Origin of the sequence: Pseudomonas sp. p50(2008) (assembly GCF_015351605.1) — a bacterium.
Taxonomy (GTDB): Bacteria; Pseudomonadota; Gammaproteobacteria; order Pseudomonadales; family Pseudomonadaceae; genus Aquipseudomonas.
In genome coordinates this window covers 286,806-343,375 of record NZ_JACMYF010000007.1, presented here as the reverse complement: position 1 = coordinate 343,375, position 56,570 = coordinate 286,806, and the positions used below count along the sequence as shown (strand labels likewise).

Below are 56,570 nucleotides of genomic sequence, written 5' to 3'. Positions count from 1 at the left end.
AATCCCGAAACGCCGTTGCATGTGCTGCAGGCGCTGCTGGCCAGTGAGCCCATTCCGTTGCGCGAGCGGGTATTGGCCAATCTGGTGAATGATCCAAAGCTCAATGCGCCGGAGTGTTTAACCCCGGGGTAGGGGCGTCTCTGCAGTTTGTAGACAATCAAAACCGGAAAATCTAAGCCCGTGATCTTTTGATCTTTTCGAGATCTATCTGAAATGTGTTTCGTCACGACGGATGTATCTGGCGCAGATACAATTGCGCGCCTAGGATACGCCGCATGTTTTCAAGGAGCTTTTCGATGAACAAGACATTGGTTTTGTGTGCACTGAGCGCAAGTTTGCTGCTCGCCGGTTGTCAGTCGGTCAACACCACCAGCGGCGGGGCCGTGGGCGTTGAGCGCAAGCAATACATGTTCAGCATGTTGTCGACGGACGAGGTCAACCAGATGTACGCCCAGTCTTATCAAAAGACCTTGGGTGAGGCGACCAGCAAGGGCGTGCTGGACAAAACCAGTAGCGAAGCCAAGCGCGTGCAGGCGATCGCTGATCGACTGATTGCTCAGGCACCCGTGTTTCGCCCGGATTCGGCGCAGTGGAAATGGGAAGTGAATCTGATCAAGAGCGATGAGCTCAACGCCAACTGCGGGCCTGGCGGCAAGATCATTTTCTACACCGGTCTGATCGACAGCCTGAAACTCACCGATGATGAAATCGCTGCCATCATGGGCCATGAAATCGCTCACGCCTTGCGCGAGCACGGTCGTGAAGCGATGTCCAAAGCCTATGGCATCGAGATGGCCAAGCAGGGGGCAGGTGCATTGTTCGGTCTCGGCCAGGACAGCCTGGCGCTGGCGGACACCGTGGCTAACTACGGTATGACGCTGCCCAACAGTCGCTCCAACGAAAACGAAGCTGACCTGATCGGTCTGGAATTGGCAGCCCGCGCCGGTTACAACCCGAACGCCGCGATTACCTTGTGGAACAAGATGTCCAAGGCGTCGGAAGGCTCGCCACCGGAGTTCATGAGCACTCACCCGGCCTCGGCCAGTCGCATTGCTTCGCTGCAGGCGGCGATTCCGAAAGTCATGCCTCTGTACGAGAAAGCGCCGAAGTCCTGATGTTGATTCATCGTCCATAAGGGCCTCATCGCCAGCAGGCCGGCTCCCACAGGGAAATGCATTCCAATTGGGAAGCTGGCCTACTGACGGTGAACGATAACGCGGTCTACCCAACTACCGCGTCAGATCCAGCCACTGCTCTGCATCGCCTTGTACACCGCGACAATCGCCAGGATGAAAAACGCCGACGCCGCGAGGCGACGGATAAGGGTCAACGGCAGTTTGTGCGCCGCAAAGTTACCCGCCAGAACCACCGGTACGTTGGCAATCAACATACCCAGGGTGGTACCGATGATCACCAGCCACAATTCCGGGTATTGCGCCGCGAGCATCACGGTCGCGACTTGGGTTTTGTCGCCCATCTCGGCGAGGAAGAACGCGATCAGCGTGGTCAGGAATGGCCCGAATTTACGCGCGGTACTGGCTTCGTCGTCATCCATCTTGTCCGGCACCAGGGTCCACAACGCCGTCGCGGCGAAGCTCACGGCAAGGATCCAGTGCAACATCGAATTCGAGAAGAAACCTCCGACCCAGGCGCCCACCGCGCCGGCCGCCGCATGGTTGGCCAGGGTTGCGGCGACGATGCCGGCGATGATCGGCCAGGGCTTGCGAAAGCGGGCAGCGAGAATGAGCGCGAGCAGTTGCGTCTTGTCGCCGATTTCGGCCAAGGCAACGATTGCGGTCGGAACGAGTAGAGAATCCAGCATCAGGGGTTTTCCTAAGGGGCGGGTCGACACGGCTATGACACGTACAGCCTTCCCGCCCCGGGTAAGGTGTTCGTGTCATAGGTCTTGTCAAACCCTGCGATCCGTCTGATGCGGACGCTTGGGTCGCATACGCCATGGTCTGAGGACCAAGTATGTTGACGTATGCCGGACGAGCATGGCGCTCGTGGGAGACTACTCCCCTAGGACGGAGCGGATTCTGCCTAGGCAAATCCGATTGGGCAAGCCTCTTTTTTAAAAAGAAATTTCAGCCACGCTTGGCGCGGTAGATCCTGAAACCCTGTCCCTCAGCCTTGATCGCACAGACACCCAGATGCTCTTCGATCAAGGGTTGATACTTCAGGAAGCTATTGGCAACCAAGCGTAGTTCGCCGCCGTTTTTCAGGTGTTTGGCTGCTTTTCGCAGCAAGTTCTCGGTTGCGAAGTAATCGGTGTGCACGCCGACATGGAACGGTGGATTACTCAGAATGGCACTCAGACCCATCGGTGCCGCATCGATACCGTCGCCGGTAATCACGTCGGCCTCCAGGCCATTGGCAGCCAGTGTCAGACGGCTGCTCGCGGCAGCGAAGGCGTCCACGTCGAGCAAGGTGACCTGGTTGTGCGGATACCGCCGCTTGACCGCAGCCCCCAATACCCCGGCGCCGCAACCGAAGTCCAGCAAGTGGCCGCTCGGCAACTTGTCCAGGTGTTCAAGCAGCAGCGCGCTGCCGCGATCAAGCCGACCGTGACTGAACACGCCCGGCAGGCTGATGACTTTCAGCGGACCTTCGGCCAGCGGCAACTCGTAAGTCTGGGCCAGGCTTTCCAAAGATTTGGCTTGTGGCGCATCGGCAACAGTGACCAGCCAAAGCTGACAATGACGCGCGCTGTCGAGCTTGCGCGGCTTGCCAAAGGGGTTGAGCTGCTTGGCGGCGCCTTCGATGCCGCTGCGCTTTTCACCCACCAGGTACAGTTCCCGGCCGGCCAGGCGCGAGGCCAGGGCGTTGAGAATGTAGTCAGTCAGGTCCTTGGACTTGGGCAGAAACACCACCGCGGAATCGAACTCACGCTCAGGCGCCGTCACGCCAAAGTGGCTGCGCTCGGCGAAACGGGCATCGAGTGCTGCTTGATCGCCGGCGTGCCAGCACCAGCCATGGGCGCCAGGCAGGCGAGCGAGCAAATCATCGGCGGGCAAACCGGCCAGTAGCACCGAACCCTGGAATAACTCGGCCTGACGAAGCAGTACTTCACTGCGCGGATCCATAATCTGCTCCCTGAAAAAAAGTGCCGCAGTCTATCAACTGACGACCCGCAGTGCTTTACCGCTGAAGTATCCCTGCGCGTTTTCCGTCAGTTGCCCGACGATACGCTGGCGCGCTTCGCGGCTGCCCCAGGCATTGTGCGGGGTGACAATCAGTCGAGGAATGTCCTGAGCCAGCAACGGGTTGCCGGCGGTGGGTGGCTCGACGCTCAGCACATCGGTGGCCGCGCCTCCAAGGTGGCCGCCGCGCAAGGCATCGGCCAACGCCTGTTCATCGATCAGTCCGCCGCGTGCGGTGTTGACCACGAAAGCGCCAGGTTTCATCGACGCCAGTTCGGCGGCCCCGATGAAATGGCGGGTGTGTTCATTGAGCGGGCAATGCAGCGTCAAGGCATCGATCTGGGGCAGTAGTTCAGCCAGTGGCAGCCGATCCGGCCGGGCAGGGCGCCCCGGAATCTGGCCCAGCAGCACACGCATGCCGAATGCTTGCGCCAGTCGCGCGACCGCGCCACCCAGTTCGCCGTGGCCCAGCAAACCGAGGGTTTTCCCTTCCAGTTCGACGATCGGATAGTCCAGCAGGCAGAACTGTTTCGCCTGCTGCCAGCGTCCTTCACTGACCGCTTTCTGATAGTCGGCCAGGCGCGTTGCCAGGTTCAACAGGAGCATGATCGTGTGTTGCGCGACCGAGGGCGTGCCGTAACCCTGGCAATTGCACACCGTGACGCCATGGGCGCGGGCGGCGGCGAGGTCGACATTGTTGGTGCCTGTGGCGGTGATCAGGATCAGCTTCAGTTCGGGACTGGCGGCGATGGCGGCGGCATCGATCAGGATTTTGTTGCTGATCGCGACCGTGGCGCCCTTGAGGCGTTCGATCACCTGGTCCGGTGTGGTCTGGGCGAACAGTTGCAAATCGCTGAAGCAGGCGCGCAACGGGTTCAGATCGAGGTCACCCAGGTCCAGGGAGGGATGGTCGAGGAAAACGGCGCGGTGAGTGTTCGTCATCAACTGTACCTTTTGTGCGGTGAACTGAAGGCGTAATCTGCCGAGCCTAACAGATGAAACAATCAGTTACTTAGTGCTCGCTCGCCACAGTTGCGAAGCTACCTTTAGATTTTTGCCAAGCCTGCCTCTTAAGGATTTTCACATGTACTGGACAGAGTTTTTGACCGTTGCCCTAATCCATCTGCTAGCCGTGGCCAGTCCCGGCCCCGACTTTGCCGTGGTGGTGCGCGAGAGCGTGACCCATGGTCGTCGTGCCGGCACCTGGACGGCGCTGGGGGTCGGTTCGGCGATCTTCCTGCACGTGGGGTACTCGTTGCTCGGCATTGGGCTGATCGTGTCTCAGTCGATTGTGCTGTTCAACGCCTTGAAGTGGGCCGCCGCCGCTTACCTGCTGTACATCGGCTTCAAGGCACTGCGTGCGCAGCCCGCCAAACCGGTTGCGGACGATCTGCACAAGGAAGTCGGCCAGCGCACTGCGCGTGGAGCGTTTACGTCGGGGTTCGTAACCAACGGCCTGAACCCGAAAGCCACGCTGTTCTTCCTGTCCCTGTTTACCGTTGTGATCAACCCGCACACGCCATTGGCGGTGCAGGCCGGTTACGGGATCTATCTCGCGGTGGCGACGGCGGTGTGGTTTTGCCTGGTGGCGATGCTGTTCAGCCAGCAACGTGTGCGCGCAGGCTTCGCTCGCATGGGCCACTGGTTTGATCGCACGATGGGGGCGGTACTGATTGCCATCGGCGTAAAACTGGCCTTCACCGAAATGCATTAACGCGCGTTCAGCGGCCGCGGCATTATCAGCTGCGGCCGTATCTGCTTTAAGTGGCGTCGACTGTGGGCGCCTGACGCTGGCGGACGTAATCCAGAAAACCTTCCATATCACTGCTGCAGAGCAGGCGAGAGGCGGTTTTGACCTCTTCCATCGGCCAGTCCCACCAGGCGGACGCCAACAGTTCATTGCGCACATCTTCCTCGAACCGCCAGCGAATGTGGCGGCAAGGGTTGCCGCCGACAATGGCATAGGGTTCGACGTCACGCGTGACGACAGCACCCGCCGCGACCACCGCGCCGTGGCCGATCGTCACGCCGGACAGGATCATCACGTTGGCGCAGATCCAGCAATCGCTGCCAATCACCACATCGCCCTTGGTCGGGCTGCAACCTGGAATGTCCCGGGCTTCATCGATCATCAGGGGGAACGGGTAGGTGCTGACCCAGTCGGTACGGTGTCCGCCGCCCAGCAAAATTTGCACACCCTCGGCGATCGATGTGTAAGAGCCGACTTTCAGAATCGTATCGTCACCGAACTCCATCACATTCGGAATACCGTAAGTGCCTACGCCGATTTCATACTTGGGATAGCGCAGGCGTATTTTTTCCGGAGCCCTTTGCAGTTTTTCCAGGCGCTTGAGATGTTTTCTGGTTTTTCGTTCTTTGAGTTTTTCGAGAAATTTCATGGGCAATGCCTGGAAAGCGGAAGAAGTTTGGACGCGTGAATATCTGTCAGTGATGCAGCATCAAGCGTTTCAAGCGTCTGAAGCTGGTTCGATTCAAATGTCGCCACGGAATGGAACGCAGCAGCTTCCAGGCTTCCTTCTTGTCTTCGATCACGGCGTATTTGAGGGCTTTGTTCACCAACTGCGTACGCCCGCTCTGATAGCCCGGATGGCTCAGGTACGGTGCGATAGCTTCAAGGTCCGCCTGCAGCAATACCTTGTACTTTCTCGACAGGTTGTTTGGGTGGCGGCGATAGCGGGTCACGCACACCGGCAGTTCATGGATCTCGTAACCCAGGCGTGCAATGCGCAAGGTCATCTGGAAGTCCTGTACGCGCAGGTTGGGCGCATAAAAGCCGGCATTGCGCATAGCACTCATGCGGTAGAGCGCAGTCGGGGCGCCGATCACCACGGCGCGACTGAGAATCTGATCGAAGGTGTAAACACGGATCTGATCGCGCTGTTGCTGCTTGAGGGTTTTGCCTTCGCTGTCCATATAGATGATCAGCGCGCCGACGCAACCGACATTCGGGTGCTTGTCGAGGTACTCGGCGCGGACTTTCAAGGACTGCGGCAGCATGATGTCGTCCAGGTCGGGGGTCGACACGTACTCACCCTTGGCGTAGCGCAAACCATGGTTGAGCGCCGCACTCACACCCTGGTTAGCCTGGGTGTACAGCTGAAAGTCATAGGTGTTCTGCAATTGCTTGAGCATTGCGATGCTGTTGTCGCTGGACCCGTCGTCCACGATGATGACTTCGAAGTTCGGGTATTCCTGGCCGAAGATGCTCTTTATGGCTTCTTCCAGGTATTTTTCCGCGTTGTAACAAGGCGCCACGATGGAAATCAGGGGCGCTTGTATCTTGGAATGGTCCAGAGGGGCGATCACTTCAGTGCTCATTGTTCTATGCAATACCGATGGCAATTGGCAAGGCAGGCGTTATGGCAAGTGCCTGACTGTGAAGAGGGGACGATGTTTCGGTCAATAGTTATAAGTCTACCGGCATGCTCGTTACATCGATAATGGTACGTAGGTCTCACGAACGATGCTGCATCCATTACAAGGTTTTACACGGCAAACAGCGAAAATTCCCGGAAACCCGTCTTGATAGTGGCGCAAAGCTAGCATTTTACACGGGCGCCGAATCATTCCTTCGGCTGATTTGGCACTCGTGCAACGGCATTAGAGTGCTTGCTTTCAGCCACGACCGTGCAGTCAGGAAAAGGGATTCTTATGTTGCAGACTCGCGTTATCCCCCCAGCCGAAGGCGCTTACCAATACCCGCTGCTGATCAAACGGCTGCTGATGTCGGGTGCTCGCTACGAGAAGACCCGCGAGATCGTATACCGTGATCAGTTGCGTTACAGCTACCCAACCCTGATCGAAAGAGTTGCGCGACTCGCCAATGTGCTGACGGAGGCCGGTGTTAAAGCGGGCGATACCGTGGCGGTGATGGACTGGGACAGCCATCGCTATCTGGAGTGCATGTTCGCCATCCCGATGATCGGTGCGGTGATCCACACCATTAACGTGCGCCTGTCACCAGAACAGATTCTATACACCATGAATCACGCCGAGGACCGATTCGTATTGGTCAACAGCGAATTCGTAGGGCTTTACAACGCGATTGCCGGCCACCTGACCACCGTCGATAAAACCCTGCTGCTGACCGATTTGCCGGAGAAAACCGCTGACCTGCCGAACCTTGTCGGTGAGTACGAGCAGCTATTGGCAGACGCGAGCCCGCAGTACGACTTCCAGGACTTTGACGAAAACTCGGTCGCCACCACGTTCTATACCACCGGTACCACCGGCAACCCCAAAGGCGTGTACTTCACCCACCGGCAACTGGTGCTGCACACCATGGGCGTGTCGACGATCATGGGCGCCATCGACAGCGTGCGTCTCTTGGGCACCAACGATGTGTACATGCCGATTACCCCGATGTTCCACGTTCACGCCTGGGGCTTGCCGTATGTCGCGACCATGCTCGGGCTGAAGCAGGTTTATCCCGGTCGCTATGACCCTGAGTACCTGGTGGAGCTGTGGCGCAAGGAAAAGGTTACCTTTTCCCACTGTGTGCCGACCATTCTGCAAATGGTCCTCAATGCCAAGGCCGCGCAGAACACCGACTTCGGGGGCTGGAAAATCGTCATTGGTGGCAGCGCGCTGAACCGTGCCTTGTACGAAGCGGCCAAAGCCAAGGGCATACAGCTGACCGCCGCCTATGGCATGTCGGAAACCGGTCCGCTGGTGTCGTGCGCTCACCTCAACGACGAGCTGATGGCGGGCTCGGAAGACGAACGCACCACTTATCGCATCAAGGCCGGTGTCCCAGGGCCCTTGGTGGAAGCGGCGATTGTCGACACTGACGGTAACTTCCTGCCCGCTGATGGCGAGACCCAAGGTGAACTGGTGCTGCGCGCGCCGTGGCTCACCGAGGGCTATTTCAACGAGCCGCAAAAAGGCAAAGAGCTCTGGGCCGGAGGCTGGCTGCATACCGGTGATGTCGCGACGCTGGACAGCATGGGCGTGATCGACATTCGCGATCGCATCAAGGACGTGATCAAAACGGGTGGCGAATGGATTTCCTCCCTGGACCTCGAAGACCTGATCAGCCGCCACGTAGCGGTACGCGAAGTAGCAGTGGTCGGCATCGCCGATCCGCAGTGGGGAGAACGTCCTTTTGCGTTGCTGGTGATCCGCGAGGGCCACATTATCGGGGCCAAGGAACTCAAGGAACACCTCAAGCCGTTCGTGGAACTGGGGCACCTGAGCAAGTGGGCCATCCCGAGCCAGATCGCCCTTGTTACTGAAATTCCCAAGACCAGCGTCGGCAAACTCGACAAGAAAAAAATTCGCATCGACATCACCGAGTGGCAAGCCAACAACAGCACCTTCCTCTCGACGCTTTAAGCATTTCTGGCGTGCCCGAAAAGGCACGCCAGCCCCACCAAGCAAGCGCTTGGCTTGTGAAATCTGAATTTTCAGCCATTCTTCCCGTGCCGACAGTTGTCGGACTGGCGAAAGGACTGTTCCAGAGTGGCTGGCAGCTGCAAATCACACTTTAGAGGGATCAAGCTCTACTACCTGCTGGCTATAGTCCGCTCAAGGATTTTTAAGAACGGAGCAAACGCACAAACGGGGCGATGCACCTTGGGAATGACTTCGGGACACCTTGGTTTCCGGTCATCCACAGCGTTTTTAAAAGTACTCACTGCCATAACAATAATGCACATGGAGTAGCGTCGATGACATCAGTAAACCAGTTCTGGCGCCGGGCGAAATTGCCGCTGGCGGTCAGTCTTGCTTCTACGCTCGCCGGGCCCGCATTCGGCGTCAGTTTCAACATTGGTGAAATCGAAGGTCAGTTCGACTCTTCTCTCTCCCTGGGTATGAGCGTCTCAACCCAGTCGCCGAACAAGAACCTCATTGGTGTCAACAACGGCGGTCACGGTCTGTCCCAGACCTCCGACGACGGTCACTTGAACTTCAAGAGCGGCCAGGCCTTCTCGAAGATCTTCAAAGGCATCCATGACCTTGAGCTGAAATACGGCGATACCGGTGTTTTCGTACGGGGCAAATACTGGTACGACTTCGCGCTGCAGAACGAAGACCTGGAGTTCAAGAACGTCAGCAACGACAACCGCAAGGAAGGCGCCAAGTCTTCCGGTGGCCAGATTCTCGACGCCTTCATCTACCACAACTACGCCATTGCCGATCAGCCGGGTTCCGTCCGCCTGGGCAAGCAGGTCGTGAGCTGGGGTGAAAGTACGTTCATCGGTGGCGGTATCAACTCGATCAACCCGATCGACGTTTCCGCATTCCGTCGTCCCGGTGCCGAGATCAAGGAAGGCCTGATCCCGGTCAACATGTTCTACGTCTCGCAGAGCCTCACCGAAAACCTTTCAGGCGAAGCGTTCTACCAGCTGGAATGGGACCAGACCGTCGTCGACAACTGCGGCACGTTCTTCTCTCAGCCAGACATCGTTGCTGACGGTTGCGACAACAACTTGCGCGTGCTGAACAAGCGTTCGCAGATTCCAGCCATCGCCCTGGGTCCATTGGCCGGCGCGGGAGTCGATGTCAACGATGAAGGGGTTCTGGTTCGTCGCGGTCCGGATCGCGATGCTCGGGACAGCGGCCAGTGGGGCGCGTCCTTGAAGTACATGTTCGACCCGCTGGACACCGAGTTCGGTGCCTACTTCATGAACTACCACAGCCGTGCGCCGATCTTCAGCGCCACGGGTGCGCCGCAGTCGGTCTACAACACGGCAGCGGGTCTGCCTGGGCCATTCGCCGCACTCGCACCACTGCTGGTGGCCGGCAACTCGCAATACTTCATCGAATACCCGGAAGACATTCGCCTCTACGGCCTGAGCTTCTCCACCACCCTGCCTACCGGTACGGCGTGGAGCGGTGAGATCAGCTACCGTCCGAACGCACCGGTGCAGCTCAACTCCACCGACATCCTGTTCGCCGGTGTTCGTCCTCTGGGCGGTGCGCTGACCAACGCTTCGCTGCTCTCGGCATCACCGGGTTCCGACCTGCACGGTTATCGCCGCAAGGAAGTGACCCAGTTCCAGACCACCCTGACGCACTTCTTCGATCAGGTCATGGGCGCCAGCCGTCTGACCGTGGTCGGTGAAGTCGGCGTGACCCACGTCGGTGGCCTGGAAAGCACCTCCGATGTGCGTTACGGCCGTGATCCGGTCTACGGTCCAGGTGAGCTGCCAGCCACTGGCGGCGTCGATACCTGCGCCAACATCCTCAACGCCAGCACCATCAACGGTGCAGGTCCTGGTTCACCGCAGAACAACCGCAGCCGCAATTGCGACAACGAAGGCTTCACCACGGCAACCTCATGGGGCTACCGCGGTCGCGCCATCTGGGAATACAACGACGTGTTTGCCGGTGTGAACCTCAAACCGAACGTGGCCTGGTCCCACGACGTAAGCGGTTACTCCCCTGGCCCTGGCGGCAACTTCGAGGAAGGTCGCAAAGCGGTCAGCCTGGGCGTCGATGCCGAGTACCAGAACACCTACACCGCGAGCCTGGCCTACACCAACTTCTTCGACGGCAAGTACACCACTGTGGACGACCGCGACTTTGTTGCACTCAGCGTCGGCGTGAACTTCTAAGCACTGTATTTTCAGGACGAACACACATATGAAAATAACAAAGAGTCTATTCCAAGCCGGTGTTCTGGGACTTTCGCTGTTGGCGACCAGTGTGATGGCCGCCGTCCCTGCCGCCGAAGCGGACAAGCTGGGCAAGAGCCTGACGCCAATGGGCGCTGAAATGGCCGGCAATGCCGACGGGTCGATCCCGGCCTGGAAGCCACTGCCGAAAAACGCGGGGACCGTGGACAGCAAAGGCTTCCTGTCCAACCCGTTCGCCAGTGAGAAACCGCTGTTCACCATCACGGCGAAGAACGTCGACCAGTACAAGGACAAGCTTGCTCCGGGCCAATACGCGATGTTCAAGCGTTATCCGGAAACCTTCATCATGCCGGTCTACACCTCCCATCGCGGCTCGACCGTGCCGGATGAAGTGTTCGCGTCCATCAAGAAAAACGCCACCAACACCAAGCTGGTATCCGGCGGCAACGGTCTTGAAAACTTCGAAACCGCCGTGCCATTCCCGATTCCGAAGACCGGCGTCGAAGTCATCTGGAACCACATCACCCGGTATCGCGGCGGTAGCGTGACTCGCCTCGTTACCCAGGCGACGCCTCAGCCGAACGGCTCTTTCAGCCTGGTGTACTTCCAGGATCAGTTCGTGTTCCGCGACAAGATGAAGGATTACGATCCAGCGAACCCGGGCAACATCCTGTTCTACTTCAAGCAGAAAGTGACCGCGCCGGCGCGTCTGGCCGGTGGCGTGCTGCTGGTGCACGAAACCCTCGACCAGGTTAAAGAACCGCGCTCGGCGTGGGTCTACAACGCCGGTCAGCGTCGTGTGCGTCGTGCGCCGCAAGTATCCTATGACGGGCCGGGTACTGCTGCCGATGGCCTGCGCACCTCCGACAACCTCGACATGTTCAACGGTGCGCCGGATCGTTACGACTGGAAACTTGAAGGCAAGAAGGAGATGTACATCGCCTCCGACAGCTACAAGATCGACTCGCCGACGCTCAAGTACGCCGACATCATCAAGGCTGGCCACATCAACCAGGACCTGACGCGTTACGAGTTGCGCCGGGTCTGGCATGTGGTCGCGACCCTGAAGGAAGGTCAGCGTCATATCTACGCCAAACGTGATTTCTACATCGACGAAGACACCTGGCAAGCAGCGGTCATCGATCACTACGACGGTCGCGGTCAGCTGTGGCGTGTGGCCGAGGCGCATGCCGAGGACTACTACGACAAGCAAGTGCCGTGGTACGCCCTGGAAGTGCTGTATGACCTGCAATCGGGCCGTTACCTGGCACTGGGCATGAAGAACGAAGAGAAATCGGCATATGACTTCGGTTTTACCGCCACCACCAGCGACTTCACGCCAGCCGCATTGCGTCAGGACGGTGTTCGCTAAGGACTGAGCAGAGGCTGCACCCTCTAGAAACGCCCCGACTGGTTCGGGGCGTTTTTTTTGTGTGTTCATTAAGGTAATGATGCCGATGCCGATGCCGATGCCGATGCCGATGCCGATGCCGATGCCGATGCCAATGCCAATGCCAATGCCAATGCCAATGCCAATGCCAATGCCGATGCCAATGCCAATGCCGATGCCAATGCCAATGCCGATGCCGGTGTAGCAGCTGCCGAGCCTGCGAGGCTGCGTTCGACTGCGCAGCAGTCGCCGAATCTCAAATCGAACGCAGCCTCGCAGGCTCGGCAGCTGCTACAGGGGCAACGTGACTCCCCCAAAGTCGAAACGCTTTGTAGCCTTTTTGTAGTCATTTGTTGCAATAACCTTCATTCCCTCTGCGTTTACCGCTAGTCTGCGGACATCTGCAATGCCGCCATCAGCAATTCAAACAAGAGCCGGCCATGACTGATCTGTCCCCTATCCCGGGCCCTGCAAGCGTTGCCGTCGCGGCACTGGACGGACGTTTTTTCCGCCCCCCGTTGCCCGATGGCCATGTGCTTCGACCTCGTCTTTGCGAGCGCCTGAGTGCAGGTCTCGGTGGCAGGCTGTTGCTGGTCAGTGCACCGGCAGGGTTTGGCAAGAGTTCGCTGGCGGTGGAATTCTGCCAGGGGCTACCGGCTCACTGGCAAAGCCTCTGGCTCGGATTGAGCCAGCGTGACAGTGATCCTGGCCGCTTTCTGGAACGACTGCTCGAAGGCCTTCAAGACTATTTCCCGAAACTCGGTAGCCAGTCACTGGGGCTGCTGAAAATGCGTCAGCGGCATCAACCGTTTGCCTTCGAAGAATGGCTGGACGGTTTGCTCGATGAGTTGGCCGTGCACTTGTTACCGACCGCGCCACTGCTGCTCGTGTTGGACGATTACCATTTGGCCCAAGGGCCGGTGCTTGATCGTTGTCTGCAATTTTTCCTCAATCATCTTCCTGATGGCCTGCTCGTGATGGTCACCAGTCGGCAGCGTCCGGACTGGCATCTGGCGCGCCTGCGGTTGTCGCGGCAACTGCTCGAACTGCACGAACAGGACTTGCGCCTGACCCACGATGAAGCGCTGACGCTCCTCGATCGGCACAGCACGTCCTTGCGTGGCGAAGCGCTGGAGAACCTGATCCAGCGCAGTGAAGGCTGGGTTGCCGGGCTGCGATTCTGGCTGCTGGCCGCTTCGGAAGCGGGTACCGAGGGTGAATTACCCCAGTCCCTGCACGGCGGGGAAGGGTTGATCCGCGACTACTTGCTCGAAGAAGTCATCGATTGCCTGCCCGCCGAAGTGCAGTCATTCCTGTACGACACCGCACCACAAGAACGTTTTTGCAGCGAGCTGTGCGACGCCGTTCGCGAAGCCCATGACAGCGCCGAAATATTGCGTTTTCTGCTGGCCCATCAAGTGTTCCTGGTGCCGCTGGACGAGCACGGACATTGGTACCGCTACCACCATTTGTTTTCCGATCTCTTGCGTACTCGCCCGACCGCACAGGTGATCGTGCCCGCCGCAAGCCTGCATCTGCGCGCCTGTCGCTGGTTCAACGCACAGGGCTTGCTGGATGAGGCCGTGGAGCAGGCGTTGCGCGCCGGGCATCTGGACGTCGCGGCGAACCTGGTACAGAACCTTTCTGAAGAACAACTCCTGGCCGAACAGAACGTCGGCATGCTGCTGCGCTGGAAAATGGACTTGCCCGACAGCCTGCTGATCAGCACCCCTCGACTGATCGTGCTGTACAGCTGGGCGCTGGGGCTGGCCTGCCAACTGGACGCCGCCGAGGAGCTGGCCAGTCACCTGAGTCGCTTCCTGCCGGCCCCCTCGGCCACGGCGCAGAAATCCATGTTGGCGCAATGGCTGGCCTTGAGCGGAATCATCGCCCGTGGGCGCGGCAACCGCGAATTGACCCTGCTGTATTGCACCGAAGCGCTGGAGAGCCTGCCTTCCAAGCGTTACGGCCAGCGATTGATGTGCCTGTCGACCCTGTCCAATCTGGCCATTGCCGATGGCGACCTGTGGCGCGCGCGCGGCCTGAACCGTGACTCTCTGGAGCTGGCGCAACGGGTCGGCAATCCATTGTTCGAGGCGCTGGCCCATTACGACCGCGCCCGGGTGTTGCAGGCGCGAGGTGAGATTCTTCGTGCGCTGGATGAGGTCCGGCAGGGTTTACGACGTTTGCAGGGCTTATCACCGCAACGGCTTTACGCCGTGCGCGCACGATTAACGTTGTACGAAGGGTTTCTGCTCGCCATGCGTCTGCAGCCACAGGCCGCCCGAGTACGCTTGCTGGCCGGGTTGAATGAAGCCCGGGCCTGTCGCGATATCAGCGTGTTGATCGGCCATTGCGTGATTGCCAGGCTTGAAGGCAACAGCGGCGAGTTTGCCAAAGCTTTCGCCGAACTCGCCGAGGCCGAGCGGCTGATGCACATCTGGGACGTGCCGCCGATTTACTACCTGGCGATGATCACCCTGGTCAAATGCGAACTGTGGCTGGCCCAGGGACGCACGGACCTGGCTGAGGCCTGGCTGGCGCGCCTCGGCCAGACCTACAACGGCGAGCAACCCGCAGCACCCCCTGAGTTTCACCCGCAACTGCCGCTGCATATTGAATTGCAGCAGGCCCTGCTGGAAGTCATCCAGGGTCAACCGATGCTGGCCGAGGGGCGATTGAACGCCTTGCTCGAAAATGGTCAGCAGACGGGCCGGCAGATGCTCAGCGTGATGGCGCTGGTTCAGAAGACCGAGATTCTGCTGGCATCCAGCCGAGAGTCTCAGGCCCGGGATTCTTTCGCCCAGTCGCTTGAAGCGGCGAGTGGCGGTGTCCTGCAACCCTTCGAGCGTTTGTTGAGCAAACACCCCGACTGGTTGCGCGAGCAATTGCATCAACACGCAAAAAACGCCGTCACGCTCAGCTTGTCTGAACACTTGCCAGCGGTGGCTGCGCGCATCGTTATCGAGCCTTCGCACTCGTCGTGCGAACAACTCAGTACACGTGAACTCGCCGTGCTCAAACTGATTGCCCAAGGCTGTTCCAACCAGGAAATCAGCGACCAGCTGTTCATCTCCCTGCACACAGTCAAAACCCACGCCAGCCATATCAACAGCAAACTCGGCGTTGAGCGCAGGACGCAGGCGGTGGCGCGGGCGAAGGAATTGGGAGTATTGAGCTAGCGCGTTTCTGAGACGGCGCTAGCGAATGGCTTGATGCAAATGTGCCAAAATTGCCTATTCATGTTTTTCGAGCACGCCCGATGTCACAGATACCGACCCTGATCCGCGAAACTTTCCCCGTCGGCCCTTTGCAGTGCAACTGCACGATCATCGGCGATCCGATCACCAAAAAGGCCATCGTGGTCGATCCGGGTGGCAACCACGAACTGATCCTGGCACGCCTCGACGCCCTCGGACTGAAGGTGGTCAGCATCATTCACACCCATGCGCACCTCGATCACTTCCTGGCCTCTGGTCAGATGAAGGAGAAAACCGGCGCAACCCTGCACCTGCACAAGGAAGATCAATTTCTTTGGGACAATCTGGAGATGCAATGCCAGATGTTCGGTGTTCCCTACACCCCCGTGCCTTCGCCGGATCGCTGGTTGGCCGATGACGAAGAGCTGGCGTGTGGTTGTGGTGTCGCGCTGCACACGCCCGGCCATACGCCGGGCTCCATGAGCTTTTGGTTTTCAGAGGCCAAGCTGCTGATCGCCGGAGATACATTGTTCCGTCGTGGGGTAGGGCGCACGGATCTGTGGGGTGGTGATCAGGCGACCATCGTGCGTTCGATCAAACAGCGTTTGTACACCCTCGACGAAGACGCAACCGTCGTTACCGGTCACGGCCCGGACACACGTTTGGGTGATGAAATGCGCGAGAACCCGTTTGTACGGGCATGACGTCCAGGCAACGGAATTTTTATCGCGGGAAATGATCAAACGCCCGCAAAGGTCCAGCCCGCACAGTACGAATGCTTAAGTCCGTTGCACCACAGAATTCAAAAAGTAGGAGCTCTTCATGTTCACCACGCGTCGTTTGATTATTGTCGCTACTGCCATGGCCATGCTGTCTGGCTGCGCGTCGCCTAACCCGTATGACAACCAGGGTCAGGCTGATGGCGGTTCCACGGGCATGAGCAAAACAGCCAAGTACGGCGGCCTCGGCGCTCTGGCCGGCGCGCTCGCGGGTGCTGCCATTGACCACAACAACCGTGGCAAGGGTGCGCTGATCGGCGCTGCGGTGGTCGGTGCTTCTGCTGCCGGTTACGGTTATTACGCTGATCAGCAAGAGAAGAAACTGCGTGCCAGCATGGCCAACACTGGCGTCGAAGTGCAGCGCCAGGGCGATCAGATCAAGTTGATCATGCCGGGCAACATCACGTTCGCAACCGATTCGGCGAACATCGCTTCGAGCTTCTATCAGCCGTTGAACAACCTGGCGAGCTCATTGAAAGAATTCAGCCAGAACCAGATCGAAATCGTCGGCTACACCGACAGCACCGGCAGCCGTCAGCACAACATGGACCTGTCCCAGCGTCGCGCCCAAAGCGTTGCAACCTACCTGACGTCGCAAGGTGTCAGCGGTGCCAACCTGTCGGCTCGCGGTGCCGGTCCGGATAACCCGATTGCCAGCAACGGCGACGTCAATGGGCGGGCACAGAACCGTCGCGTCGAGGTCAACCTGAAGGCGATTCCGGGTCAGCAATACGGTGGCCAGCAGCAGGGCAACGTTCAGCAATACCCTTAAACACCGCGTAACCCCTGTGGGAGTGAGCCTGCTCGCGATAGCGGTGTATCAGACGAATCCATGTCGCCTGATACACCGCTATCGTCGGAACGCCGCCCGGAGCAGGCTCACTCCCACATTAGATTCCCCTCAACATTCCTAATTCGCCTCTTTCACCGCGCTGAGAAACGCGCAGGTACGCTCCTGCTGCGGGTGTTCGAAGACCTGCGTGGGCGTCCCTTGTTCATGAATCTGGCCCTTGTAGAAGAAACACACCCGATCCGCGAATTCCCGGGCGAACCCCATCTGGTGCGTGACCATCAACATGGTCAGGTTGTGCTCGGTGCCGAGCTTGCGGATCACATTGAGCACTTCTCCGCATAATTCAGGGTCCAGCGCCGATGTCACCTCATCGAACAGCATGACTTTGGGCCGCATCGCCAACGCCCGGGCAATCGCCACCCGCTGTTGCTGGCCACCGGACAGCTGCGAAGGGTAGTGCCCGAGTTTGCTGCCCAACCCCACCAGTTCCAACAAGTCCGCTGCGCGCTCCCGTGCCTCGGCGGGTTTCATGCCGAGCACCTGGACAGGCGCTTCAATGACGTTTTGCAACGCCGTCATGTGCGGGAACAGGTTGAAACTCTGGAACACCATGCCGATCTTGCCGCGCACCCGGCGTATATGCCGGTCATTGGCCGGCACCAACACACCGTTGCGATTGGGCATATGCGTCAATAGGTCATCGTCGATGCGGATCACTCCGTCGTCGATACCTTCCAGCGTCATCAAGACCCGCAACAGCGTGGATTTTCCCGAGCCACTCGGGCCGATGATCGCGACTTTTTCGCCCGGCGTGACGTCGAGGTTCAGGTGGTCGAGCACCGTGAAGTTACCGTAGCTCTTGGTGACGTCCTGGAAGCTGACGATCGGCTTGACCGATGAGGTTGCCTGCATGGCCGGGGTCTCCTGCGGGTGCAGCGAAGTCGCGTTGCCGTGCCGTGAAAAGTCGCTGGGTGTCGAAAGTGGAGAGGTCATTAGCGTAGCTCCAGGCGCACTTCAAGGCGCCGTACCAGATAAGCCAAAGCGATGCTCAGGGCGAGGAAAAACAGACCGACCATGGTGATCGGCTCCAGATAGCGGAAGTTCTCGGAGCCGATGTTCTTGGCTTGCTGCATGATTTCCACCACGGTAATCGCCGACAGCACCGGCGTGTCCTTGAGCATCGCCACCAGGTAGTTGCCCAACGGCGGCAGGATCGGCCGCAGGGCCTGGGGCAAAATGATGTTGCGATAAGCGCTGTAGGGCGCGATGTTCAGCGCCGTTACCGCCTCCCACTGCGCCCGGGGTACGGCGTCGAGACCGCCGCGATACACCTCGGCGATGTAGCAGGCGTAATGCAGGCCGATACCCAGAATCCCGACTTGCATGGCGGTCATGCTGACGCCGTAGTTGGGTAGCACGTAGTAGAGGAAATACACCTGGATCAGCAGCGGCGTGCTGCGGATGAACTCGATCAACCCTGTGGTCGGCCACGACAACCAAACCCTGCGGCTGCGTCGGCCGATGGCCAGGAACAGGCCCAGCACGATGGCGATCAGAAAGCCTATCAGGGTGATGCCTACGGTGTTGAGCGACGCGCGCAGCAAGTCCGGGAGGATTTGCCAGGCGTAGGTCCAGTCGAACAATGTCATGACAGACCTCCCCGCATCCGTCCGCGAGCCAGTCGGCGCTCAAGCGCACGCATGCCCAGGTTGATGGCTTGCGCCATGACGAAATACATCACCAGCGCCAGGCTGAAGATTTCCAGCGTCTGGAAGGTGGCCTGATCCAGTTGCCGAGCCCGGAAGCTCAGGTCGGACAACGTGATCAGCGAGACCAGTGACGTGTTTTTCAGCAGCTCGATCAGCAGGTTGGTACCCGGCGGGATAGCCGCCAGCAGCGCCTGGGGCAGGATGATTCGCCGGAAGCGCTTGTAACCACTGAAGTTCAGCGCCGTCGAGGCTTCATATTGGCCCTTGGGCACCGAGCTGATCGCCCCGCGCATCACTTCGGCCCCATAGGCGCCGATGTGCAGTCCGAGGCCGACGATGGCCACGCTGTAGGAGCTCAATTCGATGTTGAACGGCGGCAGCGGCAGTACAAAAAACAGCCAGAACAGCTGCACGAGCAATGACGTGCCGCGAAACACTTCAATGTAGGCAACGGAAAACCAGCGCAGCGGCCGCCATGGCGACATGCGCCCGAGGGCCGCGAGGATGGCCGCGACAATCGCCAGTATCGAACCGAAGAAGGTCACCTGGAGCGTGACCCAGGCGCCTTGAATCAATAGCGGAAGTAATTCACCCATGGTTTAAACCTGGCCATCCGGATTAAGCAGGGAAAAAGGCATCGCGCCGTGGCGCCATGCCTGTTTCGACTATTGAGCGCAGAGCTCGGCAGCCGTTTTGCTTGTCACGTTGGACTTGTCGAACCCGAAAGGGGCAACCGCCTTCAGGTGCTCTTCGGAGCCCAGCCACTTTTTCAGCTCGGCGTTGACCGCATCACGCAGGTCTTTATCTTCCGGGCGGAAGGCGAGGGCGCCGTAGCCGATATGCGATGGGTCATCCTTGAATTCGGTGACCGCTTCGACTTTCTCGCCCCCCTTGCTGGCCAGACCTTTCATGGTCAACTGAGTGCCCACGGCGGCATCGGCACGCCCGGCGCGCACGGCCTGCAGCTGAGCGGTCGTGTCGGGCACCTGAAGAATCTGCGAGTCTTTCACACCGGAATCCCGGGCATACGCCAGGTTCACCGTGCCGGCCATGATCGCCAGTTTCACGTCAGGGTTTTTGGCGATGTCTTCATAGCTGTGCAGGTTTTTTGGATTGCCTTTAGCCGTCAGCAGAGCGTCCGGCAGCTGATATTGCGGGTCGGTGAACAGCACCTGCTTACATCGTGCGGGCGTGATGTACATGCCTGCCGCAATCACATCGAACCGACCGGCGCGCAGGCCCGGGATCAATGAACCCCACTCGGTCAAAACGCCATCGACTTTTTTGATGCCCATTTTGGCAAAGATTATTTTGGCGATTTCCGGCGACTCACCGGTGACGCTGCCGTCAGTCTCGGTAAAAGCGAACGGGGTTTCGTTGGCATAGCCGACGCGAATGCTGCTGTTCTGTTTGACGGTTTCCAGCGTGCTGGCGGCGTGAGCGCTGGCGGCCAGGCCGAACATCGCGCAAGCCACGAACAGGCGACGCAAAGCATGAGGGGTACCAAAGGGGAAATTGCTCATCGATAAAATCTCCTGTTTCTTGTGGACCCGTCGTCGACGGCTCTGTGGTAGGAGGCAGTGTTACAAGAGCAAAGCGTACAAGGGCCGATTCCATTGATTGGGACACTGCACCGGTACAGATCGATTGATTTTATTGTGGGGGCTTGAGGACAGCCCGTGCATCGACCTTGAACCGAGCATACAAAAGCCCTGCGCATCATTGCATTGCACTAGGACAATTGCTTTGCATGGATTCTCGCGGGATGCTGTCCCGACGAGCACAGACGCGGGTTTGAACGCTGATGGACAAGTGGAAAGCAGCATTGGAAATGGCCCGCAGTGGCGAGTCCAAATACAAGATCCTGGTGCAGGCGATCGCCGACGACATCGAACAGGGTGTCCTGGCCAACGATCAGCGCCTGCCCCCTCAGCGGCACGTGGCCGATGCCATGGGGATCAGCGTGCAGACAGTCACCAATGCCTATAAAGAACTCGAGCGCCAGGGCCTGGTCCGTTGCGAGGTCGGGCGCGGTAGTTTTGTGTCGCGGCGCATGAGCGATCGGGTGGCCACGTATATTCTCGACAGCCCTGAACGGGCACTGGTGGATTTTTCCATCACGCGGATCATGCACACCCGCGAGCATGATTTGTTCTGGCGCGAGACCTGCCGCGAGCTCAGCACCGAAGAAGATCAGCCGTGGATTCACGCGTTCCGCCCGATCGCCGGTTTCGAATCGCACCGCGAAGCGGCCATGCACTGGATTGGGCGCCAGGGACTGAAAGTCGAGCGCGATGACATCCTGATCACCAACGGCGCGGCACACGGGATTTTTCTCGCTCTGGCCTCGCTGGCCGGCCCTGATGATGTGGTGCTCTGCGAAGGGGTCACCGACCACGGTGTGATCGGCAACTCTCAAGTGCTGGGCTTCACCCTCAAGGGGTTGGAGATGGACCGCTATGGGATCGACCCGGAACATTTCGAAGACATGTGCAGCAACGAGCGGATCACCGCGCTGGTGTGCACGCCGAACCTGAACAACCCGACCACCAGCCTGATGCCGGACAGTCGCCGGCGTGAAATCGCCGAGATCGCCCGGCGCTTCGGCGTGCACGTCATCGAAGACGATGTGTACGGCCCCTTGCTGGATGAACAGCGGGCGCCGCCGATCAGTCATTACCTGCCAGAGCTGTCGTTCTACTGCACCAGCATGACCAAGTCGGTGTTGACCGGTTTGCGCATCGGCTACCTCGTGGTGCCCAAACGCCTGGCGTTGCGCACCGAGAGCATTCTGCGGGTGAACAGCTGGATGGCCACGCCGATGGTTTCCGAGATCGCCGCTCGCTGGATTCGCGACGGTCGCGCCGACACGCTGGTGCGCTTGCAACGTAAATTACTGGCCGGGCGCCAGGCGATGATCACCGAATACCTGGAGGACTACGTGCTCGCCCAACACCCCCATGCGTTGAATGCCTGGATCGGCATCCCGCCACATTGGGAGCTCGACAGCCTGGTGCGGGCGCTGCGTCACAAGCACATTGCAGTCACGTCCCCTGACCCGTTCACGGTGCGCGGCACGCCTCGTCCGCGCGCGGTCCGGGTGTGTGTGGGCGCTGAATGCAGCGACGAAGAAATGCGCAATGCGTTGATCGGCATGCGCGAGATTTTTGGTCAGTACCCGCAAATTCACGATTTCTAGACGGAAAAAAGATCGTAAAAAGTTTGTCGGCTAAATTGACCTAGTACATTCATTGCGACAATCCAGCCCTCTTAGACTGCGCCCAACACCTCTGTCGGGATGCGGTCATGTCAGCGCTGCAACTAAACGATATTTACCTCGCTCGCCAGCGAATCGAATCGCTGGTACGGCGTACGCCCATGGAGTATTCCCCGAGCCTTTCGCAGCAGCTGGGCGTAGCGGTTTACCTCAAGCTCGAGTCCCTGCAGATCACCGGCAGTTTCAAATTACGCGGCGCGAGCAATGCCGTGGCGCAACTCAGCGCCGAGCAAAAAGCCTGTGGTGTCGTAGCGGCTTCGACCGGCAATCATGGTCGCGCACTGGCGTATGCCGCTTCCCGGCAAGGCGTGAAGGCGACCATTTGTTTGTCGCATCTCGTGCCGGCGAACAAGGTCCAGGCCATTCGCGATCTCGGGGCGCAGGTGTGCATCGTTGGCCAGTCCCAGGACGATGCCCAGCGCGAAGCCGAACGGATTGCCGGCGCAGAGGGCGCGACGTTGCTGCCGCCTTTTGATCATCCGTCCATCATCGCGGGGCAGGGCACCCTCGGGCTGGAAATCCTCGAACAGCAACCGGACGTGGCGCAGATCCTGGTGCCTTTATCCGGTGGCGGTCTGTTTGCCGGCGTGGCACTGGCCCTTAAAAGCGCCAATCCGCGGATCGTGACCCACGGCATCAGCATGCAGCGCGGCGCGGCCATGCACGCCAGTCTCGCGGCCGGACTCCCGGTGGAAGTTGAAGAGCTGCCGACCCTGGCCGACTCGCTCGGCGGCGGCATCGGTCTGGACAACCGTTACACCTTCGACATGACCCGCGAACGTTGCGATCACCTGCACCTGCTCAGCGAAGCCTCTATCGCCAACGCCATCCGCCATGCCTATCGCGAAGAACGTCTGGTGCTGGAAGGCGCTGCGGCGGTCGGTATCGCCGCGCTGCTCGATGGCCTGATCGAAGCGCGTGGACCGATCGTGGTGGTGGTCAGCGGGCGCAACGTCGACATCGATCAGCACCTGCGTGTCCTCGCCGGCGCCGATGCCTGAACCCAAACAATAACAACTGACGGGAGTACTGCGTCGATGACTGACATCACCTTATTGAGCGAAGCGGACTTGCGCGCCTGTGTAGCGCTGGATCTGCCAAGCATCGACGCCATTGAGCAGGCCTTCGTGCTGCTGGCCACGGCTGCGGTGGCGATGCCGCCAATCCTGCGTCTGGACATCCCCGAGCACAACGGTGAAGTGGATGTGAAGACCGCGTACCTGCCCGGTCTGGAGCGTTTTGCGATTAAGGTCAGCCCGGGATTTTTCGACAACCCGAAACTGGGTCTGCCAAGCCTCAACGGCATGATGATGTTGTTGTCGGCGCGCACTGGTGTGCTGGAAGCCTTGTTGCTGGACAACGGTTACCTGACCGCCGTGCGCACAGCAGCGGCCGGTGCCGTGGCGGCTCGGGCGTTGTCCCGGGCCGACAGCCGCAGCGTGGCGCTGATCGGTGCCGGCGAGCAGGCGGCGTTGCAGCTTCAGGCGTTGCGTCTGGTGCGGCCGATCGAACACGTACGGGTCTGGGCTCGGGACAGCGCCAAGTCCGTCGCCTTCGGTAATGAACTGGCGCGCGACAGCGGTCTGATGGTCACGGCTTGCGCGAGCCTCGACGAGGCGATGGCCGACGTGGATATCGCGATCACCTGTACGCCAAGTCGCGATCCCTTGATTGAGCCCCACCACTTGCGCCCCGGCCTGCACATCACCGCGATGGGCTCGGACGCCGAACACAAAAACGAAATTGCCCCGCAGGTGTTGGCCAGGGTCGATCGCTACGTCGCCGACCGGCTGAGCCAGACACGCCTCCTCGGCGAGTTGCATCACGCTTTGGCGGCTGGTGCCCTTGCCGACGAATCAGGTCTGGTGGAACTGGGGCAAGTGCTGTCCGGCCAGCGCCCCGGTCGAACCGAGGCGTCGCAAATCACCTTGTGCGACCTCACCGGCACCGGAGCCCAGGACACGGCCATGGCCAATCTGGCGTTTGAGCGTGCGCGCTCGGCCGGGAAAGGTTTTCAGTTCGCCAGCTAATCGGTTTTTTCATCCGTGCGTCATTTATCAGAGGGCATGTGCATGTCTCAGATAGTCGTCAATCTCCCGTTCGAACGGGAGGAATACGCCCAGCGTCTGGCCAAGGTTCGCGTGGCCATGCAGGCCCAGGGCATCGAGCTGTTGCTGGTCACTGATCCGTCGAACATGGCCTGGCTGACCGGCTATGACGGTTGGTCGTTTTATGTTCATCAATGCGTGCTGTTGGCGCTCGATGGCGAACCGGTGTGGTTTGGTCGCGGGCAAGACGCCAATGGCGCCAAACGCACGGTGTTCATGCAGCACGAGAACATCGTCGGTTACCCGGATATCTATGTGCAGTCCCGGGAGCGCCATCCCATGGATTACCTGTCCCGGGAGGTCATCAGTGCCCGCGGCTGGGATGCGCTGACCATCGGCGTCGAAATGGACAACTATTACTTCAGTGCCGCCGCTTATCTCTCACTGAAGAAAAACCTGCCACAGGCCCGCCTGATTGACGCAGTGGGGCTGGTGAATTGGCAGCGAGCGATCAAATCGCCCCAGGAAATCGCCTACATGCGCATCGCCGCGCGCATCGTCGAGAGCATGCACGGCCGCATTCTCGAGCGGATAGAACCGGGCATGCGCAAAAACGAACTGGTGGCGGAAATCTACAGCAGCGGCATCCTGGGCGCCGACGGCCATGGCGGTGATTACCCGGCCATCGTGCCGTTGTTGCCGACGGGCGCCGATGCCAGTGCGCCGCACCTGACCTGGGACGATTCGCCCTTCGAAAAAGGTGCCGGTACGTTCTTCGAGATCGCCGGTTGCTACAAACGCTATCACTGCCCGCTGTCTCGCACGATCTACCTGGGCAAGCCACCGCAGCACTTCCTCGACGGTGAAAAAGCCGTGGTCGAAGGCATTGCCGCCGGACTCGAAGCCGCCAAGCCCGGCAATACCACCGGTGATATTGCCGTGGCGTTTTTCAAGGTGCTGGAGAAATTCGGCATCCACAAGGACAGCCGTTGCGGCTACCCGATCGGGATCAGCTATCCGCCTGACTGGGGCGAGCGCACGATGAGCCTGCGGCCCGGCGACAACAGCGTGCTGCAACCGGGCATGACCTTCCACTTCATGCCGGGCCTGTGGATGGACGATTGGGGGCTGGAAATTACCGAAAGCATTCTGATCACCGAGACCGGCGTCGAAACCCTGTGCAACGTGCCTCGCCAACTGTTCGTGAAGGATTGAGCCATGAGCGAATTGCCTGATAACCCGATCAGCGCCACGGTGGATTTTGCCCGTGAAGGGGTGCAGCACGGGTTTCTCAAACTGCCGTACTCCCGGGACGATTCAGCCTGGGGTGCGGTCATGATTCCCGTCACCGTAATTCAGCGCGGCAAGGGGCCGACCGCGTTGCTCAGTGGCGGCAACCACGGTGACGAATACGAAGGCCCGGTCGCACTGAGCAAGCTCGCGCAAGGCCTGACGGCGGCCGAGGTGACGGGCAGGGTGATCATCGTCCCGTTCATGAACACGCCTGCGTTTCATGCCGGGCGACGGACGTCGCCGATCGACAAGGGCAACCTGAATCGCAGTTTTCCCGGTAAACCGGATGGCTCGGTGACCGAGAAAATCGCTGATTACTTCAACCGCACTTTGTTGCCGCTGGCGGATATCGTGCTGGACATTCATTCGGGTGGCCGCACCCTGGATTTCCTGCCGTTCGCCGCGTGTCATGTGCTGCCGGACAAGCACCAGCAAACTCAATGCGAAGCCGGCATGCGTGCATTCAATGCGCCGTACAGCATGCGAATGCTGGAGCTGGATGCGGGGTCGATGTACGACACCGCCGCCGAGAGGCAGGGCAAGGTATTTGTCACGACCGAGTTGGGCGGCGGTGGTTCTTCCAGCGCCCGCAGTGTGGCCATTGCCGAGCGCGGGGTGCGCAATCTGCTGGTGCATGCTGGGATTCTTCAAGGTGAAGTACAGGCCCGGGAATCGATCATGCTCGACATGCCCGACGCCGATTGTTTCATAGCCAGCGAGCATGACGGTCTGCTGGAAATGTGCCGCGACCTGGGTGACAACGTGAGCCAAGGTGAACTGATTGCCCGTGTGTACGACGCCACCCGCACAGGTGTGGCGCCGGTGGAATACCGTGCGGCCCGCAGTGGCTTGTTGGCGGCGCGGCATTTTCCGGGGTTGGTGAGGTGCGGCGATACCATTGCGGTCATCGCCGAAGTGCTGAACTGACACACTCCCACAGGCCCCTCATCGCACTGGAGATCTCCGCCCCATGCACAAACTCGACCGCTACGACCTGAAAATCCTGCGGATCCTCGCTGAGGACGGGCGTATCACCAAGTCGAGCCTGGCCGACGCGATCAATCTGTCGGTGACCCCTGCGTGGGAGCGGGTGCGCAAACTCGAAGCGTTGGGCTTGATCAAAGGCTACAGGGCGCAGATCGACTGGAACGCGGTGTTCAAAAGTCAGCAGGTCCTGGTGGAAATCACCCTGGCCCGCCACACCGCCCAGGATATGCGGCGTTTCGAGCAGCGCATGAACGAGGCCGTCGAAGTGGCGTTCTGTTACGCCACCGGCGGCGGTGTCGATTACATGGCGATGATCCAGTCGCCGGACATCGACCATTACCAGCGTTTTATCGACCAGTTACTACTTGATGACCTGGGTATCGAACGCTACTTCACCTACATCGTCACCAAAACCATCAAGACCGCTGGCGCCTTGCCGGCCGAGCTGGCGCAAGAAACCTGAAGCATCCGCGGCTCTACTGTAGGAGCGAGCCTGCTCGCGATAGCGGTGTGTCAGTCATTGTGGATGTTGTCTGTCACACCTCTATCGCGAGCAGGCTCACTCCCACAGTGACTACCTGGTGATTCTGTCGATGCAGTTTTTCACCGCAAAAAGCCTCTGTTTGCCCGCGTTCAATCAGAAAAAACCACCTGCCACACCCCGTCAAACGCCAAATCATTCATGCCACCCAGTCCTACCATGGGTTCACGCACACGGTTTGGAGTAACCGCCATGACATTCAAACATCCGCTGCTGTTCAAGGCCCTCTGCTACATCGATGGCCATTGGGTCCACAGTGACAGCGGCCAGAGCATTGCCGTGAACAATCCTGCTGATGGGCAGTTGATCGGACATGTGCCGATGCTGGATCAGCCGCAAATCGTCGCCGCCGTTGACGCGGCACACCGGGCCTTTGCTTTCTGGCGCGAACAGAGCCTCGATGCCCGAGGCGCCATTCTGCGGCGTTGGGCGGCTCTGATGATCGAGCATCAGGATGACCTCGCTCGCATCCTCAGCCTGGAACAGGGCAAACCTCTAGCCGAATCCCGCGGCGAGATCGCTTATGCCGCCAGTTTCATTCCGTGGTTCGCCGAAGAAGCGCGGCGGTTGTACGGGCAGAACATCCCCAGCCATATTCCCGGTGCACACTTGGGCACGATCAAGGAACCGGTGGGCGTTTGTGCGCTGCTGACCCCGTGGAATTTCCCCTCGGCGATGATCACCCGCAAAGCCGCCGCCGCACTGGCAGCGGGCTGCACCGTGGTGATCAAACCCGCCCATGAAACCCCCTATTCGGCATTCGCACTGGCGCAGTTGGCCGAGGAGGCGGGCTTCCCGGCAGGCGTTTTCAACGTGGTGCTGGGCGAGCCGCAAATGGCGATGCAAACCCTGGTTGAAGACAGCCGTGTGCGCTCGGTGAGTTTCACCGGCTCGACCCGTGTCGGTAAGTTGGTCCTGCAAGCGGCGGCTCAGGATGTGAAAAAAGTTTCGCTGGAACTGGGCGGCAACGCGCCATTCATTGTGTGCGCCGATGCCGATCTGGAGTTGGCGGTGAAAGTCGCGGTGCAGGCCAAGTTCCAGACCTCCGGACAGGATTGCTGCGCCGCCAACCGGATCATGGTCGAGCGCTCGGTCTATCCCGCGTTCCTCAGTCGCTTCGCCGCCGCTGTGCGCGAGTTGAAGGTTGGGCCGGCGATGGTCGGCGCTCAAGAGCAAAGCGTCGATATCGGCCCTTTGATGCATCAGGCCGCGTTCGATGTCACCGCCGAGCGCGTTGCGGACGCCCTGCAACTCGGTGCCCGGCGTCTGGTCGGTGGCGAGGCGCATGCACTCGGTGGCCTTTTCTATCAACCGACGGTGCTGGCCGATGTCACGCCGCAGATGCGGATCTACCGCGAAGAAAATTTTGCGCCGATTGCCGGGGTCATGCCGTTCGACACCCTCGAACAGGCGATCGAAATGGCCAACGACACCGAATACGGACTGGCCGCCTACATTTGCTCCAACCGTCTGGACCTGATTTACCCGCTGATTCGCCGCCTCGATCACGCCATGGTCGCGGTCAACGGCGTCAAGTTTACCGGCCATCCGATCCCGTTCGGTGGCATGAAATCCTCGGGATTGGGCCGCGAAGGTGGCTCCGAGGGCTTCGAAGCCTTTGTCGAAACCAAATATTTTTGCCTGCACCATCAAGGTCAGTTCTAAAGCCAATTCTCAGGAGACATGCCATGAACCAGGAAATCGATAAGCTGTTCGAACAAGATCGCGCGCACTTCATGCACCCGTCCACCCACGCCCATGATCACGCCAGCGGGGCGCTCAAGGGGCGCATCATCAAGAGTGCGTCGGGTATCCGTATTCGCGACCATGAGGGCCGCGAATTCATTGATGCCTTTGCCGGCCTGTACTGCGTGAATATCGGGTACGGCCGCACCGAAGTCGCTGACGCGATCTATAAGCAGGCCAAGGAGCTTGCTTACTATCACACCTATGTCGGGCATTCGACCGAGGCGATTATCGAGCTGTCGAGCCGCATCATGGACTGGGCGCCCGAAGGCATGAAGAAGGTCTATTACGGCCTGTCCGGTTCCGACGCCAACGAAACCCAGATCAAGTTGGTGCGTTACTACAACAACGTACTGGGACGCCCGCAGAAGAAGAAAATCATCTCCCGTGATCGTGGCTACCACGGCTCGGGCATCATGACCGGCAGCCTGACGGGCCTGCCGACCTTTCATCAACATTTCGACCTGCCGTCCGAAGGCATCAAACACACGGTTTGCCCGCACTGGTACCGCAAGGCGCCCACCGGCATGGATGAAGTCGCGTTCGTGCGTTACTGCGCCGACGAGCTGGAAAAAATGATCCTGGCTGAAGGGCCGGACACGGTGGCCGCCTTTATCGGTGAACCGCTGATGGGCACTGGCGGCATCATCGTCCCACCGGCCGGTTACTGGTCGGCGATTCAAGCGGTGCTCAATAAATACGACGTCCTGCTGATTGCCGACGAAGTGGTGTGTGCTTTTGGTCGCCTGGGTTCAAAGATGGGCAGTCAGCGTTACGGAATGCGTCCGGACCTGATCACCACTGCCAAGGGGCTGACTAGCGCTTATGCGCCATTGTCGGCGGTGATCGTTGGCGAAAAAGTGTGGGATGTGATTGAAAAGGCGTCCGAGTCCCAAGGTGCCATGGGGCATGGCTGGACGTATTCCGGTCACCCGATCTGTGCGGCAGCGGCGCTGGCCAACCTCGATATTCTCGAACGGGAAAACCTGACAGAGAACGCCGAAAAAGTCGGCAGCTACCTGAACCGTCGTCTGCGTGAAGTCCTGGAAGGTCATCCGCTGGTGGGTGAGGTGCGGGGTGATGGCATGCTGGCCGCCGTCGAGTTCATGGCCGATCGTGAGCAACGCACGCCGTTCGACGCCGCGTTGAAGGTTGGGCCAAAGGTGTCAGCGGCGTGTCTGGAGCGCGGAATGATCGCCCGGGCGATGCCTCACGGCGACATCCTGGGCTTTGCGCCGCCGTTGATTCTGACGGAGGAGGAGGCTGATCTGATTGTCGACATCACCAAAGGTGCGGTTGATCAGGTGGCCAGTGAGGTGTTGGGCTAAATGAGTTCTGCCTGAACGTCTTGTATCGACGGTTCGGGCCCCATCGCTGGCAAGCCCGCTCCCACAGGGTTTATGTCGGTCACACAATAGTGGTCATCCACAAAAAACTGTGGGAGCGGGCTTGCCCGCGATGAGGCCCTGTCAGTCACCCTGAAACCATCAACCACAAAAAAGCCCCCGGACAATCACTCATCCGGGGGCTTTTTCATGTCGCGCGAAACCTGATTACTTCTTCAGGCCGTAATGCTCATCGAGCATACCCGGTGCGTTCGGGGCTTTGGGGGCGTAGTCGCGAGGCGGCTCCTGATTGCGCGGTGGCGTCAGGCGTTCCCGTGGGGCCTGGCCTGCATCAGCATGCAGGGCGGCCAGCAAGCGTTGGCGAGTCTGCTCGTCCAGGGCCAGGCGATTGGCGCCCTCGGCGAGATGATCCTGCACTTCCTGGTAGCTCTGAGTGAGCTTCTTGACCAGGGTTGCAGTGCTATTGAAGTGGGTCACCACCTCGTTCTGATAACTGTCGAAACGTTCCTGAATGTCATCCAGCTGACGTTGCGTGCTACTAGGAGCGGCATTCGGCACCAGGCGAGCGATCAGGAATCCAACGGCGACACCCACAACCAGGGCAAGAGTCGGCAACAACCAAACTAAGAGCGAGTGTTCCACGAGTCCTTCCTCTATAAACGGCTTTGCTTTACGTTAACGGCTCGAACCTGCGCTGTATACCGCGATTCACTCGCAATAGATTGGCACAGACAATTTGCTAGACGAGTCGACCCGATTCGAGGTCACGGAGTTCCTTCCTTGCTTATGCGCGAAACCCCTGTAGTGATTGATGGCCCCGTCGGCCAACTGGAAGCACTTTACCTGAACAGCGACGCGCCTCGGGGCCTGGCGTTGATCTGCCATCCCAACCCGGTGCAGGGCGGCACCATGCTCAACAAAGTGGTCTCGACCCTGCAGCGCACCGCGCGCGACGCCGGTTTGATCACCTTGCGCTTCAACTATCGCGGCGTCGGCGCCAGCGAAGGCGCCCATGACATGGGCACTGGCGAAGTCGACGATGCACAGGCTGTCGCCGAATGGTTGCGCGCCAGACACCCCGATCTTCCCTTGACCCTGTTCGGATTCTCCTTCGGCGGTTTTGTTGCGGCAAGTCTCGGCGGACGCCTGGAAGCCAAGGGTGAGCCGCTCAAGCATGTGTTCATGATCGCGCCAGCGGTCATGCGCCTGGGCGATCAGGATCAACTGCCACAACAGGGTGAACTGACCCTGATTCAGCCGGAAACCGACGAAGTGATCGATCCGCAGTTGGTCTATGACTGGTCCGGGAACCTTGAACGTCCCCATGAGCTGCTGAAAGTGGCAGAATGCGGACACTTTTTTCATGGCAAGCTGACTGATCTCAAGGATCTGATCCTGCCGCGTCTTTCGAATTGATTGCAGTCTGACAAGCGATTACCCATGACGACTCGTACCCGTATCCTCACCGGCATTACCACCACCGGCACGCCGCACCTGGGCAACTATGCCGGCGCTATCCGTCCGGCAATCCTTGCCAGCCGTGACAGCAATGCCGATTCGTTCTACTTCCTGGCCGACTATCACGCCCTGATCAAATGCGATGACCCGCTGCGCATCCAGCGCTCGCGTCTGGAAATCGCCGCGACCTGGCTGGCCGGTGGCCTCGATGTGGACCGCGTGACGTTTTATCGCCAGTCTGATATCCCGGAAATCCCCGAGCTGACCTGGCTGCTGACCTGCGTTGCCGCCAAGGGCCTACTCAATCGCGCCCACGCCTACAAGGCGTCGGTGGACAAGAATGTCGAGACCGGTGAAGACCCGGACGCCGGTATCACCATGGGCTTGTACAGCTACCCGGTGCTAATGGCTGCGGACATCCTGATGTTCAACGCCCATAAGGTGCCGGTCGGTCGTGACCAGATCCAGCACGTGGAAATGGCGCGGGACATCGGCCAGCGCTTCAACCACTTGTTTGGCCAGGGCAAAGAGTTCTTCACCATGCCTGAGGCGCTGATCGAAGAAAGCGTCGCCACGCTGCCAGGCCTCGACGGTCGCAAGATGTCGAAAAGCTACGACAACACCATTCCGTTGTTCAGCAGCGCCAAGGAAATGAAGGACGCGATCTCGCGGATCGTCACCGACTCCCGCGCGCCAGGCGAAGCAAAAGATCCGGACAACTCTCACCTGTTCACCCTGTTCCAGGCGTTTGCCACACCGGTGCAGTCTGATGAGTTTCGTAGTGAGCTGTTGCAGGGCCTGGGCTGGGGCGAGGCGAAGAATCGTCTGTTTCAGCTGCTCGACAGCGAACTGGGCGAGTCCCGCGAGCGCTATCACCAACTGATCGAGCGCCCGGCCGACCTGGAAGACATCCTGCAGATCGGTGCCAAAAAGGCCCGCTCCGTGGCGACGCCATTCCTCCAGGAACTGCGCGAAGCGGTAGGCCTGCGTTCATTCGTCGCTCAGACGCAGGTGGCTGCCAGTACCAAGAAAAAAGCCGCGAAAGCCGCGCGTTTCGTCAGTTTCCGTGAGGAGGACGGCAGCTTCCGCTTCCGTCTCCTGGCGGCCGATGGCGAACAACTGCTCTTGTCGCGCAACTTTGCCGACGGCAAAACCGCGGGCCAGGTGACCAAGCAGCTGCAAGCGGGCCAACCTCTGGACGTGCGCAGCGAAGACCTGAGCTTCAGTGTCTGGCTGGAAGGCGAGTGCGTTGCCGACAGTGCAGTGTTCGCGGACAGCGCCGCCCGTGACGTCGCCATCGACGCCCTGCGCGTTGCCCTGACGCCGGTTCAGGAATAAAACAACGGCTCGGTCCGACTAAGGGCCGATTGCCATTCCCACGGGCCATCGCTACAGTGACGGCCCGTTTTTGTTGCCTTGCTAACGAATTATGACGCCCCTAGAACGATATCAAGCTGATCTGAAACGCCCGGAATTCTTCCATGACGCCGCGCAGGAAAATGCTGTGCGTCATTTGCAGCGCCTGTATGACGATCTGGTCGCAGCCCAGCAGAACAAACCAGGCCTGTTCGGCAAACTGTTTGGCAAAAAAGACCAGGCCCCGGTAAAGGGCGTGTACTTCTGGGGCGGCGTGGGTCGCGGCAAGACCTACCTGGTCGACACCTTCTTCGAAGCGCTGCCTTTCAAGGAAAAGACCCGGACTCACTTCCACCGCTTCATGAAGCGCGTGCACGAAGAAATGAAGACCCTCGGCGGCGAGAAAAACCCGCTGACCATCATCGCCAAGCGTTTTTCCGACGAATCGCGTGTGATCTGCTTCGACGAATTCTTCGTCTCCGACATCACCGACGCGATGATCCTCGGCACGCTGATGGAAGAACTGTTCAAGAACGGCGTAACGCTGGTCGCGACCTCGAACATCGTGCCGGACGGCCTGTACAAGGACGGCCTGCAACGTGCGCGTTTCCTGCCGGCCATCGCGCTGATCAAACAGAACACCGAGATCGTCAACGTCGACAGTGGCGTCGATTATCGTCTGCGTCACCTCGAGCAAGCGGAACTGTTCCACTTCCCGCTGGACGAAGCGTCCCACGAAAGCCTGCGCAAAAGCTTCCGGGCCCTGACGCCGGAGTGCACCGCAGCGATCGAAAACGACGTCCTGATGATCGAAAACCGCGAAATTCGCGCGCTGCGTACGTGCGACGACGTGGCCTGGTTCGACTTCCGCGAACTGTGCGACGGTCCGCGCAGCCAGAACGACTACATCGAACTGGGCAAGATCTTCCACGCCGTGCTGCTCAGCGGTGTCGAGCAGATGAGCGTCACCACCGACGACATCGCCCGACGCTTCATCAACATGGTCGACGAGTTCTACGACCGTAACGTGAAGTTGATCATTTCTGCCGAAGTCGAACTCAAGGATCTCTACACCGGCGGTCGCCTGAACTTCGAGTTCCAACGGACCTTGAGTCGCTTGCTGGAAATGCAATCTCACGAATTCCTGTCTCGGGCACACAAGCCGTAGGCACATTCGGAGAACAAAAAAGGGCCTGCATTTGCAGGCCCTTTTTTCGTACACCGCAGATCTCCTTTGAAAGTATTAGTCCTGAGCTAGAAACACCCCCAAATCATCCTGCCGCCCGCCACCCACCAGCAACCACAGCAGGATTCGGGCTTTGCGCGGACAGAGAAATCCCGCCATCACTGCACCTCGACGTATCAAATCCATTTCGCTGCCGATGAAGCCATAAGAGCTTTGAGCGGTAGGGCCGGATCCGGTACGGGTCGCAATGATCACGGGAATTTTCTTCGCGATTTTTTCGACTGCGTCAGCCCACTTTTCTGACACGTGACCGGCTCCAAATCCGGCAATCACCAGCCCGTCGTAACCCAATTCGAGGATGTTCTCCAACAACAGGGAATCGGCGGACAGCGTACTTTCCAGCAGGGCAATTTCCTGGGATGTCTGCTGCGGCAAAGGTAATGGTTTCCTGCGAGGCGGTTCGCGTAGATAGTGGACTGTTCCCTCCAGCAGCATTCCGGAGGGGCCAACCATTGGCGATGAAAACGCCTGTAACGCCAATGAATCGGTTTTACGTACGGTCGTCCCGTGGTGAATCTCTGCGCCCATCACCACCTGGACGCCTCTGCGCCGACTGTTTTTCGCCAGTGCAACCCGGCTGGCATCCAACAGATTCGCTGGACCGTCCGCGCCCACTTGTCCGGCCGAGCGCATGGCGCCAGTCAGTACCAGCGGCGCGTCGTGGTTCCACAGGTAATCAAAGAATGCGGCCGTCTCTTCCAGGGTGTCGGTGCCCTGAGTGATGACAACGCCAACAGCACCTTGCTCAACCTGATAGTTTGCCCATGAAAGTACGCTCAGCAGAAACTCAAAGTTCAACGAAGCGCTGGGCATCAGCCCCAGCGTTTCTACCGTCACCCGAGCCATGTTTGTGAGTTCCGGCACCAAGGCCAGAAGGCTTTCACCACTGACTGTCGGTATAACGCCTTCACCCGCATGCCTGGCTTGCATGCTCACGGTGCCGCCTAAAGCCGCAATGGCCAGTTTGGGCAGGTCCATGTTGTACCTCGCTTGGTGGTGACAAAAAAACGGGCTGCACTCACCAGTACAGCCCGATGTTCGCTTCAGTTGGATATCAGGAACCCGATAAACGGGATGATCAGCAGCGTACTGATGGCCATGGAGAGGACATTGCCGATGTAGGGGTGCATATCCTTCGGTACTCTCTTGGCGATGGCGTGTGCCAGTGGCGGGGCGATCAGTGCGCCCAGCAGTGCGCTCGTGACGATGACCTGCCAACTACCGCCATAGGTAAGGACCGCGGCCGGCACGACTGACACCAGTGGAACGTAGGTGGGGTACCAACCAAGATGCATCCAGTGTCGACGCCAGATCACCACGCCTATGGCTGAAGTCAGCGCCTGGGCGCCGATGAGTTGAGGCAGCAAGCCCGAGCCGTAGACCGGACTCATGGGGTTAAGTGTGTAGGCCAGAAGGGCTCCCAGCAAAAGGCCGATGCTCGCCAGTTCATTGCCGAAGAACGGCGCTTCTGAAAAGTCTGCCAATACACGGCGCAGGCTCCAGATAATTCCGTAATCGGGCTTATTTGCCTTGGCAGGTTCTACCGGGGGCGTGGCGGTTTCATTTACCGCTGGCGTAGAAGTGTCCTTCACGAGGATCGGCACGTAACGGCAGAGCAGGAAAGCCAGGACGCTGGCAACCGCCATGCCTGTGACATTGCCGATCACGGCTGGCAATCCCAGAGGATTGCAGACGTAGTTCACTATCAGCAAACACAGGGGGGTTACCAGTGCGGCACCCATGATTGCGCCATTGATCGTGACCTTCCAGCCCCCTCCAAACATCAGCACCATCGCCGCTGGCAACGATACAAATGCAGCAAATGTGGGCTGCCAACTGGTCGCCGTAACCGTCCAGCCCCACAGAAGGTTGCTTAGCAGCAAGCCAAGCAGGGAGCTGGTCACCAGCCATGGCCAGAGCCCGCTGCCGTAAGAGATGGCAAACCCTTGCCAGCGCTTCCCCGTCCGATTGGCCCAATACGCCAGATAGGCACCCGCCAATAGCCCAATGGACGCGAACTCGTGTTTGTAGAAAGCAACTTCGCTGATGTCCCCCAAAACCCAGCGCAACCAGGCACTGGGGTCGGGGAGGGAGGAGACCATGTGCGTGTAGTCTGGCCAATGGGCTGACCAGGAAGAGCGGTAGGTGAATGAAAGCCAGGCAATCAGTAGCCCCATGCCGATCAACAGCACGAGAATTGACGTATCAAGCGTTCTGCGGGCGAGCGAATCCGCCCGAGGAGAATCGGTTTGAGAGTCCATGATGAGGTTCCCCTGATTAGCGCGGCAGGGCGGGGTGCTGGGTGTAACCGAGCATCTGATCGAACAGATCGGTACGCCGATCGCGATGCAGATCGTTCAGGTTGTTCCAGATGGGGGCGCTGCGAGCACTGGTCAGGTCTATGTCGGCGAACAGTATTTCCTGTTTGTCTGCCGAGGCCACGGCGCCCATCGGCCAGCCATTGGTGCCGGCAATCAACGAGCAACCGAGATAACGTGCGCCTCGCTCTTCGCCGATACGGCTCGCCGCCGCAATGAACACATTGTTGACGTGCGCTGCCGTCATCGTCAGGTAGGAAGCCATGCACTTGCCGGCATCATCGAACAGCGGCGGCGGTGTCCAGACCCAGTTGTTCAGGCTGCAAATGATATCCGCGCCTTGCTGGGCAAGGATGCGGGGCACTTCCGGGAACCAGATGTCCCAGCAGATCAACAAGCCGATGCGACCGATCGGCGTATCGAACACCGGAAAGCCCGTGTCACCCGGCGTGAACCAAAGTTTCTCCAGGTTCCATAAATGAGCTTTCCGATACTTCCCGATAAAACCTTCCGGGCCCAAGAGGACGGCGGTGTTGAAGAGCCGCATACCGTCTCGCTCGGTCAATCCCGCCACCAGGTAAACGTTGTGTTCCCTGGCGAAATTTGTCCAGCTCAGAACACTTGGCCCGTCGGGAACTGCTTCGGCATGTTCGAAAGCGTCCTGTCGGTTGGTGAAAAAATAGCCTGTATTGGACAGCTCGGGCAGCACGATGAGATTTGCACCCCCTTGAACGGCTTCTAAAGCCAATTCGAGGCTGCAACACAGATTGCCTTCCCGGTTGTTCATTCCGACTTGTGGATCGAATTGCACGACTGCTACACGAACAGGACTTGTTGATTCGCTCATTTCGAATGACCTCGTTTTTATTGTTCTTCAACCCGTTTAGTTGTGCGTTTATTAGGGGTTTAAGATGGCAGTGAGCGAAAGTCAGCCGTTTCCGTTTTGGGTGTAGTCCTTATCCCAAGATGACCAATGCGAGCCCATACGTGACCCGCATTGGCGCTTGAGCGGAAAATCGAGGTCAGTTCCTGAGCTTGTATTCCGGATAGTCAGCCATGGAGAAACCGCCATTGAAGGTGGCTTGAGTTTTGTTACAGATATGAATGACGGCGTCGACAGCGCCTCGGAAGCAAGGCTCTGTCCAGCCGGCGTCGACGGAAAAAGACTCACCAGAAAGGTAGAGGCCGGAGCACGCGGAGTAGTCCCGATTGTATTTCATTAAGCTGACGGCATCGTAATAGGTGCCTGGTCGGTACAACTTTGCACAACCCAATGCATTTTTATCGTTCATCCAGCGTTGCACCACCGCTTGCTCGATTCCGATGTACGGGGAGATTCTTTCTTGAATGTTGGCGGAGTTCATGAGTATTCGATCAAGTTCTTTCACGCACTTCTTGATCAGTTCTTTGTCCGAGAATAAGCACAGTTTGGTGGCGTCGTCTTCCCATGTGTAACTCAACAGAATGCAATCGTAGCTATAGTTGCTGTTGTAACGGTAGGTGTATACGTCATGAATGAAGCTGTCGGTGACGATCACTTGAGGGATTTTCGTGTTGTTGGATAAAAATGATCGTTTGAGAGGCGCGAAAACTTTGCAGCTTGTTTCCCAATGTGCGGTTTTATAAGCATTGATGATTCCAAAAGGAAGCATGGACGGGTTGAAGTTTTTAAGGGTTATGCGGGTTTCCAGCAGCCACGAGGGGAGGGTCACAATGACGGAATCAAAGTCATCGGATAACTCCTCGGACTCTTCGGCATCGCTGGATTTCCAGTTGTAGTAGACGCGTGTTTTTTGATTATCGAGCTTCACGAGTTGGGTGACGGAAGAATCTGTCAGGAAGCCGTCAGTTCTTTCAAGACTGTGTTCGTAAACGGACTTTCCCGTCTCGACGGTTTTGATGAAAAAAAGACATTCCGCAAGGGCGGCGAGCCCGATATACCGAGGCCTGGAAAATTCCTGTCCCTTTGAATCGTAAACCGCACTGGCGCGTAGAAGGGGCGAATTTATCGGGTTGCCCGCCGTATCGACACGGCCGAGGACCAATTGCAATTGGCTGCTGAAACCAAAGATTGCTGTGCGTAGGGGATAAAGGCTGCACACGTCATAAAACGCCCCCCAACTCCCGTCGCCGATGCCTATCGCATAAAAGATTGCAGATTCGTCCGGTGACATGCCCATTCCGCCGAAGTCTCCGGGGCTGCGTTCATCCCAGGACTCGATGGATGGCATGCTGACGAGGTCACGAAAAGAGATACTTTCGTACTTGTTGACGATGGCAGCCCACATTGCCTCCCATTTCTGACTGCCATATACCTCTGCTACATGACGCGTCATTCGATCGGCAAACGTCTTCCACTTCGTGTTGACCTTCTGTAGTTCCTCGCCGGGAGGCGGCGTCGTACCGTCAGTATTTTTCCATATCAGCATGTGAGGTGCAGGCCCGCCCGCCATGGTGCCTTCTCGGAGATAGATGCCCGTCGAAGTGACCCATTGGCTGCCCGGGTTGGCGAAATCGGAAATGGCCAGGTCGAACTCGTTGGCGTAGTAAGCCATCAAGGATCGACCTTCTTTTGGAGGCTCGTCCGCGGTATTGAAAAATGGCATGCGCATCGCACCCATCTCGAAAGGTGTATGACTTGCTGCCGAGCCAGGGCTGCCCGGCAACGTGAGGTGCCTTCCACCAATGCGTTTTGATTGCTCAATAAGCGTTATGTGAGTGAAGCCGCAACGGTAAAGTTCTCGGGCTGCGGTGAGCCCAGTAATGCCTGCGCCGATAATACAAATTTTGTGCTCTGGACTCTTTGCTCGGGCGATGCCGTTTTCCTGTTCTACCAGTGTTCGGTAGTCAAAGCATAAATCCGGTGGATTTGGAAAGCGCGCAGACCATTGTGTTGTTAACGAGCGTTTTTTGCGGGTGATGCTTTTGGCGATAGAGGAGGGGTAGTTGTAACTGGAGCCGATAGTCATCGTTGATCTTCCCTGATGTATTAACGAGGGAGGATCTTGAATGGGTACCAGGGTTTTGCACGTCAGCCAAGTCGGACGATAGCCCGCTCTTTATTCTCCTTTAAATGTGGGAAAGGAGAATAGAGAGCCTTGATACTTGTAGGAGCAAGCGATGCGGCGACCCGACTTTCCCGCGACTTTAGTTGCGCGGCGTATCGGCAAAAGACGAGTCTTCGTTCATCGCCAGCAAACTGTGCTCCTACAGGGGGTAATGGTTTATGCAGCTTGCTGGAATTGCTGCCGATACTGGTTTGGCGACAATTCAGTGTGCTGGCGAAACAACCGCGCGAAGAAGCTCGCATCGTCGTAACCCACTTCGTAACTGATGGTCTTGATGCTTTTGCGACTGGCGGAGAGCAATCCCTTGGCGGTTTCAATGCGTAGGCGTTGCAAGTAGTGCAGCGGCTTGTCGCCAGTGGCGGTCTGGAAGCGGCGCATGAAATTGCGGATGCTCATGCCGTGTTCGCGAGCGACGTCTTCAAAGCGGAATTTGTCGGCGAAATGTTCTTCGAGCCAGTGCTGGATCTGCAGGATGATCACGTCCTGATGCAGCTTTTGACCGCCGAACCCGATTCGTCCGGGGGAATAGCTGCGTTGCACTTCATAGAGGATATCGCGGGCCACGGCTTGCGACACGTTGGCGCCGCAGAAGCGTTCTATGAGGTAGATGTAGAGGTCGCAGGCCGAGGTGGTGCCGCCTGCGCAGTACAGGTTGTCCGCGTCGGTAAGGTGTTTGTCCTGATTGAGCTGCACTTTCGGGAAGCGCTCGGCAAAGGCATTGAAGAAACGCCAGTAAGTGGTCGCTTCCTTGCCGTCGAGCAGACCGGCTTCGGCGAGCCAGAACACGCCAGTGGCCTCACCACATAGAACAGCCCCACGGGCATGTTGCTGGCGCAGCCAGGGCAGCACTTGAGGATAACGTTGGCAGAGCGTTTCGAAATCGTCCCAGAAAGCTGGAAGGATGATGATGTCAGCGTTTTCCAGGCCGCCATCCACCGGCATGATCACATCACTGAAGCTGTTTACCGGCTTGCCATCGGGGCTGACCAGGCGGGTTTCGAACGCCGGGACCAGGCCGTGGCCGAGTTGTTTGCCGTAACGCAGGCTGGCGAGGTGAAAAAAATCCTTGGCTTGCATGAGGGTGGAAGCGAAAACCCGGTCGATCGCCAGGATGCAGACGCGCCGTAAAGGCGTGGAGGCTCGGTTAGACATAATTCAACTTTATTCTTATAGGGGAAAGTGGTCACGAGACGGCTGGATCGTCTTATTTTTTGTCTGATGTGTCCAGTGTCCTGTATCGGAAGCGGGGCTTAGTCTCTTGAGCTACATCCTTCTAATAAAAACGACAGGTGCCGCATGATCCCCAGAACCTTGTTCAGCTCCGAGCACGAACTCTTTCGCGACAGTGTGCGAACGTTCCTCGAAAAAGAAGCGGTGCCGTTTCATGGGCAATGGGAAAAACAGGGGTACATCGACCGCAAACTCTGGAACAAGGCAGGGGAGGCGGGGATGTTGTGTTCGCATCTGCCGGAAGAGTACGGAGGCCTGGGAGCGGATTTTTTGTACAGCACCGTGGTGATCGAAGAAGTCGGTCGGCTCGGGCTTACCGGGATAGGTTTTTCTCTTCATTCGGACATTGTTGCGCCTTATATCCTGCATTACGGCAGTGAAGCGCTGAAACACAAATACCTGCCGAAACTGGTGTCGGGTGAGATGGTCACCGCCATCGCGATGACCGAGCCAGGCGCCGGCTCCGATCTGCAAGGGGTCAAGACCACCGCTGTGCTGGACGGTGATGAGTATGTGATCAACGGTTCGAAGACGTTCATCACCAACGGGTTTCTGGCCGACCTGGTGATTGTCGTGGCCAAGACCGATCCGAAAGCCGGGGCGAAAGGTACGAGTCTGTTTCTGGTCGAGGCCAACACGCCGGGTTTCGATAAGGGCAAGCGTCTGGAAAAGGTCGGCATGAAGGCTCAGGACACCTCGGAACTGTTCTTCCAGGACGTCCGGGTGCCCAAGGAGAATCTGCTGGGTCAGGCTGGGATGGGCTTTGCTTATCTGATGCAGGAGCTGCCTCAGGAGCGGCTCACCGTTGCCATCGGCGGCCTTGCGTCGGCTGAAGCCGCGCTGCAATGGACACTTGAATACACCCGCGAACGCAAGGCGTTCGGCAAGGCGGTTGCGGATTTCCAGAACACCCGCTTCAAGTTGGCGGAAATGGCGACCGAAATCCAGATTGGCCGGGTCTTCGTCGATCGCTGCCTGGAACTGCACCTGCAAGGCAAGCTGGACGTGCCGACAGCGGCGATGGCGAAGTATTGGGGTACGGACCTGCAGTGCAAGGTGCTCGACGAATGCGTGCAGTTGCATGGTGGCTACGGGTACATGTGGGAATACCCGGTGGCCCGGGCGTGGGCGGATGCGAGGGTGCAGCGGATTTATGCGGGGACCAACGAAATCATGAAGGAGATTATTGCGCGGTCGCTGTAATTGGCGGTGACTGGACTGACGCCTTCGCGAGCAAGCCCGCTCCCACAGGTGTTGCGCAAACCTGTGGGAGCGTGGCTTGCCCGCGATGGGGTTTAAGAATCAATCAAGGTGCAGGGTTCGGGTGATCCCTATGAATCGCCTCGATGCCCTCCAGCACTTCATCGGAAAGCTTCAAGTAGAAGCTCGCGATGTTGCTCTCTAGCTGTTCCATCGTCGTCGCGCCAATGATGTTGCTGGTCACGAATGGCTGCTGTGTCACGAACGCCAGTGCCATCTGCGCCGGGTCCAGACCGTGCTCCCGCGCGAGTGCCACATAACGGCTGCACGCAGCTTCCGACTGCGGATTGAAGTAGCGTGTGAAGCGGCTGTACAGGCTCAGACGACCTTTCGGCGGACGCGCGCCACCTTCGTACTTGCCTGATAGAAAGCCGAACGCCAACGGCGAATAGGCGAGCAGGCCGCATTGTTCGCGGATGGCTATTTCTGCCAGGCCCACTTCGAAACTACGGTTGAGCAGGTTATAGGGGTTCTGGATCGACACGGCACGCGGCCAGCCACGGGCTTCGGCAAGGGCGAGGAAGCGCATGGTGCCCCATGGCGTTTCATTGGACAGGCCGATGTGGCGGATCTTGCCGGCCTTGACCTGTTCGTCCAGTGCTTCGAGGGTGTCTTCCAGTGGCGTCAGGTTGGCTTCGCTCTTGTGTTTGTAGCCGAGCTGTCCGAAGAAATTGGTACTGCGCTCCGGCCAGTGCAACTGATACAGGTCGATGTAGTCGGTTTGCAGGCGCTGGAGGCTGGCGTCGACGGCTTCGGTGATGTGCTGACGGTTGTGTCGCAGGTTTCCATCACGGATGTAATCGATGGTGTTGCCGGGGCCGGCGATCTTGCTGGCCAGGATCCAGTCCGCACGATCACCGCGACTTTTGAAGTAATTGCCGATGTAGCGCTCGGTAGCGGCGTAGGTTTCTGCCTTGGGCGGCACCGGATACATCTCGGCGGTGTCGATGAAATTGATTCCCGCACCCTTGGCCCGTTCGATCTGCGCGAAGGCCTCAGCTTCACTGTTTTGCTCGCCCCAGGTCATGGTCCCGAGGCAGATGGCACTCACGTTCAGATTGGTTCGGCCTAGCTGGCGATAGTCCATCGGGTGCTCCTTTGGAAAAACAATCATAAAAGCAGGTTGAATTATTTTTCGCAATCTGCATAATTGCGCACCTCTTTCTGCAGTGGAAGTGATGCGCCGCCGCCGAAGAATCTTGCCGTTGAACGGACGCGCCGACCCGAGCCCCCGAAAGCGTCTGTATCCGGCTGCCTTTGACTTGTCAAAGTACGCACTATTCAGTAAGATCCGCCGTCTAATTTACAGGGCGGCCCCTGAGGCTATAAAGAATGAAAACTTTTACTGCTAAACCGGAAACAGTACAGCGCGACTGGTTTGTCGTCGACGCTGCAGGTCAGACCCTGGGTCGTCTGGCCACCGAAATCGCGAGCCGTCTGCGTGGCAAGCATAAAGCTGAGTACACTCCTCACGTTGACACCGGCGATTACATCGTCGTTATCAATGCCGAGCAGATTCGTGTAACCGGTGCTAAAACCACCGACAAAATCTACTACTCCCACTCCGGTTTCCCGGGCGGCATCAAGTCGATCAACTTCGAAAAGCTGATCGCTAAAGCCCCTGAGCGCGTGATCGAGACCGCGGTCAAAGGCATGCTGCCTAAGAACCCGCTGGGTCGCGACATGTATCGTAAGCTGAAAGTCTATGCGGGCGCTGTACACCCTCATACTGCTCAGCAGCCCCAAGAACTGAAGTTTTAACGGAATAGTTCATTATGTCGGCGACTCAAAATTACGGCACTGGCCGTCGCAAGACCGCAACCGCACGCGTTTTCCTGCGTCCGGGTACTGGTAACATCTCCATCAACAACCGTTCGCTGGATAATTTCTTCGGCCGCGAAACTGCCCGTATGGTAGTTCGTCAGCCGCTGGAATTGACTGAGACTGTCGAGAAGTTCGACATCTACGTCACCGTGATCGGCGGTGGTGTAAGTGGTCAAGCTGGCGCAATCCGCCACGGTATCACTCGCGCACTGATGCAGTACGACGAAACCCTGCGTGGCGCTCTGCGCAAAGCTGGCTTCGTTACTCGCGATGCTCGTGAAGTTGAACGTAAGAAAGTTGGTCTGCGTAAAGCGCGTAAGCGTCCGCAGTACTCGAAGCGTTAATTCGCTTCTACGTTCAAAAAAGAACGCCCAGTTTCCTCACGGAGCTGGGCGTTTTTTTATGGGCGCGAATTCTTGAATAATTGCGCTGTGACAACTTGCCACACGCGCAGAGCCCCTATACTGCAAGGCTTGGCAGTGGAGCACTTGGGTAATTACCTTGTCAGAATTGGGGCTTTTCATTACCATTCGGCAAAATTTTTATAAGTACATAGATTTACTTAGTAGATGCCTGATTTAACAGGCCACAAAGCTGATGGGAGAGGACTGAATGAGCAATGACGGCGTGAATGCAGGCCGGCGTCGCTTCTTGGTAGCAGCCACATCCGTGGTGGGTGCTGCAGGAGCGGTGGGGGCTGCGGTCCCGTTCGTGGGGTCATGGTTTCCCAGTGCCAAGGCGAAAGCCGCAGGTGCACCGGTGAAAGTGAATGTCAGCAAAATCGAGCCAGGCCAGCAGATGATTGCTGAGTGGCGCGGTCAGCCGGTATTCATCGTCCGCCGTACCGAGGAAATCCTGGGGAATCTGAAAAAGATCGAGGGCCAGCTGTCTGACCCTACCTCCAAGAACTCGACACAACCGACTTATGTCGACCCGGAAACGCGTTCGATCAAGCCAGAGGTTCTGCTGCTGATCGGTATTTGCACGCACCTGGGTTGCTCGCCGACTTTCCGTCCGGAAGTGGCACCTGCGGATCTGGGCAAGGATTGGGTAGGTGGTTATTTCTGCCCTTGCCACGGTTCCCACTACGATCTGGCTGGCCGCGTCTACAAGTCGCAACCTGCGCCTTTGAACCTGCCAGTTCCCCCGCATTCCTATGAGACCGATGACATCATTGTCATTGGCGTCGATACGGAGAAAGCGTGATGAGCAAGTTCATGGATTGGGTTGATGCACGCTTCCCCGCGACCAAAATGTGGGAAGACCATCTCAGCAAGTATTACGCCCCGAAGAACTTTAACTTCTTCTATTTCTTTGGTTCCCTCGCGCTGCTCGTTCTGGTCAACCAGATCGTCACCGGTGTCTGGCTGACCATGAGCTACACCCCGTCGGCGGAAGAAGCGTTTGCCTCCGTCGAATACATCATGCGCGACGTCGAGTACGGCTCGATCCTGCGTCTGCTGCACTCCACCGGCGCTTCGGCGTTTTTCATCGTGGTCTATCTGCACATGTTCCGTGGCTTGCTCTACGGCTCGTATCAGAAGCCGCGTGAGCTGGTGTGGGTCTTCGGCATGCTGATCTACCTGGCGTTGATGGCAGAGGCCTTCATGGGCTACCTGCTGCCTTGGGGCCAGATGTCGTACTGGGGTGCCCAGGTAATCATCTCGCTGTTCGGTGCGATTCCGGTCATCGGTGACGACCTGACTCAGTGGATCCGTGGTGACTACCTGATTTCCGGTATCACCCTGAACCGCTTCTTTGCCCTACACGTTGTTGCCCTGCCGATCGTGATTCTCGGTCTGGTGGTGTTGCACGTGCTGGCGCTGCACGAAGTCGGCTCGAACAACCCGGACGGCGTGGACATCAAGAAGTACAAAGACGAAAACGGCGTACCGCTGGATGGCATTGCTTTCCACCCGTACTACACCGTGAAAGATATCGTCGGCGTTGTGGTGTTCCTGTTCATCTTCTGCTCGATCGTGTTCTTCTTCCCGGAAATGGGCGGCTACTTCCTCGAGAAGCCGAACTTTGAACAGGCGAACGCGTTCAAGACACCTGAGCACATTGCACCCGTCTGGTACTTCACGCCGTTCTACGCAATTTTGCGGGCGATTCCCGACAAGCTCCTGGGTGTCATTGCCATGGGTGCGGCGATCGCTGTGCTGTTCGTCCTGCCGTGGCTCGACCGGAGTCCGGTCAAGTCGATGCGTTACAAGGGCTGGATGAGCAAGATCTGGTTGTGGGTGTTCTGCATCTCGTTCGTGATCCTGGGCGTGTTGGGCGTACTCGCTCCAACGCCAGGTCGTACGCTGCTGTCGCAGGTATGCACCTTCCTGTACTTCGCCTACTTCATTCTGATGCCGTTCTACACCAGGCTCGAGAAGACAAAACCGGTTCCGGAAAGGGTGACTGGCTGATGAAAAAGCTATTTGCTGTACTGATTCTTGCTGCTCTGCCTGTGCTGTCTTTTGCGGCTGAACACGGTGGTCCTGAGTTGGAAAAAGTCGATATCGACGTTTCCGACAAGGCTGCAATGCAAGATGGCGCACGTACGTTCGCCAACTACTGCATGGGTTGCCACAGCGCCAAGTTCCAGCGTTACGAGCGTGTTGCCGACGACCTCGGCATTCCGCATGACTTGATGCTCTCGAACCTGGTGCTCACTGGCGCCAAGATCGGCGACCACATGAACATCGGTATGCAGCCGGCTGACGCGAAGACCTGGTTTGGTGCGGCACCGCCTGACCTGACCCTGGTTGCTCGCGTTCGTGGTACAGACTGGCTCTATGGCTACCTGAAGTCTTTCTACGAAGACCCAGCGCGTCCATGGGGCGTGAACAACAAGGTATTTCCTAACGTAGGGATGCCAAACGTTCTGGTCGGTCTGCAAGGTCGTCAGGTCGTGGGCTGCAAACAGGTCCAGATCGTCGAAGACGGCAAGAAGCAATATGATCCGCTGACCGGTACGCCGCTGACTCATGAAGCGTGCGATCAGCTGACCATCGTGCCGAAAAGCGGAACGCTGACTGAAGAGCAGTTCGATGAGAAGGTGAAGAATCTGGTAACCTTCCTCGCTTACTCGGCTAACCCGGTTAAGCTGCAACATCAGCGCATCGGTACGTATGTATTGCTGTACCTGGCGTTCTTCTTCGTATTCGCTTACCTGCTCAAGCGCGAATACTGGAAAGACGTGCACTGATAACGCTTTAAGCAATTGCTGTTAATCGCGCGCGCCCAAGGGCGTCTCTAAAGGTGTAACGGATCTGGTTATCCAGGCGTTACGGGGAGACGCCCTCTGGGCGCGCTCGTTTTTCCGCTTTCGAAATTTCAACAAGCGAGGAGGACCGCCATGGGCGTGACCAATCGGTTGGCCTGTTACTCCGACCCCGCCGACCACTATTCCCACCGGGTACGTATCGTACTTGCAGAGAAGGGTGTCAGCGCAGAGATCATTTATGTGGAAGCTGGTCGCCAGCCGCCTAAACTGATTGAAGTGAACCCTTACGGAAGTCTGCCCACCCTGGTCGATCGTGACCTGGCGCTGTGGGAGTCGACCGTGGTGATGGAATATCTGGATGAGCGTTACCCGCATCCGCCGTTATTGCCGGTTTACCCAGTGGCGCGAGCGAACAGCCGTCTGCTGATACATCGTATTCAGCGTGACTGGTGTGGCCTGGTGGATCTGATCCTGGATTCGCGGACCAAGGAAGCGGCCCGTGTCGTTGCTCGTAAAGAGCTGCGAGAAAGCCTGAGCGGCGTGTCGCCGTTGTTCGCTGACAAGCCGTTTTTCCTCAGTGAGGAACAAAGCCTGGTGGATTGCTGCCTACTACCAATACTCTGGCGTTTGCCGATTTTGGGTATTGAACTGCCGCGGCCAGCCAAGCCGCTGCTTGATTATATGGAGCGCTCGTTTGCGCGTGAGGCTTTCCAGGCGAGTCTGTCTGGTGTCGAACGCGATATGCGCTAAGGCTTAAGGAGCCGCTATGAACTCCAGTCGACCTTATCTGGTCCGCGCGCTCTATGAGTGGATTGTGGATAACGATTGCACCCCGCACATGCTGGTCAATTCCGAGTATCCGTCGGTACAGGTGCCTCAGGGTTTTGCCAGTGACGGACAAATTGTCCTGAACGTATCGCCGGCAGCTGTGCGTCATTTGCACATGGATAACGAAGCGGTCAGCTTCGAAGGGCGCTTCGGTGGCGTTCCGCACACCCTGTACGTGCCTATCGCATCGATCCTGGGCATTTACGCCCGGGAGAACGGTCAGGGCATGGTGTTTGATCTGGAATCGCCCATGGAAGACGAGGAAGAGGTCGAGCTGGATGATGATATTCCGCCACCCGACACCGAGCCGCCGCGTCCAAGCGGTCGACCCAGTTTGAAAGTGGTGAAGTAATAAAAAAGGCGATCCGAAAGGATCGCCTTTTTTATTACGTCGCCACTTCAAACCTGTAGGTCCGATAACGCATCAATCGATATATTCAAATAGCTTCACAATCTTCTGCACGCCAGAAACGCCCTGCACCAGATTGGTCGCCTGCGCCGCTTCCTGCTTGGTCAGCAGGCCCAGCAGATAGACGATGCCGTTTTCGGTAATGACCTTGATGCGCGAGCCCGGGATGTTCGGGTCGGTGAGCATCTGGGTCTTGATCTTGGAGGTCAGCCAGGCATCGTTCTGGCGGGCAAGGAAGCCGGAAGGCGGCAGCACTTGCAGTTCGTTATGGACTTTCTTCACGCGCTGGACGACAGAGGCTGCCTGCTCGGCCTTGGCTTTGAGGTCTTCGCGTGGGGTCTGGCCGGCAAGCAGTACAACGCCGTTGAAGCTGGTGACGACGATGTGCGAGTCGTTATCCAGTGCAGGGTCGGCCTTGGCGATGTTCACGCCAACCTTGGTCTCGATCAGGGAATCGTCAATTTTACTGCCGAAGGTGCGGGTGCCGCGGTCGTCTTCAATCGGCGCTTCCCGGCTGGCGTTTACCACCGAGGTGCAGCCGCTGATGCCGAGGCATAGGGTCAAGGCCAGAAGGCCTAGGCGATTAGGGGTCATTCTTCACTCCCGAACAGTTGGCTGTCGATCAAGTCGCATAGGCAATGGATCGCCAGCAGGTGGACTTCTTGAATACGTGCAGTGACGTTGGCCGGTACCCGGATCTCAACGTCCTCGGGCAAAAGCAGTGACGCCATGCCGCCGCCATCGCGACCCGTCATTGCTACGACAATCATTTCGCGATCATGTGCGGCCTGGATCGCTTGAATAATGTTCGCCGAGTTGCCGCTGGTTGAAATCGCCAGCAACACATCGCCCGGTTGGCCGAGCGCGCGGATCTGCTTCGAGAAGATTTCGTTGTAGCTGTAGTCATTGGCGATCGAGGTGATCGTCGACGTGTCGGTGGTCAGCGCAATGGCGGGCAGGCTTGGACGTTCACGCTCGAAACGGTTGAGCAGTTCCGACGAAAAATGCTGGGCGTCGCCGGCAGAGCCGCCGTTGCCGCAGGACAGCATTTTCCCTTCGTTAAGCAGGGCGTTGACCATGACCTGGCTGGCTTGCTCGATGTGCGGTGCAAGTACGTCCATCGCCATTTGCTTGGTGTCGATACTGGCCTGAAAAAGCTGGCGAATTCGGGATTGCATGTCCATCTGTGTGACCTTAATTAGCGCGGCTACTTGGCACAGGAATGTGCAGCCCGCAAAGCAAAGAGCAAAAGTGTTGGGTGAAAGTGTCCGGTTCAGCGCATGAGCAATCAGCTGTCGAAGGCATTTTGCAACCAGTTGAGCTGATCGAGGTTGCTGTCGATGGCAACCACGTCGAAACGGCAAGGGGAATTGGCCCAGCGCGATTCGCGCTGAAGAAAATACTGCGCGGCAAAAATCAGTTTCTGCCGTTTGCGCCCATCGATGCTATCGAGCGCGCCACCCCATTGAGTGTTTTTTCTGTAGCGGACTTCAACGAATACTACTGTATCGCCATCAAGCATGACCAGATCAAGCTCGCCACGTTTACACAACCAGTTCTGCGCCACCAGGCGCAGACCGTGTTGCTGAAGATGCTCGAGCGCATGGCGCTCGGCATCTTGTCCGCTTTGCTGGCGTGACCTGTCGGGCATCAGCGTGGGGTGTCCGGCAGGCGTTGAACCTGGCCATTGACGAACTGTGCCCACGGCAACTGACGTTCAACCCGTTGATTCTGGGTCATGCCCAGGCTGCCGGATTCACCCTCGATACGGCTGTCCGGCAAAGCCTTCAGCTGGCCTAGGCGAGGCGCCAAACGGTAGGCATCCGCGCCCATTGCGTAGAGGCGACCCAGACTGCCAGCAGCTTGTGGCCATTGAGCGGTGACTTGTTTGCGCAGCGGATCGTTGACGTCCAGCAGCCATGGCGTTTCGCAGAACCGGACGCCATTCATGTCGTTGTACTGATTCACATCGCCGCTGGCGCTGAATACGTGGGACGTTGCGTAAACCGGTACGTCGCCTGCGTATTGGAAGTTCAGGGTCGGTTTGATCTGCTGGGCTTGCTGGGGGGTTGCGGCCAGGAAGATGAACTCGATGTCCTGGCGACGCGAAGGCTGGGCGGCAACCTGCGAGCCCACCGTGCTTTGCAGGCTCTTGGCGCGACCTTCGCTCTGGCGTAGCTGGAACATGTCGGCAATTTGCTGCGCCAGTTGCACCGGCTGATCAACGCGCTCGGTAGCAACAATGCTGCCGCCATTGGCTTGCCAATCCTGGCTGAACGCTTTCAGCACGCGGTCGCCCCATTCGCCTTTCGGCACCATGATGGCGGCGCGATGCAGGCCATCGGCGCGGGCGCGGCGAGAGACTTCACGGGCTTCATCTTCAGCGGCAAGACCGAACTGGAACAGTTGAGCCGGGCCTTGTGCGCCCTCGCTGTAGTTCAGTGCCAGCGTGGTAATCGGCAATTGCGGGCGCGTGCTGAGCTGTTTGACCAGGGGCTTTTCCAGTGGGCCGATGACCAGTTGCACGCCATCTGCCTGAGCCTTGCGGTAGAACTCATCCAGAGACGTCAGGCGCGAGCTGTCATAGAACTCGATAGCCGGTGGCTTCTGCCCGGCTTGTTGCGCCTGGTAGTGAGCGGCCATGAAACCTTCGCGCAGTGCTTTGCCGACCGAAGCCAGTGGCCCGTCTTGTGGCAGCAGCAGGGCAATCTTGCTCAGCGGCTGGCTGGCCAGCTCCTTGAGCCTGGTCAGTGGCAGCGGCAATTGAATGGCCGCCGGATGCTTGGGATTCTGCGCGCGCCAGTTGTCGATCGCGGCTTGCTGTTGCTCCAGGGTGCCCGCGGTTTTCACGGCCAGGGCCAGGCTCATCCAGCCGCCGAGGTCGTCGGTGGTGGTGGGCTGCAGTTGATCGGTTGGCAGTGAGGCGATCAGGGTCCAGATCGCTTCGTGGTTTTTGCTGGCCGCTTCACTTTCGAGCATCGGGGCGATAAAGATTCGCTCCTTCGCAGCAGCCAGGGTTTGGCCGTCGGCTTCAAGTGCGCGGGCGTGAACGGTGCCGGTGCGGACTTGCTGCTCGACAGGCAGTTCGCTCAGTCGTTGCAGGCTTGGATGGCTCAACGCGGTCAAGGCGGCTTTCGGCTGATTGCGCGCCATGGCCAGTTCAGCTGCCAGTGTGCTCGCGAAAACCTGTTGGCCAGGCTTGAGTTGTTCGACAGGCACTTGCTGCAGGATTTGCGCGGATTGGCCGGCATTCCCTTGGCGGAAGGCCAGGTCTGCGGCGCTCAGGCGCAGCAACGCAGCTTTTTCCGGGTCTTTACTTTGAGATGCCTGTTCGAGCAGTTGCTCGATACTGGCGTCCGGGGTCCGTGGAAGTTCGCCAAGGCTGGAGGAGGGCGAGCTGGCGCAAGCCGCCAGCAAGGCAGCAAGGCAGAGGGCAGTGAACAGCCGCAGGCAAGCGATCATGTAGTGTTCCTGATACTCGATCAAATTAGCGTGGAATTGTACCCAAGCACTGGCCGGGGCGCGATGTTACTGGTGTGAATCGATCAATTTAGCTCGTGTAAATGTTGCTGCGCGGTTAAAAGGCATGAAAAACCCCAAGTTGCTTGCGCGTATCGAAAACGGATCTACGCGCTACAATGTCGCCTTTTAACGATCATGAGGTGTGCGCTTTGACTGCTCCAGGTGCTTTGAATTCCGCTGCTGGCTCGCTTTATGTGGTGGCGACGCCCATCGGCAACCTGGACGACATCAGTGCGCGCGCGCTGAAAATCCTGCGTGACGTTGCGTTGATCGCCGCTGAAGACACTCGCCATTCCCAGCGATTGATGCAGCACTTCGGCATTCCTACGCCGCTGGCGGCCTGTCATGAACACAACGAGCGGGATGAAGGTAGCCGCTTTATTACCCGTTTGCTTGCCGGTGACGACGTTGCGCTGATCTCCGATGCCGGGACGCCACTGATTTCCGATCCGGGCTATCACCTGGTGCGCCAGGCGCGTGCCGCGGGCATCAACGTGGTACCGGTCCCTGGTGCCTGTGCATTGATTGCCGCGCTGTCGGCGGCGGGCTTGCCGTCGGACCGGTTCATCTTCGAGGGCTTTCTGCCAGCCAAGGCCGTTGGTCGGCGCGCTCGTCTGGAATTGGTAAAGGAAGAGCCGCGTACGCTGATTTTCTACGAAGCCCCGCATCGTATTCTGGAATGCCTGCAGGACATGGAGTTGGTGTTCGGTCCTGAGCGCCCGGCATTGCTGGCCCGCGAGCTGACGAAAACGTTCGAGACCCTCAAAGGGTTGCCGCTGGCCGAGCTGCGTGCGTTTGTCGAGTCAGACAGCAATCAGCAGCGCGGTGAGTGTGTGGTGCTGGTGGCGGGCTGGTCGGCGCCAGAAACAGAAGACGCGGTCAGCAGTGAGGCAATGCGTATTCTCAATTTGTTGCTGGAGGAAATGCCTCTCAAGCGAGCCGCGGCACTGGCGGCGCAAATTACCGGAGAGCGCAAGAATGTGCTCTATCAAGTTGCGCTTGATAAACAGAAGGGCGAGTAAAACCCGACGCTAAGGCATGGCTGAAGGCTTTTAGCGCTTGTTCTTCGGGCGCTCTGCCGTTAACCTTCGCGGCGGAGAGTCGATTGGACAGTCGCTGCCCTCTATGAAAATTAGGGGGGGGAGGAAAGTCCGGGCTCCATAGGGCGAAGTGCCAGGTAATGCCTGGGAGGCGTGAGCCTACGGAAAGTGCCACAGAAAATAACCGCCTAAGTGCTTCGGCGCCGGTAAGGGTGAAAAGGTGCGGTAAGAGCGCACCGCACGACTGGCAACAGTTCGTGGCTAGGTAAACCCCACTTGGAGCAAGACCAAATAGGGTCCCAAGGCGTGGCCCGCGCTGGGACCGGGTAGGTTGCTAAAGATGTCCAGTGATGGCCATCGTAGACGAATGACTGTTCAAGACAGAACCCGGCTTACAGATCGACTCTCCACCTTTTTCCCCTTCCTGTTTGAGGCTTTGAACAGGGCGCAGGCAGTAGTGTTACTCCTTCCTTGCGATTGACCGCTGGAAGGGCTGAGTGATACTGATTGGCCTGCATTGATGGCATTCCAATAAACTCCTCGCAGCGCCGATTTACCTCCTTCCAGAATCATCAGCTGAAGCACTTTCGTAATACCAAAAAAATCTTACTCTTAACAAACTACTTTAACTTTCGAGCGCAGCCGTCAGTGCTGAATCAAGTTATTGAGCAAGATTACGCGTCAGATTCTCGTTACCCCTCCTTTTAGGCTCCTAAATCACAGTTCTGTAAGGCTTTTCCTTTACTGCGCGCCTTGACGGTGCGGTAGGCGCATTCCTATAGTGTGCGCAAGTGGCGGAAAGTGGCATGAAGTGGGTTTTTTGAGCTAAAAACGCTAATATTTGGAGAAACGCTGACGTGTTTCGCGGAGCTAACGCTATCAGTCTCGACGCAAAGGGCCGTCTCGCTATGCCGAGCCGGTATCGCGACGAGCTGGTTTCGAGAAGTTCCGGTCAGTTAATCGTCACAATCGATGCCGTTGATCCGTGTTTGTGTGTTTACCCCCTCGATGAGTGGGAAATTATTGAAACCAAACTGCGCGCACTGCCTTCGCTTCGCGAAGAGAACCGCCGCCTGCAACGTTTACTGATTGGTAATGCCGTCGACCTCGAACTCGATGGCAGTGGTCGTTTTCTGGTTCCACCGCGTCTGCGTGAATATGCCAAGTTGGATAAGCGCGCGATGTTGGTAGGCCAACTGAACAAGTTCCAATTGTGGGACGAGGATGCCTGGGATGCGGTTTCTGCCGCTGACCTGGCTGCTATTCAACAACCGGGCGCGATGCCTGATGAACTGCGTGATCTAATTCTGTGACTATTGATAGCGGCTTTAACCACATCACCGTACTGCTCGACGAAGCCGTGGAGGCTCTCGCCGTACGTCCTGATGGTTGCTATCTGGACGGCACGTTCGGTCGCGGCGGACATAGTCGGTTGATCCTCAGCCAGCTCGGTCCCGAAGGTCGGTTGCTCGGGTTCGACAAAGATCCTCAAGCGATTGCCACCGGGCAAACGCTAGCGGCCGAAGACGGCCGCTTTGTCGTTGTGCAGCGCAGCTTTGCCGAGCTGGGTTCGGAAGTGGCAGATCGCGGTCTGACTGGCAAAGTCAGCGGTATCCTGCTCGACCTTGGTGTGTCCTCGCCGCAGCTTGACGACCCGGAACGCGGCTTCAGCTTCCTCAACGATGGCCCGCTGGACATGCGCATGGACCCGTCCCGCGGGATCAGTGCTGCCGAATTCGTCAACACTGCGCCGGCCGAAGAAATCGCCCGGGTATTCAAGGAATATGGCGAAGAGCGTTTTTCCGGTCGCATGGCCCGAGCTGTCGCCGAGCGCCGTGATATCAAACCCTTCGAGCGTACAGCCGACCTGGCTGAAGTCCTGAAGGTCGCCAACCCGGCATGGGAAAAGGGCAAAAACCCGGCTACCCGTGCGTTCCAGGGCCTGCGTATTCACGTCAATAACGAACTGGGCGATCTGGAAGCCGGTCTTGAAGCGGCGCTGGATTGCCTGGAAGTCGGCGGCCGCCTGGTCGTGATCAGCTTCCACTCGCTGGAAGACCGCATCGTCAAACTGTTCATGCGCAAACTGGTGAAAGGCGAAGCCGACAACCTGCCACGCAACCTGCCGGTCCGGCACGTAGCCTTCGAACCAAAAATCAAAGTCCATGGCAAAGCGCAGTCCGCCTCCGAGGCCGAACTCAAAGCCAACCCACGTTCCCGTAGCGCCGTCATGCGCGTGGCGGAGAAGCTGCGGTGAGCAAGCTTTTCGCCAAGCCACTTCCAGGCGGAAGCTTTTTCATGCTGCTGCTGTTTCTCGGCGTGCTCGTGTCGGCCATCGGCGTGTCGTACAGCGCCCACTGGAATCGTCAGCTGTTGAACTCGCTGTACAACGAACTGAGCGTGCGCGACAAGGCGCAAGCGGAGTGGGGCCGTCTGATCCTCGAGCAGAGCACCTGGACCGCACACAGCCGTATCGAAGTCCTGGCCACTGAGCAACTGAAGATGCGCATTCCCGGCGCAGCTGAAGTGCAGATGGTGGCGCCATGATGAAACTTGAAGGTGCTCTCTTTCCATGGCGGTTTCGCCTGGTGGTGGGTTTGCTCAGCGTCATGGTGGCGGCGATTGCCTGGCGCATTATCGATTTGCAAGTGGTTGACCGTGCCTTCCTTAAAGGCCAGGGCGACGCGCGCAGCGTTCGTCATATTCCGATTCCCGCTCACCGTGGTTTGATCACTGACCGTAACGGCGAGCCGTTGGCCGTCAGTACGCCGGTCACGACCCTGTGGGCCAACGCCAAGGAAATGCAGCAGGCCAAAGAAAAATGGCCGGCACTCGCAGCCGCGCTGGGCCAGGATCCCAAAGCCTTGACCGAACGTCTCGAGGCCCAGGCCAACAAAGAATTCATCTATCTGGTGCGCGGGCTGACCCCCGAGCAAGGCCAGTCCGTGCTCGACCTTAAAGTACCGGGCGTCTATGGCATTGAAGAGTTCCGGCGTTTCTACCCTGCCGGTGAAGTGACCGCGCACATGGTCGGCTTTACCGACATCGATGACCACGGTCGCGAAGGTGTCGAACTGGCCTACGACGAATGGCTCGCCGGTGTCCCTGGCAAACGCCAGGTCATCAAGGACCGGCGCGGTCGGCTCATCAAGGATGTCCAGGTCACCAAAAACGCCAAGGCCGGTAAGCCCTTGGCGTTGTCCATTGACCTGCGCCTGCAATACCTCGCCAACCGCGAACTGCGTAACGCGATCATCGAGAACGGCGCCAAGGCCGGCAGCCTCGTGATCATGGACGTGAAGAGCGGCGAGATCCTGGCCATGGTCAATCAGCCGACCTACAACCCGAACAACCGTCGCAACCTGCAACCGGCGATGATGCGCAACCGCGCAATGATCGACGTGTTCGAGCCGGGTTCGACCATGAAAGCCATCTCTATGAGCGCTGCGATCGAAAGCGGTCGCTGGAAACCGAGCGATACCGTCGAGGTTTACCCGGGCACCTTGCAGATTGGTAAGTACACCATCAAGGACGTTTCCAGGAGCGAAGGTCCGGTACTCGACCTGACAGGCATCCTGATCAACTCCAGTAACGTCGGCATGAGCAAGGTCGCGTTTGATATCGGCGGCGAAACAATCTTCCGTCTCGCCCAAAAAGTCGGACTCGGCCAGGACACCGGCCTCGGTTTCCCGGGTGAGCGCGTCGGCAACCTGCCGAACTATCGCGAATGGCGCAAAGCCGAGACCGCCACGCTGTCTTACGGCTACGGCATTTCCGTGACGGCGATCCAGTTGGTCCACGCCTTCTCGGCCCTGGCCAATAACGGTCGTCTCGCGCCGCTGACCCTGATCAAGACTGACAAGGCGCCACAAACCACTCAGGTATTGCCGGAAGCCGTCGCGAAAACCATGCAGGGCATGCTGACCCAGGTAATCGAAGCC

At 58.4% G+C, this 56,570-nt stretch carries 54 protein-coding genes, 1 other RNA gene and 1 riboswitch (2 of these 56 cut by a window edge); of the genes, 34 read left to right on the top strand and 21 right to left on the bottom strand.

What is annotated here, in order from left to right; genetic code table 11:
• Together H7698_RS21245 and H7698_RS21240 are read left to right on the top strand one after the other, a co-directional pair.
• On the top strand, positions 1-132 hold the 3' end of the coding sequence (locus tag H7698_RS21245) for an SOS response-associated peptidase (protein ID WP_194692725.1). It extends 492 nt beyond the left edge of the window; only the last 132 of its 624 coding nucleotides appear in the window; its start codon lies beyond the left edge, outside the window; it ends in the stop codon at positions 130-132.
• Positions 133-296: 164 nt separating this feature from the next.
• Positions 297-1,115, top strand: a complete 819-nt coding sequence (locus tag H7698_RS21240) for a M48 family metallopeptidase (RefSeq protein ID WP_162437187.1) — start codon at positions 297-299, stop codon at positions 1,113-1,115.
• Between the two features lie 122 nt (positions 1,116-1,237).
• Here H7698_RS21240 and H7698_RS21235 read toward each other — a convergent pair whose 3' ends face one another.
• The 3 genes from H7698_RS21235 to H7698_RS21225 form a co-directional block, all read right to left on the bottom strand.
• Positions 1,238-1,822, bottom strand: a complete 585-nt coding sequence (locus H7698_RS21235; protein ID WP_194692724.1) for a TMEM165/GDT1 family protein — start codon at positions 1,820-1,822, stop codon at positions 1,238-1,240.
• An 89-nt stretch (positions 1,823-1,911) separates the two neighbouring features.
• A riboswitch (yybP-ykoY riboswitch) is annotated at positions 1,912-2,036 on the bottom strand.
• 51 nt (positions 2,037-2,087) lie between these two features.
• Entirely contained in the window at positions 2,088-3,086 is a 999-nt protein-coding gene (locus H7698_RS21230; protein ID WP_162437189.1) for a class I SAM-dependent methyltransferase, read from the bottom strand.
• Between the two features lie 33 nt (positions 3,087-3,119).
• A complete protein-coding gene (locus H7698_RS21225) occupies positions 3,120-4,085 on the bottom strand; it encodes a 2-hydroxyacid dehydrogenase (protein WP_194692723.1) in 966 nt (321 codons plus the stop codon).
• A 142-nt stretch (positions 4,086-4,227) separates the two neighbouring features.
• Between H7698_RS21225 and H7698_RS21220 the strand changes: the two genes are divergently transcribed.
• The gene (locus H7698_RS21220) at positions 4,228-4,857 is read left to right on the top strand and encodes a LysE family translocator (RefSeq protein ID WP_194692722.1); all 630 of its coding nucleotides are present in this window, start codon (positions 4,228-4,230) and stop codon (positions 4,855-4,857) included.
• A gap of 46 nt (positions 4,858-4,903) precedes the next feature.
• Here H7698_RS21220 and H7698_RS21215 read toward each other — a convergent pair whose 3' ends face one another.
• Positions 4,904-5,542, bottom strand: coding sequence for a CatB-related O-acetyltransferase (locus H7698_RS21215; RefSeq protein WP_194692721.1), 639 nt, complete (start codon positions 5,540-5,542; stop codon positions 4,904-4,906).
• A 46-nt stretch (positions 5,543-5,588) separates the two neighbouring features.
• A complete protein-coding gene (locus tag H7698_RS21210; protein WP_194692720.1) occupies positions 5,589-6,482 on the bottom strand; it encodes a glycosyltransferase family 2 protein in 894 nt (297 codons plus the stop codon).
• Between the two features lie 333 nt (positions 6,483-6,815).
• Between H7698_RS21210 and H7698_RS21205 the strand changes: the two genes are divergently transcribed.
• The 3 genes from H7698_RS21205 to H7698_RS21195 all read left to right on the top strand — a co-directional run bounded on the left by H7698_RS21205 (position 6,816) and on the right by H7698_RS21195 (position 12,116).
• Complete coding sequence (locus H7698_RS21205; protein WP_194692719.1) at positions 6,816-8,498, top strand: fatty acid--CoA ligase; 1,683 nt, start codon at positions 6,816-6,818, stop codon at positions 8,496-8,498.
• A 335-nt stretch (positions 8,499-8,833) separates the two neighbouring features.
• Positions 8,834-10,723 carry a DUF1302 domain-containing protein gene (locus H7698_RS21200; protein WP_162437195.1) on the top strand — a complete coding sequence of 630 codons (1,890 nt, stop codon included), beginning with the start codon at positions 8,834-8,836 and terminating at the stop codon, positions 10,721-10,723.
• Between the two features lie 28 nt (positions 10,724-10,751).
• On the top strand, positions 10,752-12,116 hold the full coding sequence (locus H7698_RS21195; RefSeq protein ID WP_162437196.1) for a DUF1329 domain-containing protein: 1,365 nt from the start codon (positions 10,752-10,754) through the stop codon (positions 12,114-12,116).
• Between the two features lie 68 nt (positions 12,117-12,184).
• Here H7698_RS21195 and H7698_RS21190 read toward each other — a convergent pair whose 3' ends face one another.
• Positions 12,185-12,394: a hypothetical protein gene (locus H7698_RS21190; RefSeq protein WP_194692718.1), complete on the bottom strand. Its 210-nt coding sequence runs from the start codon at positions 12,392-12,394 to the stop codon at positions 12,185-12,187.
• Between the two features lie 180 nt (positions 12,395-12,574).
• Between H7698_RS21190 and H7698_RS21185 the strand changes: the two genes are divergently transcribed.
• From H7698_RS21185 to H7698_RS21175, 3 genes are all read left to right on the top strand, one after another.
• Positions 12,575-15,316: a LuxR C-terminal-related transcriptional regulator gene (locus tag H7698_RS21185; protein WP_194692717.1), complete on the top strand. Its 2,742-nt coding sequence runs from the start codon at positions 12,575-12,577 to the stop codon at positions 15,314-15,316.
• An 80-nt stretch (positions 15,317-15,396) separates the two neighbouring features.
• The gene (locus tag H7698_RS21180; RefSeq protein WP_162437199.1) at positions 15,397-16,038 is read left to right on the top strand and encodes an MBL fold metallo-hydrolase; all 642 of its coding nucleotides are present in this window, start codon (positions 15,397-15,399) and stop codon (positions 16,036-16,038) included.
• 118 nt (positions 16,039-16,156) lie between these two features.
• A complete protein-coding gene (locus H7698_RS21175; RefSeq protein WP_162437200.1) occupies positions 16,157-16,885 on the top strand; it encodes an OmpA family protein in 729 nt (242 codons plus the stop codon).
• A 138-nt stretch (positions 16,886-17,023) separates the two neighbouring features.
• Here H7698_RS21175 and ehuA read toward each other — a convergent pair whose 3' ends face one another.
• From ehuA to ehuB, 4 genes are all read right to left on the bottom strand, one after another.
• On the bottom strand, positions 17,024-17,818 hold the full coding sequence (gene ehuA, locus H7698_RS21170) for an ectoine/hydroxyectoine ABC transporter ATP-binding protein EhuA (RefSeq protein WP_162437268.1): 795 nt from the start codon (positions 17,816-17,818) through the stop codon (positions 17,024-17,026).
• 80 nt (positions 17,819-17,898) lie between these two features.
• Entirely contained in the window at positions 17,899-18,555 is a 657-nt protein-coding gene (gene ehuD / locus H7698_RS21165; protein ID WP_162437201.1) for an ectoine/hydroxyectoine ABC transporter permease subunit EhuD, read from the bottom strand.
• A complete protein-coding gene (gene ehuC / locus H7698_RS21160; protein WP_162437202.1) occupies positions 18,552-19,211 on the bottom strand; it encodes an ectoine/hydroxyectoine ABC transporter permease subunit EhuC in 660 nt (219 codons plus the stop codon). Before ehuC ends, ehuD begins: the two co-directional genes overlap by 4 nt.
• 69 nt (positions 19,212-19,280) lie before the next feature.
• Complete coding sequence (gene ehuB / locus H7698_RS21155) at positions 19,281-20,138, bottom strand: ectoine/hydroxyectoine ABC transporter substrate-binding protein EhuB (RefSeq protein WP_162437203.1); 858 nt, start codon at positions 20,136-20,138, stop codon at positions 19,281-19,283.
• A gap of 281 nt (positions 20,139-20,419) precedes the next feature.
• On the opposite strand from ehuB, the gene ehuR reads away from it, so the two are divergent.
• The 8 genes from ehuR to H7698_RS21115 all read left to right on the top strand — a co-directional run bounded on the left by ehuR (position 20,420) and on the right by H7698_RS21115 (position 29,835).
• Positions 20,420-21,814 (top strand): MocR-like ectoine utilization transcription factor EhuR, encoded by a 1,395-nt coding sequence (ehuR, locus tag H7698_RS21150; RefSeq protein WP_194692716.1) that lies wholly within the window; start codon positions 20,420-20,422, stop codon positions 21,812-21,814.
• A 107-nt stretch (positions 21,815-21,921) separates the two neighbouring features.
• Positions 21,922-22,893, top strand: coding sequence for a hydroxyectoine utilization dehydratase EutB (eutB, locus tag H7698_RS21145; protein ID WP_194692715.1), 972 nt, complete (start codon positions 21,922-21,924; stop codon positions 22,891-22,893).
• Positions 22,894-22,929: 36 nt separating this feature from the next.
• The gene (eutC, locus tag H7698_RS21140; protein WP_194692714.1) at positions 22,930-23,922 is read left to right on the top strand and encodes an ectoine utilization protein EutC; all 993 of its coding nucleotides are present in this window, start codon (positions 22,930-22,932) and stop codon (positions 23,920-23,922) included.
• A gap of 42 nt (positions 23,923-23,964) precedes the next feature.
• Positions 23,965-25,155 (top strand): ectoine hydrolase DoeA, encoded by a 1,191-nt coding sequence (gene doeA, locus H7698_RS21135; protein WP_194692713.1) that lies wholly within the window; start codon positions 23,965-23,967, stop codon positions 25,153-25,155.
• A 3-nt stretch (positions 25,156-25,158) separates the two neighbouring features.
• Positions 25,159-26,160, top strand: coding sequence for a N(2)-acetyl-L-2,4-diaminobutanoate deacetylase DoeB (gene doeB, locus H7698_RS21130; RefSeq protein ID WP_194692712.1), 1,002 nt, complete (start codon positions 25,159-25,161; stop codon positions 26,158-26,160).
• Positions 26,161-26,203: 43 nt separating this feature from the next.
• A complete protein-coding gene (locus tag H7698_RS21125) occupies positions 26,204-26,683 on the top strand; it encodes an Lrp/AsnC family transcriptional regulator (protein ID WP_194692711.1) in 480 nt (159 codons plus the stop codon).
• Positions 26,684-26,953: 270 nt separating this feature from the next.
• Positions 26,954-28,426 carry an NAD-dependent succinate-semialdehyde dehydrogenase gene (locus tag H7698_RS21120; protein WP_194692710.1) on the top strand — a complete coding sequence of 491 codons (1,473 nt, stop codon included), beginning with the start codon at positions 26,954-26,956 and terminating at the stop codon, positions 28,424-28,426.
• A 23-nt stretch (positions 28,427-28,449) separates the two neighbouring features.
• Positions 28,450-29,835 (top strand): aspartate aminotransferase family protein, encoded by a 1,386-nt coding sequence (locus H7698_RS21115; protein WP_162437211.1) that lies wholly within the window; start codon positions 28,450-28,452, stop codon positions 29,833-29,835.
• A 225-nt stretch (positions 29,836-30,060) separates the two neighbouring features.
• Here H7698_RS21115 and H7698_RS21110 read toward each other — a convergent pair whose 3' ends face one another.
• The gene (locus tag H7698_RS21110) at positions 30,061-30,495 is read right to left on the bottom strand and encodes a YhcB family protein (RefSeq protein WP_162437212.1); all 435 of its coding nucleotides are present in this window, start codon (positions 30,493-30,495) and stop codon (positions 30,061-30,063) included.
• 144 nt (positions 30,496-30,639) lie between these two features.
• On the opposite strand from H7698_RS21110, the gene H7698_RS21105 reads away from it, so the two are divergent.
• The 3 genes from H7698_RS21105 (at position 30,640) to zapE (ending at position 33,835) form a co-directional block, all read left to right on the top strand.
• Positions 30,640-31,269 carry an alpha/beta hydrolase gene (locus tag H7698_RS21105; RefSeq protein ID WP_194692709.1) on the top strand — a complete coding sequence of 210 codons (630 nt, stop codon included), beginning with the start codon at positions 30,640-30,642 and terminating at the stop codon, positions 31,267-31,269.
• A 24-nt stretch (positions 31,270-31,293) separates the two neighbouring features.
• Entirely contained in the window at positions 31,294-32,649 is a 1,356-nt protein-coding gene (locus H7698_RS21100; protein ID WP_194692708.1) for a tryptophan--tRNA ligase, read from the top strand.
• A 91-nt stretch (positions 32,650-32,740) separates the two neighbouring features.
• A complete protein-coding gene (zapE, locus tag H7698_RS21095; protein WP_162437214.1) occupies positions 32,741-33,835 on the top strand; it encodes a cell division protein ZapE in 1,095 nt (364 codons plus the stop codon).
• 75 nt (positions 33,836-33,910) lie between these two features.
• Here the strand turns inward: zapE and H7698_RS21090 are convergent, their stop codons facing one another.
• From H7698_RS21090 to H7698_RS21070, 5 genes are all read right to left on the bottom strand, one after another.
• Positions 33,911-34,891 (bottom strand): asparaginase, encoded by a 981-nt coding sequence (locus tag H7698_RS21090; protein WP_194692707.1) that lies wholly within the window; start codon positions 34,889-34,891, stop codon positions 33,911-33,913.
• A 65-nt stretch (positions 34,892-34,956) separates the two neighbouring features.
• Complete coding sequence (locus H7698_RS21085) at positions 34,957-36,090, bottom strand: hypothetical protein (RefSeq protein WP_442966313.1); 1,134 nt, start codon at positions 36,088-36,090, stop codon at positions 34,957-34,959.
• 100 nt (positions 36,091-36,190) lie between these two features.
• Complete coding sequence (locus H7698_RS21080; protein ID WP_162437217.1) at positions 36,191-37,078, bottom strand: nitrilase family protein; 888 nt, start codon at positions 37,076-37,078, stop codon at positions 36,191-36,193.
• Positions 37,079-37,253: 175 nt separating this feature from the next.
• A complete protein-coding gene (locus tag H7698_RS21075) occupies positions 37,254-39,200 on the bottom strand; it encodes a flavin monoamine oxidase family protein (RefSeq protein WP_194692705.1) in 1,947 nt (648 codons plus the stop codon).
• 255 nt (positions 39,201-39,455) lie between these two features.
• Positions 39,456-40,376: a GlxA family transcriptional regulator gene (locus H7698_RS21070; RefSeq protein ID WP_194692764.1), complete on the bottom strand. Its 921-nt coding sequence runs from the start codon at positions 40,374-40,376 to the stop codon at positions 39,456-39,458.
• Positions 40,377-40,595: 219 nt separating this feature from the next.
• On the opposite strand from H7698_RS21070, the gene H7698_RS21065 reads away from it, so the two are divergent.
• A complete protein-coding gene (locus tag H7698_RS21065) occupies positions 40,596-41,732 on the top strand; it encodes an acyl-CoA dehydrogenase family protein (RefSeq protein ID WP_194692704.1) in 1,137 nt (378 codons plus the stop codon).
• Positions 41,733-41,835: 103 nt separating this feature from the next.
• Here the strand turns inward: H7698_RS21065 and H7698_RS21060 are convergent, their stop codons facing one another.
• On the bottom strand, positions 41,836-42,876 hold the full coding sequence (locus H7698_RS21060) for an NADP(H)-dependent aldo-keto reductase (RefSeq protein WP_194692703.1): 1,041 nt from the start codon (positions 42,874-42,876) through the stop codon (positions 41,836-41,838).
• Between the two features lie 245 nt (positions 42,877-43,121).
• On the opposite strand from H7698_RS21060, the gene rplM reads away from it, so the two are divergent.
• From rplM to H7698_RS21025, 7 genes are all read left to right on the top strand, one after another.
• Complete coding sequence (gene rplM / locus H7698_RS21055) at positions 43,122-43,550, top strand: 50S ribosomal protein L13 (protein ID WP_007905295.1); 429 nt, start codon at positions 43,122-43,124, stop codon at positions 43,548-43,550.
• A gap of 14 nt (positions 43,551-43,564) precedes the next feature.
• Positions 43,565-43,957, top strand: coding sequence for a 30S ribosomal protein S9 (gene rpsI, locus H7698_RS21050; RefSeq protein WP_002555064.1), 393 nt, complete (start codon positions 43,565-43,567; stop codon positions 43,955-43,957).
• Between the two features lie 268 nt (positions 43,958-44,225).
• Positions 44,226-44,819 (top strand): ubiquinol-cytochrome c reductase iron-sulfur subunit, encoded by a 594-nt coding sequence (gene petA, locus H7698_RS21045; protein WP_007905300.1) that lies wholly within the window; start codon positions 44,226-44,228, stop codon positions 44,817-44,819.
• Positions 44,819-46,030 (top strand): cytochrome b, encoded by a 1,212-nt coding sequence (locus H7698_RS21040; protein WP_162437221.1) that lies wholly within the window; start codon positions 44,819-44,821, stop codon positions 46,028-46,030. Before petA ends, H7698_RS21040 begins: the two co-directional genes overlap by 1 nt.
• A complete protein-coding gene (locus tag H7698_RS21035) occupies positions 46,030-46,812 on the top strand; it encodes a cytochrome c1 (protein WP_162437222.1) in 783 nt (260 codons plus the stop codon). Before H7698_RS21040 ends, H7698_RS21035 begins: the two co-directional genes overlap by 1 nt.
• Positions 46,813-46,962: 150 nt before the next feature.
• Positions 46,963-47,580, top strand: a complete 618-nt coding sequence (locus H7698_RS21030) for a glutathione S-transferase N-terminal domain-containing protein (protein WP_162437223.1) — start codon at positions 46,963-46,965, stop codon at positions 47,578-47,580.
• 16 nt (positions 47,581-47,596) lie between these two features.
• Entirely contained in the window at positions 47,597-48,010 is a 414-nt protein-coding gene (locus H7698_RS21025) for a ClpXP protease specificity-enhancing factor (RefSeq protein WP_194692702.1), read from the top strand.
• A 72-nt stretch (positions 48,011-48,082) separates the two neighbouring features.
• Here the strand turns inward: H7698_RS21025 and H7698_RS21020 are convergent, their stop codons facing one another.
• From H7698_RS21020 to H7698_RS21005, 4 genes are all read right to left on the bottom strand, one after another.
• Complete coding sequence (locus tag H7698_RS21020; protein WP_162437225.1) at positions 48,083-48,661, bottom strand: BON domain-containing protein; 579 nt, start codon at positions 48,659-48,661, stop codon at positions 48,083-48,085.
• Positions 48,658-49,251 carry a phosphoheptose isomerase gene (locus H7698_RS21015; RefSeq protein WP_162437226.1) on the bottom strand — a complete coding sequence of 198 codons (594 nt, stop codon included), beginning with the start codon at positions 49,249-49,251 and terminating at the stop codon, positions 48,658-48,660. The genes H7698_RS21020 and H7698_RS21015 overlap by 4 nt, the downstream gene beginning before the upstream one ends.
• Before the next feature lie 104 nt (positions 49,252-49,355).
• The gene (locus H7698_RS21010) at positions 49,356-49,718 is read right to left on the bottom strand and encodes a YraN family protein (protein ID WP_162437227.1); all 363 of its coding nucleotides are present in this window, start codon (positions 49,716-49,718) and stop codon (positions 49,356-49,358) included.
• The gene (locus H7698_RS21005; RefSeq protein WP_194692701.1) at positions 49,718-51,529 is read right to left on the bottom strand and encodes a penicillin-binding protein activator; all 1,812 of its coding nucleotides are present in this window, start codon (positions 51,527-51,529) and stop codon (positions 49,718-49,720) included. The genes H7698_RS21010 and H7698_RS21005 overlap by 1 nt, the downstream gene beginning before the upstream one ends.
• 176 nt (positions 51,530-51,705) lie before the next feature.
• Here H7698_RS21005 and rsmI point away from each other — a divergent pair, with 176 nt between their 5' ends.
• From rsmI to H7698_RS20975, 6 genes are all read left to right on the top strand, one after another.
• A complete protein-coding gene (rsmI, locus tag H7698_RS21000) occupies positions 51,706-52,611 on the top strand; it encodes a 16S rRNA (cytidine(1402)-2'-O)-methyltransferase (RefSeq protein WP_194692700.1) in 906 nt (301 codons plus the stop codon).
• A 75-nt stretch (positions 52,612-52,686) separates the two neighbouring features.
• An RNA gene (rnpB, locus tag H7698_RS20995) (RNase P RNA component class A) lies at positions 52,687-53,040 on the top strand.
• 446 nt (positions 53,041-53,486) lie between these two features.
• Complete coding sequence (gene mraZ / locus H7698_RS20990; RefSeq protein WP_008147486.1) at positions 53,487-53,942, top strand: division/cell wall cluster transcriptional repressor MraZ; 456 nt, start codon at positions 53,487-53,489, stop codon at positions 53,940-53,942.
• Entirely contained in the window at positions 53,939-54,886 is a 948-nt protein-coding gene (rsmH, locus tag H7698_RS20985; protein WP_162437230.1) for a 16S rRNA (cytosine(1402)-N(4))-methyltransferase RsmH, read from the top strand. Before mraZ ends, rsmH begins: the two co-directional genes overlap by 4 nt.
• Entirely contained in the window at positions 54,883-55,176 is a 294-nt protein-coding gene (ftsL, locus tag H7698_RS20980) for a cell division protein FtsL (protein ID WP_110964807.1), read from the top strand. The genes rsmH and ftsL overlap by 4 nt, the downstream gene beginning before the upstream one ends.
• On the top strand, positions 55,176-56,570 hold the 5' portion of the coding sequence (locus tag H7698_RS20975; RefSeq protein WP_178114290.1) for a peptidoglycan D,D-transpeptidase FtsI family protein. The gene runs 345 nt beyond the window's last position; the window shows 1,395 of its 1,740 coding nt (coding positions 1-1,395); its start codon is at positions 55,176-55,178; its stop codon lies off the right edge, out of view. Before ftsL ends, H7698_RS20975 begins: the two co-directional genes overlap by 1 nt.

Excerpts from the sequence above, each read along its gene's own strand:
- H7698_RS21075 (WP_194692705.1), bottom strand. The coding sequence starts at position 39,200 with ATGACTATCGGCTCCAGTTACAACTACCCCTCCTCTATCGCCAAAAGC.
- H7698_RS21120 (WP_194692710.1), top strand. The coding sequence starts at position 26,954 with ATGACATTCAAACATCCGCTGCTGTTCAAGGCCCTCTGCTACATCGAT.
- H7698_RS21125 (WP_194692711.1), top strand. The coding sequence starts at position 26,204 with ATGCACAAACTCGACCGCTACGACCTGAAAATCCTGCGGATCCTCGCT.
- H7698_RS21235 (WP_194692724.1), bottom strand. The coding sequence starts at position 1,822 with ATGCTGGATTCTCTACTCGTTCCGACCGCAATCGTTGCCTTGGCCGAA.
- H7698_RS21225 (WP_194692723.1), bottom strand. The coding sequence starts at position 4,085 with ATGACGAACACTCACCGCGCCGTTTTCCTCGACCATCCCTCCCTGGAC.
- H7698_RS21090 (WP_194692707.1), bottom strand. The coding sequence starts at position 34,891 with ATGGACCTGCCCAAACTGGCCATTGCGGCTTTAGGCGGCACCGTGAGC.
- H7698_RS21215 (WP_194692721.1), bottom strand. The coding sequence starts at position 5,542 with ATGAAATTTCTCGAAAAACTCAAAGAACGAAAAACCAGAAAACATCTC.
- ehuB (WP_162437203.1), bottom strand. The coding sequence starts at position 20,138 with ATGAGCAATTTCCCCTTTGGTACCCCTCATGCTTTGCGTCGCCTGTTC.
- eutC (WP_194692714.1), top strand. The coding sequence starts at position 22,930 with ATGACTGACATCACCTTATTGAGCGAAGCGGACTTGCGCGCCTGTGTA.
- H7698_RS21040 (WP_162437221.1), top strand. The coding sequence starts at position 44,819 with ATGAGCAAGTTCATGGATTGGGTTGATGCACGCTTCCCCGCGACCAAA.
- rplM (WP_007905295.1), top strand. The coding sequence starts at position 43,122 with ATGAAAACTTTTACTGCTAAACCGGAAACAGTACAGCGCGACTGGTTT.
- H7698_RS21210 (WP_194692720.1), bottom strand. The coding sequence starts at position 6,482 with ATGAGCACTGAAGTGATCGCCCCTCTGGACCATTCCAAGATACAAGCG.
- rpsI (WP_002555064.1), top strand. The coding sequence starts at position 43,565 with ATGTCGGCGACTCAAAATTACGGCACTGGCCGTCGCAAGACCGCAACC.
- H7698_RS21200 (WP_162437195.1), top strand. The coding sequence starts at position 8,834 with ATGACATCAGTAAACCAGTTCTGGCGCCGGGCGAAATTGCCGCTGGCG.
- H7698_RS21025 (WP_194692702.1), top strand. The coding sequence starts at position 47,597 with ATGAACTCCAGTCGACCTTATCTGGTCCGCGCGCTCTATGAGTGGATT.
- ehuD (WP_162437201.1), bottom strand. The coding sequence starts at position 18,555 with ATGACATTGTTCGACTGGACCTACGCCTGGCAAATCCTCCCGGACTTG.
- H7698_RS21195 (WP_162437196.1), top strand. The coding sequence starts at position 10,752 with ATGAAAATAACAAAGAGTCTATTCCAAGCCGGTGTTCTGGGACTTTCG.
- H7698_RS21015 (WP_162437226.1), bottom strand. The coding sequence starts at position 49,251 with ATGGACATGCAATCCCGAATTCGCCAGCTTTTTCAGGCCAGTATCGAC.
- doeA (WP_194692713.1), top strand. The coding sequence starts at position 23,965 with ATGTCTCAGATAGTCGTCAATCTCCCGTTCGAACGGGAGGAATACGCC.
- H7698_RS21010 (WP_162437227.1), bottom strand. The coding sequence starts at position 49,718 with ATGCCCGACAGGTCACGCCAGCAAAGCGGACAAGATGCCGAGCGCCAT.
- petA (WP_007905300.1), top strand. The coding sequence starts at position 44,226 with ATGAGCAATGACGGCGTGAATGCAGGCCGGCGTCGCTTCTTGGTAGCA.
- H7698_RS21240 (WP_162437187.1), top strand. The coding sequence starts at position 297 with ATGAACAAGACATTGGTTTTGTGTGCACTGAGCGCAAGTTTGCTGCTC.
- H7698_RS21230 (WP_162437189.1), bottom strand. The coding sequence starts at position 3,086 with ATGGATCCGCGCAGTGAAGTACTGCTTCGTCAGGCCGAGTTATTCCAG.
- H7698_RS21005 (WP_194692701.1), bottom strand. The coding sequence starts at position 51,529 with ATGATCGCTTGCCTGCGGCTGTTCACTGCCCTCTGCCTTGCTGCCTTG.
- eutB (WP_194692715.1), top strand. The coding sequence starts at position 21,922 with ATGTCAGCGCTGCAACTAAACGATATTTACCTCGCTCGCCAGCGAATC.
- H7698_RS21085 (WP_442966313.1), bottom strand. The coding sequence starts at position 36,090 with ATGGGGCTACTGATTGCCTGGCTTTCATTCACCTACCGCTCTTCCTGG.
- ehuR (WP_194692716.1), top strand. The coding sequence starts at position 20,420 with ATGGACAAGTGGAAAGCAGCATTGGAAATGGCCCGCAGTGGCGAGTCC.
- H7698_RS21220 (WP_194692722.1), top strand. The coding sequence starts at position 4,228 with ATGTACTGGACAGAGTTTTTGACCGTTGCCCTAATCCATCTGCTAGCC.
- H7698_RS21070 (WP_194692764.1), bottom strand. The coding sequence starts at position 40,376 with ATGCAAGCCAAGGATTTTTTTCACCTCGCCAGCCTGCGTTACGGCAAA.
- H7698_RS21175 (WP_162437200.1), top strand. The coding sequence starts at position 16,157 with ATGTTCACCACGCGTCGTTTGATTATTGTCGCTACTGCCATGGCCATG.
- ehuA (WP_162437268.1), bottom strand. The coding sequence starts at position 17,818 with ATGCAGGCAACCTCATCGGTCAAGCCGATCGTCAGCTTCCAGGACGTC.
- H7698_RS21180 (WP_162437199.1), top strand. The coding sequence starts at position 15,397 with ATGTCACAGATACCGACCCTGATCCGCGAAACTTTCCCCGTCGGCCCT.
- rsmI (WP_194692700.1), top strand. The coding sequence starts at position 51,706 with ATGTCGCCTTTTAACGATCATGAGGTGTGCGCTTTGACTGCTCCAGGT.
- H7698_RS21020 (WP_162437225.1), bottom strand. The coding sequence starts at position 48,661 with ATGACCCCTAATCGCCTAGGCCTTCTGGCCTTGACCCTATGCCTCGGC.
- H7698_RS21065 (WP_194692704.1), top strand. The coding sequence starts at position 40,596 with ATGATCCCCAGAACCTTGTTCAGCTCCGAGCACGAACTCTTTCGCGAC.
- H7698_RS21080 (WP_162437217.1), bottom strand. The coding sequence starts at position 37,078 with ATGAGCGAATCAACAAGTCCTGTTCGTGTAGCAGTCGTGCAATTCGAT.
- H7698_RS21105 (WP_194692709.1), top strand. The coding sequence starts at position 30,640 with ATGCGCGAAACCCCTGTAGTGATTGATGGCCCCGTCGGCCAACTGGAA.
- zapE (WP_162437214.1), top strand. The coding sequence starts at position 32,741 with ATGACGCCCCTAGAACGATATCAAGCTGATCTGAAACGCCCGGAATTC.
- ehuC (WP_162437202.1), bottom strand. The coding sequence starts at position 19,211 with ATGGGTGAATTACTTCCGCTATTGATTCAAGGCGCCTGGGTCACGCTC.
- H7698_RS21205 (WP_194692719.1), top strand. The coding sequence starts at position 6,816 with ATGTTGCAGACTCGCGTTATCCCCCCAGCCGAAGGCGCTTACCAATAC.
- doeB (WP_194692712.1), top strand. The coding sequence starts at position 25,159 with ATGAGCGAATTGCCTGATAACCCGATCAGCGCCACGGTGGATTTTGCC.
- H7698_RS21185 (WP_194692717.1), top strand. The coding sequence starts at position 12,575 with ATGACTGATCTGTCCCCTATCCCGGGCCCTGCAAGCGTTGCCGTCGCG.
- H7698_RS21030 (WP_162437223.1), top strand. The coding sequence starts at position 46,963 with ATGGGCGTGACCAATCGGTTGGCCTGTTACTCCGACCCCGCCGACCAC.
- H7698_RS21100 (WP_194692708.1), top strand. The coding sequence starts at position 31,294 with ATGACGACTCGTACCCGTATCCTCACCGGCATTACCACCACCGGCACG.
- H7698_RS21060 (WP_194692703.1), bottom strand. The coding sequence starts at position 42,876 with ATGGACTATCGCCAGCTAGGCCGAACCAATCTGAACGTGAGTGCCATC.
- H7698_RS21035 (WP_162437222.1), top strand. The coding sequence starts at position 46,030 with ATGAAAAAGCTATTTGCTGTACTGATTCTTGCTGCTCTGCCTGTGCTG.
- H7698_RS21115 (WP_162437211.1), top strand. The coding sequence starts at position 28,450 with ATGAACCAGGAAATCGATAAGCTGTTCGAACAAGATCGCGCGCACTTC.